Genomic DNA, 57,671 nt, shown 5'->3' with positions numbered 1-57,671 from the left:
ACCGGGGGTTAAGATGAATCGTACTTTAATGCAATTAAGAACAAAAACAGTTGAGTTTTGGCGAAATCGATCAAAATTACAAAAAATACTTATGATTGGCGGCGTTGCTGCCCTAGCAATCATTATTACGGTTGTTAGCATCTTTGCTTCTTCTGAAAAAATGGTTCCGCTCTTTAGAGACTTGTCTGAGGCAGAAGCTGGGCAAATCAAACAGGAACTAGATGGCAAAAACGTTAAATCGGAACTTGCAAACAATGGAACAACGATTCTCGTTCCAGAAAAGCAAGCAGACTCTTTAAAAGTAACACTCGCATCTGAAGGGCTCCCTAAGACAGGCAACATTGATTATTCCTTCTTTGCAAATAATTCAGGCTTCGGTTTAACAGATAATGAATTTGATGTTCTGAAAGTAGATGCAACTCAGACAGAACTATCCAATCTGATCAACACAATTGATGGGATTAAAGATTCAAAAGTTATGATTAACCTGCCAAAAGATTCCGTTTTTGTTGGAGAAGAGCAAAGTAATGCATCAGCATCCATTGTGCTGCAAGTTGAGCCTGGCTACACGCTCACGCCGCAGCAAGTAAAAGGCCTTTATCATCTTATTTCAAAAAGTGTGCCGAATTTAAAAACAGAAAACATTGTCATTATGGACCAAGATTCCAACTACTATGACTTAAACACCAGCTCCGATTCCTATGCAAGTGGAATGGATGCACAGCAGCAGAAAAAAGAGGAAATCGAAAAGAACCTTCAAAGAAAAATTCAGCAGCTGCTCGGAACAATGATGGGTCAAGATAAAGTGGCTGTATCGGTCACAACAGACATTGATTTTACTGAAGAAAAAAGAAAAGAAGACCTTGTAGAACCTGTTGATAAAGAAAACATGCAGGGAATTGCTGTCAGCGCTGAAAAGATTGCTGAAACTTATTCAGGTAATGGCGCAGCAGCTGGAGGCACAGCTGGAACAGGTGACGATGATGTCACAAATTATCAAGGTGCCGATGGAGCGAATGGAAGCGGAGATTACGAAAAGAGCGAAGATCGTATCAATTATGAAGTCAACCGCATTCATAAAGATATCAAAGAAAGTCCTTATAAAATCAGAGATGTGGGCATTCAAGCATTGGTCGAACCACCAACTGCAAACGATGTAAACTCTTTAACAGCAGAAAGACAAGATGATATCAAAAAAATTCTTTCAACGATCATTAGCACATCGATTGATAAAGAATACACAAATGGTCAAGCGCTCACTCAAGCAGACTTAGATAACAAAATCGTTTTATCTGTATCAAAACTAGACGGTAAACAGCAAACTGCGGCAGATAACCCTTCAAACAATATTCCAATCTGGGTTTATATTGTAGGCGGTGTGCTCCTACTTGCAATTATCGCTCTTATCATTCTTCTTGTACGCAAGCGTAGAAAAGATGAGGAAGAAGAGTTTGAGTTTGATGAACGTACACCAATCGATGTTCCTGATATCGACACTGAACCAGAAACAGAAGAAATGGTGAGAAAAAATCAGCTTGAAAAAATGGCAAAAGAAAAACCAGAAGACTTTGCTAAATTGCTACGCAGCTGGCTGTCCGAGGATTAGGAGGAATACACATGTCGAGAAAAGATCCAAATCGACTAACAGGCAGACAAAAAGCAGCAATCCTAATGATTTCCTTAGGGCTAGACGTGTCAGCATCTGTATACAAACATCTGTCTGAAGACGAAATAGAAAAATTAACATTAGAAATTTCCAATGTACGAAGTGTAGATACTGCTAAAAAAGATGAAGTCATCGAAGAGTTTCACAGCATTGCCATCGCGCAGGACTACATATCGCAGGGCGGTCTTATGTACGCAAGACAAGTGCTTGAAAAAGCGCTTGGTGAGGACAAAGCGGACAGCATCTTAAATAGGCTAACATCCTCTCTTCAAGTGAAACCATTTGATTTTGCTCGAAAGGCTGACCCAGAACAAATTTTAAACTTTATCCAGCATGAGCATCCACAAACGATTGCACTTATCCTTTCTTACTTGGATCCAGTGCAGGCTGGGCAAATTTTATCGGAGTTAGGCGAGGAAGTACAAACTGAGGTGGCGAGACGTATTGCTTTAATGGACCGTACATCTCCAGAGATCATCAATGAGGTGGAACGTATTCTTGAACAAAAGCTCTCTTCAACCTTTACGCAGGATTATACGCAAACGGGCGGAGTCGAAGCGGTTGTGGAAGTGCTAAATGGTGTAGACCGTGCTACTGAGAAGACCATTTTAGACACACTTGAAATTCAAGATCCAGAGCTTGCTGATGAAATTAAGAAACGTATGTTTGTCTTTGAAGATATTGTCACTCTTGACAGCAGAGCGATTCAGCGCGTTATCAGAGATGTTGAAAATGATGACTTATTGCTCGCACTCAAAGTGGCAAGCGAAGAGGTCAAAGAAATTGTCTTCCGCAACATGTCACAGCGGATGGTCGAAACATTCAAAGAAGAAATGGAGTTTATGGGGCCTGTCCGGCTTAGAGATGTCGAGGAAGCACAAACCCGTATTGTCAGCATCGTAAGACGACTTGAGGAAGCTGGAGAAATCGTCATAGCTCGAGGCGGAGGAGACGATATCATTGTCTAGGATTATCAAACATGAAACATCTGTTATTCCTGAACAAGGACGGCAAACGATTCCTTTACAGCAAGTGGAGTTTAAAAGAGAACATCACGAAGAAGAGCTTGTCAATGAAACCGAAGCATCGCAGCTAGTACTCAGTGATGCAGAAGATCAAGCGAGCCGCATATTAGAACAAGCAAACAGTGAGCTGGAAAAAACAATGGCTGAAATCAATCAGCGCAGAACTGATTTTGAAGAAGAAAGAATGCAGCTCATTGAAGAAGCGAAACAAGCAGGTTATCAAGAAGGCTTCCAAAAGGGCGAAGCAGATGCGAATATGCAGTACCAAGCTATTCTTGATCAAGCAAATGACATCGTTAGCCTTGCAAGGCAGGACTACGAAGAAAAAATTGAAAGCTCTGCTGAGCAAATTGTGGAACTCGCTTTTGAACTCGCCAAACGCGTTTGGTATGCAGCTGAGGACACAAAAGATCAATTTTTGGCTCTTGTGAAGCAGGTCATTGCAGAAGTGAAAGAATACGAAAATATTTCCATCTATGTTGATCCTGAACATTACGAACATGTGATGGAATATAAAGATGAATTGATTAGAATCCTTCAAAAGGATACACACCTTGCCATTTACTCGGATGAAAAAGCACCAAAAGGAACTTGTTACGTAGAAACAAGTTTTGGAAAAGTGGAAGCGAGTGTTGATACCCAAATGAATCAGTTGAAAGAAAAATTATTAGAAGTCATTGATTCAGGTGATCACAAATGAAAATGGATGTGCTAAAAGAAACGATTGAAACCGCCGATCCTTATAAACGATTTGGTAAAGTCAATCGAGTGGTTGGGCTGATGATTGAATCGAAGGGGCCGGAGAGTTCGATCGGTGATGTATGTCTCATTCATAAAAAAGGGAGCAAGCATCATCCGATAAAAGCAGAGGTCGTAGGGTTTAGAGATGAAAACATTCTGCTCATGCCTTATGTAGAAGCATCCAATATTTCACCAGGAAGTCTTGTTGAAGCGACGGGTGAGTCGCTGAAGGTCAAAGTAGGGACTGGATTAATAGGTGAAGTCGTTGATGCCTTCGGTGATCCGCTTGATGGCAGTATGCTTCCAAAGGGACTTGCACCTGTTTCAACAGATCAGTCACCTCCAAATCCGATGGACAGGCCTCCTATTCGAGAAAAGATGGGTGTTGGTGTTAGAGTCATCGACAGTCTGCTCACAGTTGGCACTGGTCAAAGGATCGGGATTTTTGCTGGAAGTGGTGTTGGAAAAAGTACCTTAATGGGAATGATTGCAAAGCAGACAGAAGCAGATCTCAATGTGATTGCTCTTGTTGGAGAGCGTGGCCGTGAAGTTCGTGAGTTTATTGAAAAGGATTTAGGTGCTGAAGGACTGAAGCGATCCATTGTTGTCGTTGCAACTTCTGACCAGCCCGCACTGACGAGACTGAAAGCTGCGTATACAGCAACAGCCATTGCAGAGTATTTCAGGGACAGAGGCAAAAATGTCATGTTCATGATGGATTCTGTTACGAGGGTTGCCATGGCGCAAAGGGAAATAGGTCTTGCAACTGGTGAGCCGCCGACCACAAAAGGATATACACCTTCAGTGTTCGCTATACTGCCAAAATTGCTCGAACGAACAGGGACAAATCAGCTTGGTTCCATCACAGCGTTTTACACAGTGCTTGTTGATGGTGACGATATGAATGAGCCAATCGCTGATACAGTGAGGGGGATCCTGGATGGCCACATTGTACTTGATCGTGCTTTAGCCAACAAAGGACAATTTCCCGCTGTTAATATTCTGAGAAGTATCAGCCGTGTCATGAGTAATATCGCAAGTCATGATCACAAGGAAGCGGCTAACCGGTTCCGCCAGCTTTTATCCACTTATCAAAACGCTGAAGACCTCATTAATATTGGAGCATATAAAAAAGGCTCCTCCAAAGATATTGATGAGGCCATGCAGGCTTACCCTCATCTGATTTCATTTTTGAAGCAGGATGTAGAAGAGGCTGTATCGATTGAAGACAGCGTGAGTTTATTGCTCAGTTTGATGAATAGAGAGGATTGACAAAAACAGTGAGATATCAATACAAATTTCAAAAGCTCTTAGAACTGAAAGAAAGTGAAAAAGACAAGTCACTCGCAGCGTACCAACAATCCGTTTCGGCATTTGAGCAAGTCGCTGAAAAACTCTATGAAAATATGAGTAAAAAAGAACTAATGGAAAAAAGCAAAGAAGAAAAGCTGAGAAGTGGAATGAGTGTTCAAGAAATGCGTCATTACCAGCAATTTGTGACTAACTTAGATAACACCATCCAGCATTATCAGCAGCTTGTGATCATGAAACGCCATCAAATGAATGAAAAACAATCTGATTTAACTGAAAAAAACATTGAGTTTAAAAAGTTTGAAAAAATGAAAGAAAAGCAATTTGAAAAGTTCTCCCTTGAACATAAGGCAATTGAAATGAAAGAAATGGATGATATCTCTATCAGCCAATTCATGTTTCAAGGACATTAGGAGTCGAGATGAATGCCTAAGAAGGAAAAAACGAAGGAATCAGGCGGCGGGAAATTTCAATGGATCTTGTTTATTGTCATCATCCCATTGATTGTGCTTGTGATTGTCACTGGCACGATCCTTTATATGGCAGGTTTTGATCTAAAAAAACCGCTCCAAAACATTCCAGGGATCAGCAGTTTGGTTGGTTCAGATGACACCTCAAAAGCGTCATCTTCACAAAGTGATCAAGGCGATGCAGAGCTGAAAGATCTGAAAAAGACCATTAAAGAGCAAAAGAATGAGCTCGAAATTGCACAAAAAGATTTGAAAACAAGTGATGAAGAGATTAAAAGACTCAACCAAAAAATCAACTCACTTGAAAAAACATCTGAAAATGATGCAAAGAATACGTCAGCCAATGACAGCTCATCGAATAACAGCTCATCAAATAACACGTCAGGTAATAACTCAGCAGGGGCGTCCTCTGATGCAGCGGCATCCTCTAATCAGCAGACAAAAGGAAAGGTCGCCAGCATTTATGAAAGCATGGACGCAGGGAAATCCGCTAAAATTTTATCAGAATTAAGTGATAAAGAGGCGTTAAAAATCCTTGAAGAGCTGAGCAAAAATAAACTGACAGACATATTAGCAAAACTGACACCTCAGAAGGCAGCAACATTTACAAAAGAGCTTGCCAAAAAAGAAGAAAGTGAAAATGGGGGTGGACAATAAGTGAAGCTATTGGATATTGGAGCCTTACAGCAATCTTCTCAAGGCCTCTCGGGGCTAAAGGGAGATGGCGCGGTATCTGCACGCGGTTTGTTTAAACAATTGCTTAGCGGAGCAGGTGCTCAAAGCGGCCCTGTTAATACTGAGACAGCCGCTGCTGCCTCTCTTTCTATCAATGATGCGATGCAAATCATTGAAAAATGGATGCAATCACCTGAAGAAGGAATGAGCGCAGACCTTCTAAGTGCGCTTCAAACACTACAAGGTCAAACGCTTGAATCATCTGATCTCAAGTCGCTTGAAGAACTATTTCAAAAAATGGAATCTTCCATTTACGGTGATCAAGCTGAAAAGCCAGGTTCTGAACATAGTGAACAGCTCATACAAGTCCACTTTTTCATCTATCAATTGCTCAATCAACAGCCGCTCAGCTTTGATGTGAAACTTGTGCAGGATATTGAAGGAAAAGGTCAAGACTTTATCCACTTTCTTTCGAAAAACGGGGTAGATGAAAAACTCATTCAGCAAGTAAAAGAGCAGTTCTTCTCGCAGGGATCAGCGCCCAAGCTGAATTCGATGACTCAAAGTGAGCTAAAGCACTTTAATCAGTTAATCGACCATATGATGGCGAATGCGAAAGGATCTGACAAAGAGTGGAAAATTTCACTAGGAGAATTGAAGGAACTAGTCTCTCCAAAACAAGAATCTACTCTCGCTTCTCCTGCAAAAGGGAATGCATCTCTTGAGTGGCTCATCAAAAAAGAAGTCGTTAAAGGACAAAGCACTGCTGCACCAGCTTCTGAAAAAATAATGACCCATACACTTTTACCAGGTCATAAGCAGTTTTTCCAACTGCAGTCAGCGGCTCCTGTTCAGCAGACACAAACGACTGATGAAAAGCCAGGAACGGTTGATCAGCAAATTCTAAACACGTGGAAGCAAATGAAATTCACGCCGTTTGGCAATTCAAGCGGACGCTTCACCGTTCGATTAAATCCAGAAAATCTTGGATTCATTACCATTCAGCTAACGAAGCAAAACGGTATGTATGCGAGTAAAATTACAGCCTCGACGCAAGCAGCGAAAGAGCTGTTAGAGCATCATCTGCCGCAGCTCAAGCAAGCACTTCCGAATATGTCGGTTCAAGTGGACCGTTTCCATATACCGCTTCAATCAAATGAGCAGCCGTTATTTGGACAACAATTTAACGAAGAAAACAAGCAGCAGCAGTCAAAAGGGCAGAATTCCCAGCAGACTGATGAACAGGAAGCAGAATTCCAAGATGTACTGGATGCTCTTGTTGGGTCAGATGAAGAAGAGGAGGAGATCTAATGGCAACAGTTGATGCTACGAATAGAATAGCCGCACAAGCAGACACTTCTTCAAAAGCAGAAAAGAAAACAGATACACTTGGCAAAGATCAATTCTTGAAAATTTTGCTTACGCAGCTTCAAAACCAAGATCCGACAAACCCACTTGATGACCGTGAGTTTGTCACGCAGCTTGCGACATTTTCATCTTTAGAACAGCAAACCAATATGAACGATTCGATCACCAAACTGAATCAGCTCATGTCTACATTTGTTGCACACCAAGATCCGTTTACGACGTATGTAGGCTGGATTGGTAAAGAAGTATCGGGCAAGCTGGATGATAAAGAGATATCGGGCACTGTGAAGTCTGTTAAAAACATAGACAATGAATACTTACTTGTTTTAGAAGATGGAACGAAAATCAGCCCTTGGGATGTTACAGCAGTTGGAGAAAAAACGAAGTAATTCGAGGAGGAAAATAAATGTTACGCTCACTTTACTCAGGAATTAGCGGAATGAAAAACTTCCAATCAAAATTAGATGTGGTAGCCAACAACGTAGCCAACGTCAATACACACGGATACAAAAAAAGCCGCATCACTTTTAAAGATATGGTCAGTCAAACAATTTCAAGCTCAGGTGGACCAACGAACAACTCTGGTTCAATCAACTCAAAACAAATTGGTTTAGGATCATCTTTAGCTTCTATTGATAAAGTCATGTCACCTGGATCTTCTCAAAATACAGATGAACCTTACGACTTCTATATCAATGGAGATGGATTTTTCCGTATTGAAAGTCAAGGAGAAGTTCTTTATACAAGAACAGGGAATTTTAGACGGGATTCGGAGGGGAGTTTAACCACTACTGATGGAAATTACCTACTCGGAATGAATGGACAAAAGATAACGATTCCAGATGGCGTTTCAAGTGTAAGTGTTGGTCCAGATGGAACAATTTCGGTTGTTGAAAACAACGTATCTAGAAATGTTGGACAGATTTCACTTGTATCTTTCAGTAACGCAGGCGGGTTAGACAAAGTTGGTGACAACCTATACCGCCAAACGTTAAGCTCAGGTGCACCAAGTAACCCTATCGTACCTGGTCAAGAAGGCACTGGCGTGATCCAAACAGGGAAACTTGAAATGTCAAACGTTGATTTAACAGATGAGTTTACCGAAATGATTATCGCGCAGCGCGGATTCCAATCGAATGCAAAGACGATCACAACATCTGATGAAATTCTGCAAGAGCTTGTGAATCTGAAACGATAGGAGGTAGGGGGAGCGGATGATCGCTTCTCTGCTTAATATGATTGAAGTGACAAGATTAAATGGCAAAGGATTTATGCTGAACGCTCTCCATATCGAGCAAATCGAAAGCTTTCCAGACACGACCATTACTTTGGCCAATGGAAAGAAATTCGTTGTGAAAGAAGATGAAGAGCAGCTTCAAGAGAAAATCATTTCTTTCTACAGAAAAATCCAAGTCATTTCATTGAATCAAGGAATAGAGGAATTTGAATGAAGAAGAAATTAGTCGTAGTAATGCTAATCATGATTATTGCCATCGCTGGAATTGGAGCAGGCATCGTTTTTCTGCTGAATGGGTCAGACGAAGCAAAAGCTGAAAAAGAGCCAACAGCAGATGAAGTCGTAAAAGCCTCTGTTGAAATTCCTGAGATTATCACCAATTTAAAGTCTGAAGGAAATGCTGTCAAACTTGTCCTGAATATTGAAACGGACTCTGAAAAAGCAAAATCAGAGCTTGAAAAAAGAAGTTTCCAAGTAAAAGATGCTGTAATCGACATTTTATCAGACACGAATGCAGATGAACTTGATGGCAAAAAAGGCAGAGAACATTTTAAAACACAAGTCAAAAACAAAGTGAATAACTATTTGCAAGATGGCAAGGTGAAAGAAGTATATATAACCTCCTTTAATCTGCAATAGAGGCGATTAATTGACACGATGGAGGTGAAGAAATGTCAGGAGAAGTGCTTTCCCAGAATGAGATCGACGCATTATTATCCGCCATCTCAACAGGCGAAATGGATGCAGAAGAGCTGAAAAAAGAAGAAACGACGAAAAAAGTGAAGGTGTATGACTTTAAACGTGCACTGCGCTTTTCAAAAGACCAGATTCGAAGTTTAACAAGGATTCATGATAACTTCGCTAGACTGCTCACCACTCACTTTTCAGCGCAGCTAAGATCATATATTCAAATTACTGTCAGCTCGGTTGACCAAGTACCATACGAAGAGTTTATTCGTTCGATTCCTAATATGACATTATTAAACTTATTTTATGTCAGCCCGCTTGAAGGAAGAATCATGCTTGAAGTAAACCCAACAATCGGCTATGCGATGATGGACAGGCTGATGGGCGGGATTGGCATTAGTCATAATAAGACAGAATCACTTACAGAAATCGAAACAAAGATTATCTCAAACATGTTTGAGGGAGCTTTGGAAAATTACAGAGAAGCGTGGCAGTCCATAACCGACATCGAGCCTGAAATGGCAGATTTCGAGGTAAATCCCCAGTTTGTTCAAATGGTGTCACCAAACGAAACAGTTGTCGTCATTTCGCTTAATACACAAATTGGCGAGGTAAGCGGGGTTATTAACCTATGTATTCCTCACGTTGTATTAGAGCCTATTATTCCGAAGTTGTCTGTACACTACTGGATGCAGTCTGAACGAAATGAACCAAAACAGCAAGAAACAAAGGCCATTGAAAAACGGATTATGAAGGCAAAAATACCGGTAGTCGCAGAGCTGGGACAATCGGAAATGACAGTGGAAGAGTTTTTGAATTTGGAAATTGGTGATTGTATTGCCTTGGACAAACCAGTAAATGCGCCTCTTACTGTTATGGTCGGAAATAAACCGAAATTCTTGGGACAGGCCGGCCGCGTGAATCGGAAACAGGCGATTCAAATTCTAGATCACGACATAAGAGGTGAAGAAGATGGAGAATAACGGAAGTAAATTATCACAAGACGAAATCGATGCGCTCCTTAAAGGAGGCAGCAATGACGATATAGAGCCTGATACAATCCTTTCTGCAATGGAGCAAGATGCCATTGGAGAAATCGGAAATATTTCATTTGGCAGCTCTGCAACAGCACTTTCAACCCTATTAAATCAAAAAGTGGAGATTACAACTCCAACTGTTACAGTGATTCAAAAAAGTATGCTGAATGAGGAATTTCCTCATCCGTATGTTGCGATTGAAGTGAATTATACGGAAGGTTTCAGTGCAAGTAACCTGCTTGTCGTCCAGCAAACAGATGCAGCAGTCATTGCGGACTTAATGATGGGTGGAGACGGGACAAATGCTGACCCTTCTTTAAGCGAGATTCACTTAAGTGCAGTACAAGAAGCAATGAACCAAATGATGGGTTCTGCTGCGACATCCATGTCGACTGTCTTTAATAAAAAGATTGATATTTCTCCGCCGCGCGTCGAATTACTTGATGTGAAAGAAGGAGAAGGGACAGACCGCATTCCAGCTGAAGAAATGCTTGTCAAAGTATCCTTCAGATTAAAAATAGGTGAACTCATTGATTCAAATATTATGCAGCTTTATCCTATTACATTTGCGAAGGATTTAATTGCAGAATTAACAGATCCTGCGCAAGAAGAAGAGCCGGTTCAAGAAGCTCAAGTGAGTGCACCTGAACCTCAGCCGGCAGCACCGCAAACGCAGTCTGCTCCAGCGCAGCAAGCAGCACCACCGAAAAGACAGGCGAAGCCAAAGCCGGCAGCACCTGTAAATGTGGCGCCAGTTGAATTTGAATCGTTCAGTGAGCCTCAGCATACAACAAACCAGCTTGGAAACCTTGATATGCTGATGGACATTCCGCTTTCCATTACGGTGGAACTTGGAAGAACTCAGCGCAGTGTGAAAGAAGTTCTTGAGCTTTCAGCTGGAAGTATTATTGAACTGGACAAACTTGCTGGTGAACCAGTAGACATTCTAGTTAACAAGCGAATCGTCGCAAAAGGGGAAGTCGTTGTCATTGATGAGAACTTTGGTGTTCGTGTGACTGATATTTTAAGTCAGTCTGAAAGACTTTCTAATTTAAAATAAACAAACATATAGGGAGAGAATAAGTAAATGGCTACTAAGGTATTAATCGTAGATGATGCAGCATTCATGAGAATGATGATCAAGGATATTCTTGTAAAAAACGGATTTGATGTAGTAGGAGAAGCAGAAAACGGTGCTCAAGCAGTTGAAAAATTCAAAGAAACGTCTCCAGATCTTGTCACAATGGACATCACAATGCCAGAAATGGACGGGATCACAGCACTAAAAGAAATTAAACAAATTGACGCTTCTGCTAAAATCATCATGTGTTCTGCTATGGGACAGCAGTCAATGGTTATTGACGCGATCCAAGCAGGTGCAAAAGACTTTATCGTGAAGCCATTCCAGGCAGACCGTGTACTTGAAGCAATTAATAAAACGTTAGGCTAAAAAAGGGTGTAAGATTTGTTGAAAAAACGTTTGATATGTATAGCAATGATCAGTTTTATGCTTTTCTTGACGATGCAGCCTGCCTCACTGTTTGCCGAAACGAAAGATCCTGAGAATGGCACAGTGAATGACTGGCTCAAAGATGAGAAAGAAAGCAAAAAGGATACAGAGAAGAAAACCACTGACAATCAAACGAATCCGGCAGAAGAAGTTCCCTCTTCTTCTGTCTCCATTATGGATTTTGTCAAAATGATTGGTGCCTTACTTTTTGTCATCCTGCTTATTTATGGATTAGTGAGATTTGTTGGTAAGCAAAACCGCTTACTTAAACCATTTCGCTATGTTGAAAATATTGGCGGAACGACAGTCGGACAAAACCGTTCAGTCCAGCTGATCAAAGTGGGCAAACGAGTATTAGTTGTCGGCGTAGCAGACTCAATCCAGCTGCTAAAAGAAATTGATGATGAACAAGAATGTGAAGCGATCGTGAAACAATATGAAGAAGCGATGGAAAGCAAAACCGATTTACCAAAAATGGTTCAAAAATTTACATCGCAGATAAAGAAACATGATCAGACGAGCACTTCTTCTTTTTCAGCCAATTTAAAGGCGCAGCTAGCCGAATTGAAAAAGACCCAATCAGAAGTCAGAAAGAAAGGCCCGAAACAAAATGAATGAGTTTATCGATTTATTTAATTCCAGCGGTGCAGGAAATATCAGCACATCTGTCCGTCTTCTTTTACTTTTAACTGTATTTTCGGTTGCACCGGGCATTCTCATTTTAATGACGTGTTTTACACGGATTGTGATTGTTCTTTCATTCGTCAGAACATCACTTGCAACCAACTCAATGCCGCCAAACCAAGTGCTTGTTGGACTTGCGTTGTTTCTCACATTTTTTATCATGGCACCCACGTTCTCACAGATTAATAAAGAGGCGCTGACGCCGCTTTTAAATGATGACATCACGTTAAATCAGGCGTATGAAAAAGCCGAAGTGCCTATTAAAGAGTTTATGAGTAAACATACAAGACAGAAAGATTTGGCTTTATTTCTTAATTACGCAAAAATGGATAAACCTGAATCGATTAAAGATATTCCGTTAACGACGATGGTTCCCGCTTTTGCCATTTCAGAATTAAAGACGGCATTTCAAATTGGTTTCATGATCTTTATTCCATTTTTAATTATTGACATGGTGGTCGCAAGTGTTCTGATGTCAATGGGGATGATGATGCTTCCGCCGGTTATGATATCGCTCCCTTTCAAAATATTGTTATTTGTTTTAGTCGATGGATGGTATTTGATAGTTAAATCTTTGCTGCAAAGCTTTTAGAGTAGGTGCTTAAAACATGAGTTCAGAATTTGTCATTACGATGGCTGAAAGATCAGTGTATGTAGTATTGCTTGTGAGTGGGCCGCTTCTAGCGCTCGCACTCATTGTGGGACTGATTGTCAGTGTGTTTCAGGCGACAACCCAAATTCAAGAACAGACGCTTGCGTTTATTCCTAAGATTGTTGCAGTACTCATTGGACTTGTTGTGTTTGGTCCATGGATGCTTTCAACAATCGTGTCCTTTACGACAGAGCTGTTCTCGAATTTAGATCGATTTGCAGGTTAACCAGCGATGTCAATCATAGAATTATTCCCTGCTTTTCTTTTAGTTTTTATTCGGATCACTGCTTTTTTTGTGACAGTACCGCTTTTAGCGCATAGAACGATCCCGGCTGTACACAGAGTTGGATTCTCGCTGTTTTTAGCTGTCATTAGTTTTAGCACCATAAAAGAACCGCCAGCACTCGACATAGACGGTCTTTATATGATGCTTGCGGTGAAAGAAGCGATGGTCGGGCTGCTGCTTGGGCTGATTGCATATATCATGGTGTCCGCTGTTCAAATTGCCGGCTCATTCATTGATTTTCAAATGGGTTTTGCGATTGCCAATATTATTGATCCGCAAACAGGGGCGCAGACGCCGCTGATGGGACAGTTTTTTTATACGGTCACATTGCTATTGATGCTGGCAACAAACGCACATCACCTGCTGCTTGATGGAATCTATTACAGCTTTCAATACATTGCAGTTGATCAATACGCGCTGAATTTTGGCAGTGAATCCTTTGCTTACTTTATCGCAAAGAGCTTCAACCAAATGTTTATCATAGCCTTTCAAATCTCGGCACCTGTCGTGGCAAGTCTATTTTTAGTCGATTTGGCACTGGGGATTGTGGCACGTACAGTTCCGCAAATGAACGTATTTGTGGTCGGACTTCCTATTAAAATGGGTGTGAGTTTTATTATGATCATCATCTGTATGGGCGTCATCTTCGGGGTTGTCCAAAATACATTTGAAACGATTGTACTCACCATGAGGAATTTCTTAGCATTGGTCGGTGGTTCGTCATGATGACAAGGCTTAGATTAGACTTGCAATTTTTCGCAGGTGAAAAAACAGAAAAAGCAACGCCGAAAAAAAGGCGGGATTCACGTAAAAAAGGACAGGTTGCCAAAAGTACCGACGTCAATACAGCCATCTCATTTCTATTAATCTTTTTATCATTCTTTTTTATTGGGCCTTTTATGAAAGAGCGGATTATCGCGCTCATTGAACGTTTTTATTCAACAACCATGCTAATGAAGGTTAGCACATCTAATATTCATCAACTATTTGTGGAATTGCTTCAGGAAACAGGGCTCCTTCTCATGCCAATCCTTGGTGTTGGTATGCTGGCGGGCATTATCAGTAACTATTTACAAGTTGGCTTTCTCTTTTCACCAGAAGTCATTAAACCGAAATTAGAAAAGCTGGATCCTATCAAAGGGTTTAAACGGATATACAGTATTCGAGCCCTCGTAGAGCTATTAAAATCCATTTTGAAAATTGGTTTTGTTGGTTTTGCGACATTTATTGCACTTTGGATGCACTTTGACGAAATTCTGCGGCTTCCTTTATTAACAGCAGAGGAAACCCTTCATTTCGTCGCAAAAATGACCTTGATTATGGGGCTGTATGCAGCAGGTGCTCTAATGATCTTAGCAGGGCTTGATTATATGTATCAGAAATTTGATTATGAAAAAAACTTGCGGATGTCCAAACAAGACATCAAAGATGAGTATAAAAAATCAGAGGGTGACCCGCTCATAAAATCAAAGATTAAACAGCGTCAGCGGGAAATGGCCATGAGACGGATGATGCAGGAAGTCCCAAAAGCGGACGTCATCATTACAAACCCAACCCACTATGCCATTGCTTTAAAGTATGACGAAGAAAAAATGGACGCGCCCTTTGTTGTCGCAAAGGGAACCGATATTTTGGCTTTGAAAATTAGAACGATTGCGAAAGAGCACGATATTATGACCGTAGAAAACCGGCCGCTCGCTCGTGCACTATATGATCAGGTCGACATCGACCAAGCGGTGCCAGAAGAATACTTTAAGGCCATCGCAGAAATTTTAGCTTACGTCTATAAAACGAAACAAAAGATTTTATGAATTTTTGGTTTTAAAAGGAGAGAACAGGCATGTCAGCAAGAGATTTATCTGTTATATTCAGTGTTATTTTAATTGTGGCGATGCTGGTCATACCGTTTCCGCCAATGCTATTAAGTATTTTAATCATTATTAATATTTCTCTTGCGCTTATCGTGCTTCTCACCACTATGAACATGCAAGAACCATTGGAATTTTCAATTTTTCCATCATTGCTTTTGCTCTTAACACTGTTTCGTTTAGGGCTTAACATCTCTACAACACGTTCTATTCTTTCAACAGGAGATGCTGGAAAGGTTGTAGAAACGTTCGGTTCATTTGTTGTTGGAGGAAATATCATCGTTGGTCTCGTTGTTTTCCTTATTCTGATCATCATTCAGTTTATTGTTATTACTAAAGGGGCTGAGCGTGTATCAGAGGTTGCGGCAAGATTTACACTTGATGCGATGCCAGGTAAACAAATGAGTATTGACGCTGATTTAAATGCAGGGATGCTGACAGAAAGTGAAGCAAGAAACCGCCGTGAAAAAGTAGCGAGGGAAGCAGACTTTTATGGAGCGATGGACGGTGCCAGTAAGTTCGTTAAAGGGGACGCCATCGCTGGTATTATCATCGTTATCATCAATATTATATTTGGAATTATTATTGGGATGCTTCAGCAAGGCATGTCGATTCAAGAATCAGCTTCCCACTTTACCCTGTTAACGGTAGGGGACGGAATTGTTTCTCAAATTCCGGCACTCCTCATTTCAACGGCGACAGGGATTGTTGTTACGAGAGCAGCTTCTAACGGAAACCTTGGATCAGACATTACAGGTCAGCTCTTTGCTTTCCCAGCCATGCTTTATGTTACAGCAGGAACGATCTTCCTTCTTGGTTTGTTTACGCCAATCGGCGTACTTTTAACTGGGCCAATCGCAGGTTTAATAGCACTTGGCGCATACATGATGTCGAAAAACAAACAAGATCAAGAAGAAATCGAAGAGGTACTGGAAGAACAAGCAGAGGTAGAAGAGATGAAAAGTCCAGAAAGCGTTATTCATCTCCTGCAAATGGATGCCATTGAATTTGAATTTGGCTACGGCCTCATCCCGCTTGCTGATGCAAATCAGGGCGGTGACCTGTTAGACCGAATTGTGATGATTCGAAGGCAGCTTGCCCTCGAACTAGGTCTTGTCATTCCAGTCGTCCGAATCCGGGACAATATTGCGCTGAACCCAAATGAATACCGGTTGAAAATTAAAGGAAACGAAGTAGCAAAAGGAGAGCTGCTGCTTGATCACTACTTAGCGATGTCCCCAACGCCTGATGATGATCCGATTGAAGGAATTGAAACAATCGAACCATCCTTTGGTCTGCCGGCTAAATGGATATCAGAAGCAGAAAAAGATCAGGCTGAGATGCTAGGCTATACGGTTGTGGACCCAGCGTCTGTAGTGTCTACTCACATCACAGAGAAGATTAGACAAAATACACATGAACTGCTCGGACGCCAAGAAACGAAGCAATTAATCGATCATTTGAAAGAAAGTTATCCTGTCTTAGTGGATGAGGTAACGCCAAATCCGCTGGCAGTCGGTGATATTCAAAAAGTACTGGCGAAGCTGCTGAAAGAAAAGGTTTCTATCCGAAACCTTGTCACCATTTTTGAGACGCTTGCAGACTACGGAAAATTAACGACTGATACAGATTTATTAACAGAGTATGTTAGACAGGCGCTTGCAAGACAGATTACCGCACAGTATGCAAGAGAAAATGAATCACTCAAAGTCGTGACATGCTCAGGCCGAGTAGAAAAGGTGATTGCAGACAGCGTTCAGCAGACAGAGCATGGCAACTACTTATCGTTAGATCCAGAATCCTCTGAAAGTGTGATTCAATCAGTGGCGAGAGAAATTGAACAGCTTTCGCTTCGTCAGGAAACGCCGGTTCTATTATGCTCACCTCCTATAAGAATGTACGTTAAGCAGTTGTTAGAAAGATATTTCCCAGATTTACCGGTACTATCTTATAACGAACTAGAAGCGAATGTGGAAGTACAGAGCATCGGAGTGGTGGATATCTAATGAAAATGAAAAAAATCACAGCAAATTCTATGCAGGAGGCAACGATTCAAATCAGGCAGCAGCTTGGGAAAGATGCCGTTATTTTAAATTCCAAAACCGTTGTCAAACGCAAACTGTTCGGTTTAAAGAAACAACAAATGGTCGAAGTGATTGCAGTGCTGGATCAAGATTTCGAGGAAAGAGCTGGTAAAGGTTTAAACCCTGCGCCGCCTCTTCCAGTGTTACCAAAAAAGGAGCAAGTTCAAAAGCAGCCCGAAGAGCCATCCTTTGCTCCCAAGGCGGCAAAATTAGCGCCTTCTCATGCCGCACACCCTTTAGAATATGTGAGGAATGAACGGCATGCGGGTATTCTGCCTGATCCTCTCATAGCAATCGATCAAAAGCTAAAGGATCAAGGCCTTGATGATGCCATTCGAGACGAATGCCTGAAGGGTCTTTTAACAAAGGGTGCAGTTAAAGAAGAGCACATAAATAAAGAACTTGAACAACTGCTGACTGATATGCTGCCAGCCCAAACCTCTGATGAGCCGATGATTTCTTCAAAATACATCGTACTGTTCGGTTCAACCGGAGCTGGTAAAACGACAACGATTGCGAAGCTTGCCGCTAAAACAGCCATTCAGCAGCAAAAGAAGATTGCTTTTATTACCACCGATACGTACCGGATTGCAGCAATCGAACAGCTGAAAACTTATGCTGAACTGCTGAATGCACCGCTTGAGGTTTGTTATTCGAGAGAGGATTTTGTGAAAGCCCAAGAGACCTTTAAAGAGTATGATCATATTTTCATCGATACAGCAGGTCGTAACTTTAAAGAAGAAGCGTATATCAAAGAGCTGACCGACATTATTCCATTCGATGAGAGCATTCAAAGTTTTCTTGTGATGAGTGCCACATCGAAGTATCAAGACATGAAAGCCATGGTCAAGCGTTTTGAACACGTTCCAATCGATCAATTCATTTTTACAAAAGTAGATGAAACGGACACGATGGGAACCATTTTTCAAATCATTGCAGACTCTCAAATCAAACTTGGTTTTTTAACAAATGGCCAAAATGTGCCTGAGGATATTCTTGAAGGATCTCCTCTTGAACTATCAAGGATGGTTTTACAATCATGAAGCCCGACCAAGCAGAAGGGTTAAGAAAACTAGTTCAGCAGAGTCAAATGATCACACCGGCTCCTCTTAACGTCAGCGGACAAGCAAAAACCATTGCCGTCATGAGCGGTAAAGGCGGGGTAGGCAAATCGAATTTGACCCTGAATATGGCACTGTCTATCGCAAGTACAGGCAAAAGAGTGTTAGTGATCGATCTTGATTTTGGGATGGGGAATATCGATATTTTACTAGGGAAAACATCGACTAGTTCTATATTAGATGTTCTCGTCAGAAAAAAATCCTTCCAAGCAGCCATGACAAAAGGAACGGATAACCTATATTACATTTCTGGGGGAAGCGGCCTTGAACAGCTGTTTTCTTTAGATAAGGATCAATGGTCGTTCTTTTTGGAAGAGATGGAAAGAATCATGCAGGGCTTTGATTGTATTTTCTTTGATATGGGTGCTGGCTTGTCAAAAGATCAACTGCCTTTTGTTTTATCAGCAGGAGAAGTGGTCGTTGTGACTACACCAGAGCCAACATCCATCATGGATGCCTACAGCGCGATTAAACACTTAGCCATTCATCAGTTTGAACGGTCTGTGCAGATCATTGTGAACCGGTGTAAAACCCCGTCAGAAGGGTCTGAAACTTACCGGAAATTAGCAGGAGTGGTCACATCTTTTCTTCACAGAAAACTTGTATTTGCTGGCGCTGTGCCTGATGATCCTGCGGTTCCTAAAGCAGTATCAGAACAAATTCCATTTTATATGAAGCAGCCTCATTCAAGGCTGAGTAAAACGATTAAGATGCTGGCAGAAACACTGTATCATCAGCAGATAAGAGAGGCACGGAGAGAACAGCATACGTTTATAGATAAGTTGTCCTCTTTTTTTAAAAGGAGGAAGGTGGACTCATGATTAGAGTGCTAGTAGTAGATGACTCGGCCTTTATGAGAAAGCTCATTAGTGATTTTCTAAGTGCCGAGCAAGAAATAGAAGTCGTCGGAACGGCGCGAAATGGGGAAGATGCCTTAAAACGGATCAAGGAACTGAATCCAGATGTTGTCACGTTAGATGTGGAAATGCCTGTTTTAAATGGAACAGAAGCATTAAAACAAATTCTGGCTGAACACGACCTTGCCGTGATTATGGTGTCAAGCCAGACAAAGCAAGGAAAAGATTTAACCATCCATTGCTTAGAACTCGGTGCTTTCGACTTTGTGACAAAGCCTTCGGGAAGTATTTCTCTCGATTTGCACAAAGTGAGGGGGCAAATTGTAGAGCGGGTACTTGCGGCAGGACTGTCAAGGAAACGCACTGAAGAGAAGGTGTCTCCTAAGCCAGTGATAAAGCCGCCAAGTCCAGTGGCTGCACCCCGCCCGCAATCAGTAAAAGGCAGCTCACTCCGAAAGATTATTACGATCGGAACATCTACAGGAGGGCCAAGGGCGCTTCAACGAGTCGTAACGAAGCTGCCTAAGGACATAGAGGCACCTATATTGATTGTGCAGCATATGCCGGCAGGATTCACGGCATCACTTGCTGCTAGGTTAGATCATTTATCACAAATTACAATTAAAGAAGCACAAGATGGAGACATCGCGAAAAATGGAGTGGCTTACATAGCTCCTGGTGGAATGAATATGTCACTTCATGACCAAGGGGGATCACTTGTCATTAGGCTGTCCCCTGAAGACACGGAAAGCCGGCACAAACCATCTGTTAACTATTTATTTGAATCCATCAGCAGCATAAAGGGTTACGAGAAAATCGCTGTCATTATGACAGGTATGGGCAGTGACGGTACTGAAGGTGTCAAAAAAATGGTCGCAAGCGGTCATACGAAAGTCATTGCAGAAAAAGAAGAATCATGTGTTGTTTTCGGAATGCCTAAATCAGTCATTAAAGCAGGCCTTGCACATGAAACAAGGCATGTGGATGACATCGCACATGCAATTATAAGCTCCATGAAAAAAGAGAGGGCGTGAACACGTTGGATGTAAACCAATACTTAGATATCTTTTTAGATGAAAGCAGAGAACACTTACAAACTTGTAATGAAAAACTTCTTGATTTAGAAAAGAACCCAACCGACTTGCAGCTAGTGAATGATATATTCAGAGCGGCTCATACATTGAAAGGCATGAGTGCAACGATGGGCTTTGACGATATGGCTCACCTAACGCATCATTTAGAAAACATGTTTGATGCTATCCGTAATGAACAAATGATTGTCACACCTGAGTCAATGGATACGATGTTCGAAGCACTCGATCATCTTGAAGCAATGGTTCAATCGATTGCAGAAGGCGGAGACGGGAAACGTGATGTCACAGAGATTAGTAAAAAGCTAGATGTGACAGGAAGCCATGCTGAGGCAGCTTCTAGCGTTGAAACAGCGGATGCATCAGCTGCTAATGACTTAGATTATAACGAATTTGAACGAACGGTTCTTGATGAAGCGAGAGAGCAAGGCTTCAAATGTTATGAACTCAACGTGACATTAAGCGATGCGTGCTTACTAAAAGCCGTTCGTGTCTATATGATTTTTGAAAGACTGAATGAAGCAGGCGAGGTTGTTAAAACCGTTCCAAATGCAGAACTATTAGAATCAGAAGATTTTGAATCTGAATTCAGTATTTCTTATCTTTCTAAACAGCCGATGGACGAAGTGAAGAAAATCGTCACGGCGATCTCAGAGGTTGAGAAGGTTGAGATCTCTGAAGTCTCCGCATTTGAAGAAGCAGCTCCGGCTCAAAAACAAGAGGCGCAGCCTGAACAGAAAAAAGAAGAAGTATCTGTTCCTGCTGCGAAGACGCCAGCAAATGATGCGCCAAAAGCAAATGGCAATAACGGTGCAGCTGCAGGCGGAACAAAAACAATTCGTGTCAACATCGACCGTCTAGATTCTCTTATGAACCTATTTGAAGAACTTGTAATTGATAGAGGCCGTTTAGAACAGATTGCGAAAGAACTAGAAAATAACGAACTCACAGACACAGTCGAACGAATGACACGTATTTCAGGAGACCTGCAATCAATCATCCTGAACATGAGAATGGTCCCTGTGGAAACTGTGTTTAACAGATTCCCGCGTATGATTCGTCAATTGACGAAAGAGCTTAATAAGAAAATTGAACTTATTATTGAGGGTGCTGAGACAGAGCTTGATCGAACAGTGATCGACGAGATTGGAGATCCACTCTTACACTTACTTAGAAACAGCCTAGATCACGGGATTGAATCACCGGAAGAACGTGTGAAAAAAGGCAAGCCGGAAAAAGGTACGGTTCTATTAAAAGCGTATCATAGCGGAAACCATGTCTTCATTGAAGTAGAAGATGATGGAGGCGGTATTAACCGTAAAAAGGTGCTTGAAAAAGCATTAGAGCGCGGAGTAATTACAGAAAGAGAAGCAGAAACGCTTGAAGATCATCAAATTGATTCATTGATCTTTGCAGCAGGATTCTCTACAGCTGATACGATTTCTGACATCTCAGGCCGTGGTGTAGGTCTTGACGTTGTGAAAAACAAGCTGGAATCACTAGGCGGATCTGTGAGCATTAACTCAACAGAAGGACAGGGCTCACTATTCTCAATCCAGCTTCCGCTTACACTATCGATTATTTCCGTTCTTCTTGTAAAACTAGAAGAGGAAACTTTTGCGATTCCGATTTCTTCTATTATTGAAACGGCTGTCATTAAGAAAAGTGACATCCTTCAAACGCATGATCGTGAAGTGATTGATTTCCGCGGATTTATCGTACCGGTCGTGTACTTGAAGAAACAATTCCACGTACCAAATGCGAATGAATTAGAGGAAGAACTGCACATCATTGTTGTTCGTAAAGGAGACAAGCTGACAGCATTTGTAGTCGATTCATTTATTGGTCAGCAAGAAGTTGTATTAAAATCACTAGGAGATTATCTGCCAAACGTATTTGCGATATCCGGCGCAACGATCCTAGGTGACGGTCAAGTTGCACTCATCGTTGACTGTAATGCACTGATCAAGTAAAAAACAATAGAGGAGCGGTCTGAAATGAGTACAGATATCAAAACTGGCGAAAAGATGATTGTGTTTATCGTAAACAAAAAAGAATACGCCATTTCAGTATCAGAAGTAAAGTCCATTGAAAAATGGCAGCAGCCGACAAGAGTTCCTGGCGTTGCCCCTTATATATGCGGTGTAATTAATTTACGCGGTGTCGTGACGCCTGTCATTGACCTGAGAGTCAGACTTGGTTCCACTGACAACGAGATTACAGATGAAACAAGAATGATCATTGTACAAGTTGGCGACATTGAAGTCGGCTGGATTGTTGATGAAGCAAATGATGTGATTACCGTCCATCAGGAAGAAGTAGAATCTTCTCCTGAATCAGCTGAAAAAGAAGGACAGTCATGGGTGACAGGTATCATTAAGCATGATCAGCGTCTTTTCAATATCATTCATGCTGGTGCTGTCCTCGACAAGAGCGTTCAAGGTGCACCTGTTCATTAAGGGGGATGTGAAATGAGCATTTTCAAGGAAATTAAAGATGAACAGCTGGATATTTTAGGAGAGGTTGGGAATATCGGGGCAGGCCACGCAGCGTCTGCTCTTGCCAACCTATTGGATCGCAAAATAGATATGGCTGTTCCTTTTGTCAAGGTTCTCTCGTTTGAAGATTTAATGGATTTCTTTGGCGGTGCAGACCTTCCCGTTGCAAGCATTTTCCTGCGAATGGAAGGGGATTTATCCGGTTCAATCTTTTTCATTATGCCGTTTGAGCAAGCGGAGCAATTTGTAAGAGAGCTTGTCCAGGACCCGGCATTTGATATTGATACGATTCATGAACATGAGATGGGAACGTCAGCGCTTCATGAGCTGGGAAATATTTTAGCGGGCTCTTATTTATCAGCCCTTGCCGACTTAACAAAATTGCAGCTTTACCCAAGTGTTCCAGATGTCACGCTCGATATGTTCGGGGCTGTCATTAGTGAAGGGTTAATGCAATTCAGTCCTCTTGGTGATCAGGCGATTGTGATTGATACATCTATTTTTGATGATCAAAATAAGCAAGAGCTGAAAGGAAATATGTTTCTATTACCAGACTTTGAATCGTTTGAAAAACTATTCAAAGCATTAGGTAACCTATAATGAACGTGCAAATTCCGGCAGTTGTAAAGGTTGGTATTGCAGATGTTCAGCTTGTCAAAACACCGGACCGCATTCGGACATCCGGTCTTGGTTCTTGCGTAGGGCTTGTCTTGTTTGATCAAGAGAAAAAGCTGGCAGGCCTTGTCCATGTTATGCTTCCAGATTCCTCCCTTTCAAAAGGGGCGGTGGAGAACTTGGCTAAATATGCAGATACAGGTGTCAAGCATACAATTGATCTGCTCCTAAAAGCAGGCGCACGCAAACATGCGCTAAAGGCAAAACTTGCTGGCGGGGCGGAAATGTTTAAGTTTAAGTCAACCAATGATCTTATGAGAATTGGGCCTAGAAACGTTTCAGCTGTGAAAGAACATCTGTCTCTTCATCATATCCCGATTATTAGTGAGGATACAGGCGGAAACAATGGCCGTACGATTGAATTCGATCCGCTTACGGCAGAGCTTGAGATCCGCACAGTGAAGCAAGGCATTATGAAGATATAACTAAGGAAGTATAGGGGGATAAAGATGCAATCCTTAAATTACGAAGATCAGGCGCTATGGGCTAGATGGAAAGAGTGGAAAGACCCAGCTGCTGGAGATGATCTTATGCGCCGCTATATGCCGCTCGTCACATATCATGTTGGAAGAATTTCCATCGGTCTCCCGAAGTCAGTGCATAAAGAAGACTTGATCAGTCTAGGGATGCTCGGTTTATATGATGCCCTTGAAAAATTTGATCCTGGAAGAGATCTGAAGTTTGATACATATGCATCCTTCAGAATCCGCGGGGCCATCATCGACGGTCTTCGTAAAGAGGACTGGCTGCCTCGTACATCAAGAGAAAAAACAAAAAAAGTAGAAGCGGCTATCGAAAAGCTTGAACAGCGTTATTTGCGTAATGTGACGCCGACAGAGGTGGCTGAGGAACTCGGCATGAGTGAACAGGATGTCGTCACAACGATGAATGAAGGATTCTTTGCAAATCTGCTCTCAATTGATGAGAAGCTGCATGATCAAGAAGACGGAGAAAACGTCCAAGTCATGATTCGCGACGAGAAGACAGTGACTCCTGAAGAGAAAATGCTGAAAGATGAATTAATTGAACAGCTTTCTGAAAAAATCACAGAGCTTTCTGAAAAAGAAAAGCTCGTGATCAGTCTTTTCTATAAAGAAGAACTGACATTAACGGAAATCGGTCAAGTGCTCAATTTATCTACCTCGCGCATTTCGCAAATTCATTCAAAGGCCTTGTTCAAGCTTAAGCATCTGCTTGATAAAGCCATTCAATCTTAAAGAGTTAGTGAGTGAAAAAATATGTTATGGCTGATTAGCTTCACGCTTCATGCTGCACTTATTTATTTTGTGATCATTTTATATACGAGAATGAATTCGCTGAAGGCAACAGAACAAAAGCAGCGAGAACTTCTAGAAGAAACGGAAAATACCCTGGCTGCATTTTTGATGGAAGTCAAAGAAGAGAATGACAAACTATCAAAAGTGGCAGCCGCTTCCCCTGATTTTTCTGCTGAAGAGCTGAAATCGGATCTTCAGACACCAAAGCAGCCACAACCACCAATTGAATCCCAGCAATCGGTCGAAAGTGAAGATCCAGTACCAGAGCACCTGTCGGCTCTCCTTAGCGAAGTTGAGGTACAGGAAGAGAAGGTAAATGAACCCGTTCCACAACTTGACACAGAGGCTTCTCTGCCTTCTAAAAGTGAAATAGAAGAAACATTCGAGGACCAAGTGAAGACCTTATATGATGAAGGGCGATCACTAGAAGAAATAGCGAAAGAAATGAAAACTGGCAAGACAGAAATCGAGCTTTTATTAAAATTTAGCGGAAAGCTGTAAAGGATTCTTGATTGTCAGTCCATCATGTGTTATATTATTTCTTGGTGTTAAATACACACGCTTAATGATTCGTATGAAGGTGCTGCCGTGGCGCAGTTTTATGTGAACATGACTTAAGCGGAGGAAAAAAAACCATTATATTAGGAGGCAACAAAATGTCAGTTATTTCTATGAAACAATTGCTAGAAGCTGGTGTTCACTTCGGTCACCAAACTCGCCGTTGGAACCCAAAAATGAAGCGTTACATCTTTACAGAGCGTAACGGTATCTACATCATCGACCTTCAAAAAACGGTGAAAAAAGTAGAAGAAGCTTACAACTTCACGAAAAACCTTGCTGCTGACGGAGGAAAAATCCTTTTCGTTGGTACGAAAAAGCAAGCACAAGATTCAGTGAAAGAAGAAGCAATCCGTTCTGGTATGTTCTATGTGAACCAACGCTGGCTTGGTGGAACTTTAACAAACTTTGAAACAATCCAAAAACGTATTAAACGTTTAAAAGATATTGAAAAAATGCAAGAAAACGGTACATTCGAAGTTCTTCCTAAGAAAGAAGTCGTTCAACTGAAAAAAGAATTAGAGCGTCTTGAAAAATTCCTAGGCGGAATCAAAGACATGAAGAGTCTTCCGGATGCACTTTTCATTATCGACCCTCGTAAAGAGCGTATTGCAGTTGCAGAAGCTCGTAAATTGAATATCCCAATCATCGGTATCGTTGACACAAACTGTGATCCAGACGAAATTGATGTTGTGATCCCTGCAAACGATGATGCAATCCGCGCTGTAAAACTTCTAACTGCTAAAATGGCAGATGCGATTCTTGAGTCTAAACAAGGCGAAGAAGAAGCTGTTGTAGAAGAAACGACAGAAACTGAAACAACAACTGCGTAACCTATTCAAAAGGTGATAAGAGGGAAATGCCTTTTATCACCTTTTTTTCACCTAGTAATCCGTGTTTTAACATAGAAGGAGGAAATGTAAAATGGCAATTACTGCTCAATTAGTTAAAGAACTGCGTCAAAAAACTGGTGCAGGTATGATGGACTGTAAAAAAGCGTTAACAGAAACTGATGGTGACATCGAGAAAGCAATCGACCTTCTAAGAGAAAAAGGAATCGCAAAAGCTGCGAAAAAAGCAGACCGTATTGCGGCAGAAGGATTAACTCTTATCAAAACTGACGGCAACACAGGCGTCATCCTTGAAGTGAACTCTGAGACTGATTTCGTTGCGAAAAACGAAGGATTCCAAGCACTTCTTAACGAACTTGCTGATCATTTGCTTGCTGCTAAACCTGCAACAATTGAAGAAGCTCATGCTTCTAAAATGGAAAATGGTTCAACAGTTGAAGAGCATATCACATCTGCAATTGCGAAAATCGGAGAGAAAATCACTCTACGCCGTTTCTCTGTCATCACGAAAGAAGATAATGCTGCATTCGGTTCTTACCTGCACATGGGCGGACGTATCGGTGTGTTAGCTGTTCTTAACGGAACAACTGACGAAGAGCTTGCAAGAGACATCGCAATGCACGTTGCAGCTGTAAACCCTAAATACATTTCTCGTGACCAAGTGTCAGAAGAAGAAGCAAACCGTGAGCGTGAAGTATTAACACAACAAGCGCTTCAAGAAGGAAAGCCTGAAAACATCGTAGCTAAAATGGTTGAAGGCCGTCTAAACAAATTCTTCGAAGAAATTTGCTTACTTGACCAAGCGTTCGTTAAAAACCCAGATGAAAAAGTGAAACAAGTTGTGGCAGCGAAAAACGCAACTGTTCAAACTTATGTTCGCTATGAAGTGGGCGAAGGTATCGAAAAACGTCAAGACAACTTTGCTGAAGAAGTTATGAGCCAAGTGAAAAAATAATGTTTGAAAAGCTCTCTGGGGCTTTTTTAGGGAGCACAAGCACTGTGTTCCCTATTTTTTAGAGGATATTGATTTACAAAAGGCAGTTTCTTACGCATAATAAGAGACGGTATAGTTTACACTTGGAGGTTATCATGAGCAAACCGAAATATAATCGCATTGTACTGAAGCTAAGTGGCGAAGCACTAGCGGGTGATGCTGGAAATGGAATTAACCCAACTGTCATTCAATCAATTGCAAAGCAAGTAAAAGAAATTGCAGAGCTTGATGTTGAAGTTGCAGTCGTTGTAGGCGGAGGAAACCTTTGGCGCGGGAAGACAGGCAGTGATCTAGGAATGGACCGTGCAACAGCAGACTACATGGGTATGCTGGCAACAGTGATGAACTCACTGGCGTTACAGGACAGCCTAGAAACGCTTGGCATTCAGTCTAGAGTGCAAACCTCTATTGAAATGAGACAGGTTGCAGAGCCATACATAAGAAGAAAAGCGATCCGTCATCTTGAGAAGAAACGTGTCGTCATTTTTGCTGCTGGAACAGGGAACCCTTATTTCTCTACAGATACTACGGCAGCACTTCGAGCAGCAGAAATTGAAGCAGATGTCATTTTAATGGCGAAAAATAATGTAGATGGTGTCTACAGTGCTGATCCTCGTACAGATGCGGATGCAGTAAAATATGATAAGCTTTCATATCTTGATGTACTTAAAGAAGGGCTTGCTGTAATGGATTCTACTGCGTCCTCATTATGTATGGACAATGACATTCCATTAATCGTCTTCTCTATTATGGAAGAAGGAAATATTAAACGTGCCGTAAACGGCGAATCAATCGGAACGATCGTGAGGGGGAAATAACGTGTCAAAAGAAGTGTTGAACCAAACGAAAGAAAAAATGGAAAAAGCCGTACAAGCATACGGACGTGAGCTTGCTACTGTTCGTGCAGGCCGTGCAAATGCTTCACTGCTTGATAAAGTGACAGTTGATTATTACGGTGCACAAACACCACTTAACCAAATTGCGTCAATCACAGTGCCAGAAGCACGTATGCTGATTATCACACCTTACGATAAAACAGCAATCGGTGATATCGAAAAAGCGATCCAAAAGTCTGATCTTGGCATCACGCCAACAAGTGACGGAAATGTGATCCGCATTGCGATTCCTGCGCTAACTGAAGAAAGACGTAAAGAGCTTGTGAAAGTAGTGAAAAAATACTCAGAAGAAGCAAAAGTAGCTGTTCGTAACGTGCGTCGTGATGCAAACGATGATTTGAAAAAGCTTGAGAAAAATGGGGAGATCACTGAAGATGAATTAAGATCATCAACAGAAGATGTCCAAAAATTGACAGATGAATATGTCGCTAAAATTGATGACGTGACGAAAGATAAAGAAAAAGAAATCATGGAAGTTTAAGAAAAAACTATGTACAATAGATAATAGTGAAAAGACCCTCTTCATGTTTACAGGGGGTTTTTTTGTTAATACTGTTGATGACTATATTATTAGCGGGAACGCAACCTTTTTGGGTGATGGAGGAATCTCATGCTCAATATACTCAAAAATTGGAAGAATCAGCAAACAGCAGCTTCCAACTTAGAAAGCCTGACAAAAGAAGACATATTAAATGGAGAAATTCCTGAACATATCGCCATTATCATGGATGGGAACGGAAGATGGGCGAAAAAACGTGCTCTTCCACGGGTAGCAGGTCATCATGAAGGAATGAAAGTCGTCAAGCGCATGACAAAGCTTGCAAATGAGCTGAATGTCAAAGTGCTGACTTTGTATGCTTTCTCTACGGAAAATTGGAAACGTCCAAAACTAGAAGTAGACTTTTTAATGAAACTTCCTGAAGAATTTTTAAACATCTACCTGCCTGAACTCATCGAGGAAAATGTCCGTGTGCGTTTAACAGGTGATCCAGACGGCCTCCCGCAGCATACGAAAAAAGCGGTAGAGAACGCAGTAAAGAGTACGGCGAATAACGACGGGCTCGTTTTGAACTTTGCGCTCAACTATGGAGGGCGCACAGAAATCGTCTCCGCATGCAGACAAATTTCTGAAAAGGTCAAAGAAGGTAAGCTTCAAGCGGAAGACATCACAGAAGAGATGTTTTCAGCTTATTTAATGACAGAATCTCTTCAAGATCCGGATTTGCTCATTCGCACGAGTGGAGAAATTAGATTAAGCAACTTTATGCTTTGGCAAATTGCGTACAGCGAGTTTGTCTTTACGGATGTGCTTTGGCCTGACTTTTCTGATGAGCACCTTATAGACGCTATCGGAGAGTATCAGCGCCGCGGCCGGAGGTTCGGTGGAATTTAGAGGGTGGTGCAGATGAAACAAAGAATTTTGACGGGTGTTTTGGCAGCTGCAGTCTTTTTGCTTGCTGTTATATATGGACAGATGCCATTTACCCTGCTGATTTATTTAATGGGAAGTGTCGCTCTCTTTGAGCTTTTAAGAATGAAAAAGATCTCGATTTTCAGCTTTCCTGGTATTGTCAGCTTAATATTGCTTTGGCTTTTAATGGGCGGAGACAACAGCTTCTTCCCAAACGTAGACGCATCAAAAATGCAGATTGCTTTATTTGCAGTCTTAATACTTTTAACTTATACAGTTTTGAGCAAAAACTCTTTCACATTCGATGAGGTTGCTTTTGTTGTATTAGCCACATTATATATTGGCGTTAGTTTCTATTATTTTATCCAAATTAGAGGCTTATATGGCATGAGTGCGATCTTCTTCGCAGCAGTGATTATTTGGTCTACTGACTCAGGAGCCTACTTTATTGGGAAATCTATGGGAAAACGAAAGCTTTGGCCAGAAATCAGCCCAAACAAAACAGTAGAAGGATTTATCGGCGGAATCGTCACAGCGGTCGTGTTGTCACTTGTATTTCAGGCGGTTACAGGATTTTTGCCATCATATCTGCTTGTGATGTTTATTACTCTTTTACTCAGTATCTTTGGACAGCTTGGCGACCTTGTGGAATCTGCTTTAAAGCGTCATTATCACGTGAAGGATTCAGGGTCAATTCTCCCTGGTCATGGCGGGATTTTGGACAGGTTTGACAGCTTTTTATTCGTTCTGCCGTTTTTATACTTACTGCTCGCAACGTTTGCCAGCTAACCTCATAGAAACTTATTGAACGAGAGAAGGAGTGGCAATTTGAAATATATTTCGCTATTAGGCGCAACAGGATCAATTGGAGAACAAACGTTAGATGTGATCAGTCAGCACCCGGACAAGTTTCAGCTGAAAGCCATGACATTTGGCAGAAATATAGCAAAGGCGATTCCGATCATTGAGCGCTTTCAGCCTGAATTCGTCGGCTGTGTAGACGAAGAAACCTATCACACACTAAAGAATCATTCATTTGCATACGATGTGAAGCTCGCTGCTGGTGATGAAGCCAATATCGAGGCAGCGACCTATGATGCAGTTGACGTCGTGGTCAATGCACTTGTAGGAAGTGTTGGACTTGTTCCAACATTAAAGGCCATTGAACAAAAAAAGACAATTGCACTCGCAAATAAGGAAACACTTGTGACAGCTGGTCATATAGTAAAAGAGTACGCCAAAACATATGATGTACCTTTACTTCCTGTCGATAGTGAGCATTCCGCTATTTTTCAATGCCTGCAAGGTGAACAAGCTAAAAACATTGAACGTTTAATCGTGACAGCTTCAGGTGGTAGTTTCCGAGATAAAAAACGAACTGAACTTGAAGGTGTTACGGTTGAAGAAGCGCTGAACCATCCGAACTGGTCGATGGGAGCGAAAATCACCATTGATTCAGCGACGATGATGAATAAAGGGCTCGAGGTGATCGAGGCGCATTGGTTGTTTGATATCCCTTATGAACAAATTGATGTGCTGCTACATAAAGAGAGCATTATCCATTCGATGGTGGAATTTCACGACAAAAGCGTCATGGCTCAGTTAGGGACACCTGACATGAGAGTACCTATTCAATATGCACTCACATATCCTGACAGGGCCCCGTTACAAGAAGCGAAATCATTGAACCTTTGGGAGATTGGACAATTGAATTTCCAAAAAGCGGATTTTGACAGGTATCGCTGCTTACATTTTGCTTATGAATCAGGTAAAATAGGAGGGACAATGCCTGCTGTACTCAATGCAGCAAATGAAATGGCAGTCGATGCATTTCTGAAAGGCAAAGTAACGTTCCTGCAAATTGAAGAATTGATTGAAAAGGCACTAATTAGACATCATGTGATTTCAGCGCCTAGTTTGCAAGATATCCATGAAGTGGACAAAGATACACGAGACTTTGTTCAATCAATCCTCACATAAGGTGGTATGTTCGTGAATACAGTGATTGCGTTTATTATTATTTTTGGAACGCTCGTTTTTTTCCACGAGCTTGGCCATTTAATTATGGCGCAGCGCGCGGGGATTTTATGCCGCGAGTTCGCAATTGGTTTTGGGCCGAAGATTTTCTCCTTTAAACGAAAAGAAACCGTTTATACCATTAGACTTCTCCCTATTGGCGGATTTGTTAAAATGGCTGGAGAAGACCCTGAAGTCATCGAAATTAAACCAGGTCATACAGTGGGGCTCTTATTCAATGAGCAAAATGAAGTAGAAAAGATTATTTTAAATGATAAAGAAAAATATCCTGATGCACTTGTCATCGAAGTTGAGCAGATTGATTTAGATCATGCCATGAGAATCTCAGGATATGAAGCTGGAAATGAAGATATTTTGACTGGCTACAATGTTAGTCAAACAAGTTTCTATATTGCAGATGGTGAAGAAATTCAAATCGCACCATACAATCGTCAATTCGGTTCAAAAACAGTATGGCAGCGAATTAAAGCCATCGCAGCTGGACCGATCATGAACTTTATCCTGGCGTACGTGATTTTGGTTGCTTTAGGCTTTATTCAAGGGGTAACCGTTGATGATCCTGTACTCGGTAAGCTCACGAAAGACGGCCGAGCAGCGGAAGCTGGACTCATGCAGGGAGATCACATCGTATCCATTAACGGCGAGAAAATGAATTCTTGGACAGACGTCGTTCAAACAGTTCAAAAGAACCCTGAGAAAAAAATGAATGTCGTCATTGACCGTGACGGCAAAGAAAGTACTGTGCAGGTTGTACCAGAAGCTGTGAAAGCTGACGGAAAAAGCATTGGCCGTTTCGGATCCTATCCGCCAACGGAAAATGGATTCTTGAAAGTCATTTCCTCTTCAGGAACAACTGTCATTTCAACAGCAGGTCTGATCTTAACGAACTTGCAAAAAATTGTCACAGGACAATTTTCACTAGACATGTTAGCAGGTCCTGTTGGAATTTATGACATGACAGGAGAAGTAGCCAAACAAGGTGTGTTAACATTGATGCAGTTTGCGGCGTTCCTCAGTATCAACCTAGGCATCGTGAATTTATTACCGATTCCTGCACTAGACGGAGGGCGTTTACTATTCTTATTTGTTGAAGCCATTCGCGGTAAGCCAATTAATCGTGAGAAGGAAGCACTTGTCGTCTTTATCGGTGTTGCTTTCCTCATGCTGTTAATGTTAGTGGTAACGTGGAATGACATTCAGCGGTTATTTTTATAAAAACCATTCTCTCTTGTTTCTCATTCCGGGAAACAAGAGTTTTTGTGAGAAGTCCTATTTCATAAATGAGGTGTAACGACATGAGACAATCCCTGACTTTCATTCCAACTCTTCGAGAGGTGCCGGCAGATGCTGAGGCAAAAAGTCATCAACTTTTAGTAAGAGCTGGTTTTATTAGACAAAATACAAGTGGAATCTATCATTATCTGCCGCTTGCGCATAAAGTCATTCAGCATATTCAATCCATCGTCCGCAAGGAAATGGAAAAGGCAGGCGCAGCTGAGCTGTTAATGCCAGTGCTGCAGCAGGCAGAAATGTGGCAAGAGTCAGGAAGATGGTATACATACGGTCCAGAACTGATGCGTATGAAGGATCGCCATGGCCGCGAATTTGCGCTTGGCCCAACCCACGAAGAAGTGATCACATCACTAGTACGCAGCGAAGTGAAATCGTATAAGAAGCTTCCTTTAACTCTATATCAAATTCAATCAAAATTCCGTGATGAACAGAGACCACGCTTTGGACTGCTGCGCGGACGTGAATTTATTATGAAGGATGCATATTCGTTCCATTCTTCGCCAGAAAGCCTTGATGAAACATACAACAAAATGTTTACGGCTTACTCTAATGTGTTTTCAAAAGTAGGTCTCAATTTTAGACCAGTCATTGCAGATTCAGGGGCAATGGGCGGAAAAGATACGCATGAGTTCATGGCGCTCTCAGAAGTCGGAGAGGATACCATCGCTTATTCTGATACTTCCTCATATGCAGCGAATATCGAAATGGCTGAGGCTGTATATCACGGAGAAGAAGCAAATCCTGCGGACTTCAAAGAGCTTGAAAAAGTCCACACGCCGCAAGCGAAAACGATTCAAGATGTGGCTGGATTTTTAGAAGTTGATCCTTCTGCTTGCATTAAATCTGTTTTATTTAAAGCAGATGATGCGTATGTTCTGATCCTTACTAGAGGCGATCATGAAGTAAATGATGTGAAAGTGAAAAACTTAGTAGGAGCACAGCTTGTCGAGCTTGCTTCACGCGAAGAAGTGCTGGAAATCATTGGAACTGAGCCTGGATTTGTTGGACCTGTTAAGCTGGAAGCAGAAGTCGATATTTATGCGGACCTTGCGGTTAAAGGCATGACAAATGCAGTCGCTGGTGCAAACGAAGCGGATTATCACTATGTCAATGTCAATCCAGCACGAGATGTGTCGGTAAAAGAATTCACAGATCTTCGCTTGATTCAAGAAGGAGACGTTTCTCCAGATGGGGAAGGCACTATTCAGTTTGCAAAAGGGATTGAAGTTGGACAAGTCTTTAAACTGGGCACTCGTTATTCTGAATCAATGGATGCAACGTACCTCGATGAGAATGGTCGTGCGCAGCCTATGATTATGGGCTGCTACGGCATCGGCATCTCTAGAACGCTTTCAGCGATTGTTGAACAGCATCACGATGAGAAAGGAATCATTTGGCCGGAAACAGTGGCGCCATATGACCTTCACCTCCTTGCATTAAATATGAAAAACGATGCGCAAAAAGAACTGGCTGAAACGTTGTACGAGCGATTAGAAGATGAAGGCTTCGATGTACTTTTCGATGACCGCCAGGAGCGTGCAGGAGTGAAATTTGCAGACAGTGATTTAATTGGACTGCCAATTCGCATTAGCTGCGGAAAACGTTCAGAAGAAGGTATTGTTGAAGTGAAGTTTAGAAAATCAGGTGACTCACATGAAGTTTCTGTTGATGATCTGATTTCGTTTATACGCCAAGCATAAAACGAACAAAAAAATGAAGGTACCTCCTGTAGAAAAGAGGTACCTTTCTGATTGACAAAAGGAGGGTCCTGTCTTGGATGAACAATTACCGATCACACGGCGGCAATTTCATATATTACTCAATCAGATTCAAATGACAGATGATGACCTCAGTCGTTACTTTGAAGAAGGGGAAATCGTCAAATTGACAGTGCATAAGGCGACGAAAACATGGCATTTCCTTTTTAAATTTCAGGCGCTTTTGCCTTACAAAGTATACGCCATGTTTCTCAGCAGGCTGACAAATGCATTTTCTCATATTGCACAAATCACTTGTACGATTGAAGTGAATGATCCGCACATATCTGAAGAACTCGTGCAATCGTACTGGTCACATTGTGTGGAAGAACTTCAAGGAATTTCCCCCCCAATCGTCAGTTTGCTTCAGCAGCAAAAACCATCGCTGTCTGGACATAAAATCATCATTAAAACGAAAAGCGAAACAGAGGCACTCGCTATTAAGAAAAAGTACAGCCCAATGCTCCAGGCTGCATTTAAACAAGTGGGCTTTCCAGAGCTGCAATTCGATACAGAAATTTTTGTATCAGATCAAGAGATTCAGAAGTTCAGAGAACAAAAGCTTGCTGAAGATCAAGAAAGAGCCATGCAAGCCCTCACTGAGATGGAGAAGAAAGAAAGTGAGGAGCAGGATGAAGCTCCGTCAGGCCCTCTGATGATTGGCTATCAAATCAAAGATAATGAAGAAATTCGTACGCTTGATAGTATCATGGACGAGGAAAGAAGAATCACCGTTCAAGGCTACGTATTCGATGCAGAAACGCGTGAGCTGAAAAGCGGGAGAACGCTTTGTATCTTTAAGATCACAGATTATACAAACAGTATTTTGATCAAAATGTTTGCAAGAGAAAAAGAAGATGCTCAGCTGATGAAATCATTGAAAAAAGGCATGTGGGTGAAAGCAAGAGGAAGCATTCAAAATGATACATTTGTCAGAGATCTTGTCATGATCGCCAATGATGTCAATGAAATGAAACCGCAGCTAAAAGAAGATACAGCACCTGAGGGTGAAAAGCGTGTTGAGCTTCATTTACATTCCCCTATGAGCCAAATGGATGCTGTCACTGGCATTGGCAGGCTTGTTGAACAAGCAAAAAAATGGGGACATGAAGCAATTGCTTTGACGGATCATGCCGTTGTACAATCCTTCCCTGATGCGTATGCAGCAAGTAAAAAGCATGGCATCAAAATGATGTACGGTGTGGAAATTAACTTAGTGGACGACGGGGTACCGATTGCATATAACCCGGAGCACCGCTTGTTAGAGGATGCGACGTATGTCGTATTTGACGTAGAGACAACTGGACTTTCAGCCGTTTATGACACGATCATTGAGCTGGCAGCAGTGAAAATAAAAGGCGGGGAAATCATTGACCGCTTTGAGGCATTTGCAAATCCCCATCACCCGTTATCAGCGACAACCATTGAATTAACAGGTATCACCGATGATATGGTGAGAGATGCACCAGATGTTGTCGACGTTGTGCGGGATTTCAAAGAATGGATTGGACAAGATATCCTTGTTGCACACAATGCGAGCTTTGATATGGGCTTTTTAAATGCAGCATATAAACGTCTGTTAAAAACAGATAAAGCGTCAAACCCTGTCATTGATACACTTGAACTTGGCCGATTCCTTTACCCAGAATTTAAAAATCACCGGCTGAACACCCTCTGTAAAAAGTTCGATATTGAACTAACGCAGCATCACCGGGCGATTTATGATGCAGAGGCGACAGGCTATCTCATGCTGAAGATGCTAAAAGATGCGGCTGAAAAAGAGATTGCCTATCACGATCAATTGAATGAAAACATGGGGCAGTCGAATGCCTACCAGCGCTCACGTCCTTACCATGCGACTTTGATTGCTCAAAATGAGACAGGCCTTAAGAATTTATTTAAGCTTGTTTCACTTTCTCATATTCATTATTTTTACCGGGTCCCGCGCATTCCGCGCTCACAGCTTGAGAAATATCGAGAAGGTTTAATAATCGGGTCTGCCTGTGATAAGGGTGAAGTGTTTGAAGGGATGATGCAAAAGTCACCTGATGAGGTGGAAGACATTGCAGCATTTTACGACTATTTAGAAGTTCATCCGCCAGAAGTGTATCAGCACCTGCTGCAGCTTGAGCTTGTTCGAGATGAACGTGCGTTAAAAGAAATCATCACAAACATTGTCAAACTTGGTGAAAAGCTGAATAAACCAGTTGTAGCGACTGGAAATGTACATTACCTGCATCCAGAGGACAAAATTTATCGTAAAATCTTAATTTCATCACAGGGTGGAGCGAATCCGCTGAACCGCCATGAACTGCCAAAAGTTCATTTTAGAACGACAGATGAAATGCTAGAAGCGTTCTCCTTCCTAGGAGACGAAAAAGCAAAAGAGATCGTCGTAACGAATACGCAAAAAGTATCTGAGATGGTCGAAAGCATTAAACCTATCAAAGATGATCTTTACACACCAAAAATCGAAGGTGCAGATGAAGAAATACGGGAAATGAGCTATCAAATGGCGCGCAGCATCTACGGAGATGACCTGCCGAAAATCGTAGAAGACCGCATTGAGAAAGAATTAAAAAGTATTATCGGTCATGGATTCGCCGTTATTTACTTAATCTCTCATAAGCTCGTAAAAAAATCACTTGATGATGGATATCTTGTTGGATCAAGGGGATCTGTCGGCTCATCTCTTGTTGCGACATTAACAGAGATTACTGAAGTGAATCCACTTGCACCTCATTATGTATGCCCAAGCTGTAAGCATTCTGAGTTCTTTAATGACGGATCTGTTGGTTCAGGCTTTGACCTTCCTGATAAAGACTGTCCAGAATGTGGTACGCCGTATAAAAAAGACGGACATGATATTCCGTTTGAAACGTTCTTAGGTTTTAAAGGAGACAAAGTCCCTGATATTGATTTGAACTTCTCAGGTGAATATCAGCCGATAGCGCATAACTATACGAAAGAGTTGTTCGGGGAAGAGTACGTATACCGAGCAGGTACGATTGGTACCGTTGCAGAAAAAACAGCATACGGTTACGTGAAAGGCTATGCAGGAGATCATAACCTTCATATGAGAGGCGCTGAAATCGACCGGCTTGTACAAGGCTGTACAGGGGTAAAACGGACAACGGGCCAGCATCCAGGCGGGATTATCGTAGTGCCTGATTATATGGACATTTACGATTTCTCACCTATTCAATTCCCAGCAGATGCGACAGGTTCTGATTGGAAAACGACACATTTTGATTTCCATTCGATCCACGATAACTTGTTGAAATTGGATATTCTTGGGCACGATGATCCAACGGTCATTCGTATGCTTCAAGATTTAAGCGGAATCGATCCAAAAACGATTCCAACAGATGACCCTGAAGTGATGAAAATTTTCCAAGGGACAGAGCCTTTAGGTGTAACAGAAGAGCAAATTGGCTGTAAAACAGGTACACTTGGTATACCGGAATTTGGGACAAGATTTGTTCGCCAAATGCTAGAGGATACAAAACCAACGACCTTCTCAGAGCTTGTTCAGATTTCTGGACTATCACATGGTACGGATGTATGGCTCGGAAACGCGCAAGAGCTCATTCACAATAAAACGTGTGAACTAAGTGAAGTGATTGGGTGCCGTGATGATATTATGGTCTATCTCATCTATCAGGGCTTAGAGCCGTCACTCGCCTTTAAAATCATGGAATCTGTTCGTAAAGGAAAGGGACTTCCTCCTGAATGGGAAGAAGAAATGAAGAATAATAATGTACCAAACTGGTATATTGATTCTTGTAAAAAGATCAAATACATGTTCCCTAAAGCCCACGCGGCTGCTTATGTATTAATGGCTGTTCGTATTGCTTATTTCAAAGTGCATCATGCACTTCTGTACTATGCGGCTTACTTTACCGTTCGTGCGGATGACTTTGATATAGAAACGATGACAAAAGGGTCGAATGCGATTCGAGCTGTTATGGATGACATTAACTCAAAAGGTCTAGATGCATCACCGAAAGAAAAGAACCTATTAACTGTACTAGAGCTTGCCCTTGAAATGTGCGAAAGAGGCTACCATTTCAAAAAAGTGGACCTCTACCGCTCAAGTGCAACAGAGTTTATCATTGATGGAGACGGATTAATTCCGCCATTCAACTCGATCCCTGGACTCGGAACAAACGTTGCGTTAAATATTGTTCGCGCGCGGCAAGATGGGGAATTCCTTTCAAAAGAAGATTTACAAAAACGTGGAAAAGTGTCGAAAACCATCCTTGAATATTTAGATCGTCAAGGCTGTTTAGAAGCACTTCCTGATCAAAACCAGCTTTCTTTATTTTAAAGTGATAAAAAAAGAGCGTCCTAAAAGGGCGTTCTTTTTTATATATACAATAATTTTATTATGTTAACTAATAAAGATTTCTCATCAACTGGAATTATTTTCATATTCTTTCATATATCTTGATTTATCGTGATGTTTTAAGAGAAGAGATTGTATGTCATTCTTTCTACCCAAATAGAGCTCAAAAGGGAATTTCGCCGTCTGAAATGTTCTTAAGCGACATATGATCATTCTGGGTACAGTCAGAAGGAGAATCAAAAGAAAAACCTTCGATGAGCGTAAAGCTGATTGCTGTTTACTATGCTTATTTTTGAAACCTATTTGATTCTTTTCAAAACTGTACAGATCACGAAACGAAAGATAAAAAGGAGGCGGTTCGTCTATTGATCAATGTTTCACTAAAAAGAAGGGGTGAGCAATAAAGAAATGGCATCTTACAACTATGTAGAGGTTCTACAAAAATCCATGCTGTTTTATGAAGCGCAGCGGTCAGGCCGGCTTCCGGAAAGTAATCGTCTTAACTGGCGGGGAGATTCTGGACTAGAGGACGGGAAGGATGTTGGGCATGACTTAACTGGCGGCTGGTATGATGCAGGAGATCATGTGAAATTTGGACTTCCGATGGCTTACTCAGCAGCCGTGCTTGCATGGACAGTATATGAATACCGAGAAGCTTATGAAGAGGCGGAGCTGCTTGATGAGATACTAGATCAAATCAAGTGGGCAACGGATTATTTCTTGAAAGCACATACAGGACCGAATGAATTTTGGGCGCAAGTCGGTGATGGAAACGCCGATCACGCTTGGTGGGGACCAGCAGAAGTGATGCCGATGAACCGGCCAGCTTTTAAAATTGATGAACATTGTCCTGGAACAGAAGTAGCTGCACAAACTGCGGCGGCTTTAGCAGCAGGTTCTATTATTTTTAAAGAAACAGATGCGTCTTATGCAGCAAAGCTTTTGACGCACGCCAAACAGCTATATGCATTTGCTGACAGGTATCGCGGCAAATATACAGATTGTGTCACCAATGCGCAGCCATTTTACAACTCCTGGAGCGGCTATGTTGACGAACTTATTTGGGGCGGAATCTGGCTGTACTTGGCCACAAATGAAGAAACGTATTTAAACCAAGCATTAAAAGCAGTAGAGGAATGGCCGAAGGATTGGGATTATACGTTTACAATGTCATGGGACAATACTTTTTTTGCTTCACAAATTTTACTTGCAAGAATCACGAAAGAGAACAGATTTATAGAATCGACTGAGCGTAATCTTGATTACTGGACCACAGGTCTTGTTCAAAATGGAAAAGTAGAAAGAATCACCTATACGCCTGGCGGTTTGGCATGGCTGGATCAATGGGGTTCACTTCGTTATGCCGCCAATGCAGCATTTTTAGCCTTTGTATATGCTGATTGGGTATCTGATCAAGAAAAGAAGAATCGATACCAATCGTTTGCGATCAAGCAAACTCACTATATGCTAGGTGACAATCCGCTGAATAGAAGCTACGTCGTTGGTTTTGGCCAGAATCCGCCGAAGCATCCGCACCATCGTACTGCACACGGCTCATGGTCGAACCAGCTGACAAATCCTTCAGTTCATCGGCACACACTTTATGGAGCGCTTGTTGGGGGCCCTAATGCACAGGATCAATATGACGATGACATCTCGGATTATATATCAAACGAGGTGGCGACCGATTATAATGCCGCCTTTACTGGAAATATCGCCAAAATGGTGCAGCTGTTTGGTCAAGGACAATCAAAACTGCCAAATTTCCCGCCTAAAGAACAGGTGGAGGAAGAATTTTTTGTAGAGGCAGCTGTGATGCATAGCGATACAACATCTACTCAAGTGAAAGCAGTGCTTTACAACAGGTCCGGCTGGCCGGCAAGAAGCAGTCAAACACTGTCATTTAGATATTACGTCAATCTGAGTGAGGTCTTTGCAAAGGGATTCACGGAAAAGGATATTCAAGTGACAGCAGCCTACAATGAAGGCGCTTCCTTATCGCCTTTAAAGGTATATGACGCATCAAGCCGCGTCTATTTTGCAGAGATCGATTTTACGGGCGTAGCTATTTTCCCTGGAGGAGAATCTGAGCATAAGAAGGAAATACAATTTCGATTATCTGCTCCAAATGGATCGAATATATGGGATGCCTCAAATGATTATTCCTATCAAGGGTTAACATCCAATATGCAAAAAACACCGAAGATTCCTGTCTTTGACGATGATGTTTTAGTATTTGGCATACTTCCAGACAAATAAAAAAACAACGAGTTTATTGAAAGGGTGAAGGACTTGTCAAACAAAGAACGGTTTTTAACGCTTTATCATCAAATTAAAAGCGATGCGAATGGATATTTTTCACCAGAAGGAATTCCGTATCATTCAATCGAGACGCTCATTTGTGAAGCACCTGATTATGGGCATATGACAACTTCAGAAGCGTATAGCTATTGGCTGTGGCTTGAGGTGCTGTACGGACATTACACAGGGGACTGGAGCAAATTAGAGGCAGCTTGGGACAATATGGAGAAGTACATCATTCCAGTCAATGAGGATGGACATGATGAGCAGCCGCATATGAATGCTTATAATCCGTCCAGTCCAGCCACATACGCAGCAGAGAAACCATTTCCGGATCAATACCCAAGCCAATTAACCGGTGCCCGTCCTGCTGGTCAAGATCCAATTGATAGTGAATTGAAATCAACCTATGGATCGAATGAAACGTATTTAATGCACTGGCTCCTTGACGTAGATAACTGGTATGGCTATGGAAACTTGCTCAACCCATCACATAAAGCGGCATATGTGAACACCTTCCAGCGTGGTCCACAGGAATCTGTATGGGAGTCCATCCCTCATCCATCACAGGACGATAAATCTTTTGGCAAGCCGAATGAAGGCTTTATGAGCTTGTTCACAAAAGAAAATCAAGCTCCAGCTGCTCAGTGGCGCTATACAAATGCAACGGATGCTGATGCACGTGCGATACAGGCGATGTATTGGGCAAAGGAGCTCGGCTATAATAAGCCGTCTTATCTTGATAAAGCGAAAAAAATGGGGGATTTCCTCCGTTACGGCATGTACGATAAATATTTTCAAACGATTGGAAGCGGGAAGCAGGGGAATCCGTATCCTGGAAACGGAAAGGGTGCCTGTCATTACTTAATGGCGTGGTATACCTCTTGGGGCGGAGGACTTGGGGAGTATGCCAACTGGTCATGGCGTATCGGAGCGAGCCATTGTCATCAGGGATATCAAAATCCTGTCGCCGCTTATGCTTTATCCACAGATAAAGGAGGCTTAAAGCCATCTTCAGCTACTGGGGCAAGCGATTGGGAAAAAACATTAAAGAGGCAGCTTGAATTTTACGTATGGCTTCAATCGAAAGAAGGAGCCATTGCAGGAGGCGCAACCAATAGCTGGAATGGAGACTATAGCGCTTATCCGGCGGGAAGAAGTACTTTTTACGATATGGCATATGAAGATGCGCCTGTCTACCTTGATCCGCCATCAAATAACTGGTTTGGGATGCAGGCGTGGCCAATGGAGCGCGTTGCAGAGCTTTATTATATTTTTGTCAAAGATGGCGACAAAACATCTGAAAATGTCCAAATGGCCAAATCTGCTATAACAAAATGGGTCAACTATGCATTAGATTACATTTTTATCGGCAGCCGTCCTGTGTCGGATGAAGAGGGTTATTTCTTAGATGACCAAGGACAAAGAATTCTAGGAGGAACAAACGTTTCTGTTGCTACAACAAGTGCGCCTGGAGAGTTTTGGCTTCCTGGAAATATTGCTTGGAGCGGACAGCCTGATACTTGGAATGGGTTCCAGTCTGCAACAGGAAATCCAAATTTAACAGCTGTAACAAAAGATCCGACTCAGGATACGGGCGTTTTAGGTAGTCTTGCCAAAGCTTTGATATTCTTTGCTGCGGCCACAAAACTGGAAACAGGTGATTATACGGCGCTTGGTGCAAGAGCGAAAGATGCAGCCGCGCAGCTCCTAGAGGTTGCATGGAATTACAATGATGGCGTCGGCATAGTGACAGAGGAAGATAGAGAAGACTATGACCGTTTCTTTAGAAAAGAAGTGTATTTCCCAAATGGATGGAACGGAACATTTGGTCAAGGAAATCAGATTCCTGGAGCCAGCACCATTCCTTCTGATCCGCAGCGAGGAGGGAATGGGGTCTATACGAGTTTTGCTGATCTTCGTCCGAAGATTAAACAAGATCCAGCGTGGTCTTCACTCGAAAGTAAATATCAGTCTTCATTTAATGAAGCTACAGGCAAATGGGAGAATGGCGCACCAGTTTTCACTTATCACCGCTTCTGGTCTCAAGTGGATATGGCCACTGCCTATGCTGAATATCATCGACTGATCAACTAAGAGGTCAAAATCAAGCTGTCGGCTTTCTAGCCGGCAGTTTGAATAGGTAATATCAATCCAATGAAAATAAGGGTGATTTTACATGGTTAAAGAAAGAAGCTTTCTTCATCAATCATTCAATAGTGGCGAAAATGGGCAGGGAAATCCGATATGGAAAAAAGAGGCGGATGATCGAATCTCAGAGCATAGACAAAGAGATATTGTGATCAACGTGACAAACGTTGATAAAAAGCCAGTAGCAGGTATAGAGGTTGAAATGAAGCAAATCAGGCATGAATTCGCATTTGGTTCAGCAATGAATGACCAAGTGTTATTTAATCAACAATATGCTGATTTTTTCGTAAAGCATTTTAATTGGGCTGTTTTTGAAAATGAGGCAAAATGGTATGCGAATGAGCCGCAAAGAGGAAAAATCACCTACGAAAAAGCAGATGCGATGCTGAATTTTGCAGATCGACATCAACTTCCAGTGAGGGGGCACGCTTTATTTTGGGAGGTAGAGGATGCGAATCCAAGCTGGCTGAGGTCACTGCCGAATCACGAAGTATATGAAGCCATGAAAAACCGGCTTGAGCATGCGGGCAATCATTTTAAGGGAAGATTCCGTCACTGGGATGTAAACAATGAAATGATGCACGGTTCATTTTTTAAAGATCGCTTTGGGAAAAATATTTGGAAGTGGATGTATGAAGAAACGAAAAAAATTGACCCCAAAGCACTATTGTTTGTGAATGATTATAATGTGATCTCATATGGTGAGCACCATGCGTATAAAGCGCATATCAATGAACTGCGTCAGTTAGGCGCACCTATTGAGGCGATTGGGGTTCAAGGCCATTTTGAAGAACGGGTCGATCCAGTCATTGTCAAAGAGAGGCTCGATGTGCTTGCTGAGCTTGGTCTTCCAATATGGGTCACAGAGTACGACTCTGTTCACCCTGACCCTAATAGAAGAGCCGATAACCTAGAGGCTTTATATCGCGTCGCATTTAGTCATCCAGCCGTTAAAGGAGTACTGATGTGGGGATTTTGGGCAGGTGCCCATTGGAGAGGTGAACATGCGGCCATCGTGAATTATGATTGGTCTTTAAATGAAGCAGGACGACGTTATGAAAAGCTTCTAAATGAGTGGACGACCCAAAGAGTTGAAAAAAACAGATGCTAATGGCAATGTGATATGTCCAGCATTTCACGGAACATATGAGATTAGAATCGGCAAAGAAAATAAAATGCTCAAACAGCAGACAATTGAACTCGATTCAAATGAACAAACACCGTTTCAACTAGACGTAATCTTGCCTAAAGAAGGATAGAGATAGATTGTGAGGAGAATGTAAATGAAAAAGTGGGCTCAAAGAGTGTCTTGCTTCATACTTGTGGCCGTTATATGGTCAGGCTGGTTTTCACTTACGATTAAGGCCGCAGCTTATGTGCAGACGTCTGGTACACAATTTACGCTGAACAATCAACCATTTTACTTCGCCGGCACAAATAATTACTACTTCCATTACAAATCTAAAAAGATGGTAGATGCTGTGTTCGATGATATGAAAGCAATGAATTTAAAGGTCATCAGGATATGGGGCTTTCATGACGGGGCCCCTCAAGAAAACTCAGTCTTACAATCTAGTCCAGGGGTCTATGAAGAATCGGGTTTTCAAAAACTAGATTATGCGATTTATAAAGCAGGACAGGAAGGAATAAAGCTTGTTATCCCACTAGTGAACAATTGGGATGACTTTGGCGGTATGAATCAATACGTAAAGTGGTTCGAGGCAGGATCGCATGATGCCTTCTATACAGATCCTCGTATTCAAAAAGCTTACAAAAATTATGTGCGCTATGTATTAGAAAGAACCAATACGTATACAGGTGTTCAATATAAAGACGATCCAGCTATTATGACTTGGGAATTGGCCAATGAGCCGCGTGTTCAGTCAGATCCAACGGGAAATGTACTAGTCAAATGGGCAGATGAAATGAGTAAATGGATCAAATCGCTGGATCGTCACCATCTTGTTGCAGTAGGAGATGAAGGGTTCTTTCGCATACCAGGGCATGAAGATTGGTTTTACGGAGGCGGAGAAGGCGTCGATTGGGACCGTTTGACGGCTCTTCCTAATATCGATTATGGGACCTATCATCTGTACCCAGATCACTGGAACAAATCTGCTCCTTGGGGAGTGAAATGGATTGAAGACCATATCACCCGCGGGAACTCAATCGGAAAACCAGTTGTTTTAGAAGAGTTTGGCTATCAAAATCAATCAGCACGTCCTGACGTATATCAAAGCTGGCTGTCAGCGGTTGAGCGGCTCGGAGGGGCTGGCAGTCAATTTTGGATTTTAACTAGCATTCAGGACGATAACTCGCTTTATCCAGATTATGACGGTTTCCGCATCATAAAAGGGAGCAGGGAGGCAGCACTTATCAGTGAACATGCGAAAAGAATGAATGAAAAAAACCGATTTTCCAAATAGAATATGAGAATGCATGTTTATCATCTTCTCTATATTTAAATATCTTGAAATATGAAACGGTTATGAGACCAACCATTGAAAAAGGTTTTCAGAAACGATCAACAAGCAGAAGGTATTTATGAGATCGTTGAGGAAGGAGGTGGTTATATTTATTTTTTATATTAATTCATAAAAATATATTTCCAATAACTTGACTAAATGGAAATTTAATTCTATACTCTGTATCACAGAGTTCTTTGTGGAAGAGGAGTTTATTTATGAATAATGAAAAATTCAATAATTCAGAAATATTAGAGAATTTATCTCATATCAAGACGATTACAAATTATAAAACAGAGTATTGTAAACAAACTAGTATTTATTTTATCATTTGGGGCCTCATTTGGATAATGGGATATTCAATCCCTTTACTTTTTGCTAACTCAATAGCTACAGGTGTCTTTTGGCTTATTTTAGGAATTGCGGGCTGGGTTATCACTTTAACTACATATTTTAAACAAAAGAAAATGATACCGATGCCCTTGTTTTTAAGAACTCAATTGCAATACACATGGCTTGGTCTTGGAATCATTTTAGGTATCTTTATTTTTTTAATATGTGTTGGTTTATTACCATATACATTAAATAATTTACCCTTTTATGTTGTTTTATTGGTTTCTATCATGTATTTACTCTTAGGTATTGTTCTGGCTAAAGAGATCTTTATTATGGGGTTCTGGCTAAGTGTTTTAGGTGTAACTACATTTTTATTATTTCCTAGTTTAATGAACATTATCTTTGCTTTTATTGGTGGAGGAAGTTTGTTATTAACTGGCGTGATTTTAAAAAGAAAAGGACAAGGAAATGAGTAATGTCAATAGTTTAAATGATTTAATCCATCCAAAAGTTCGATTAGGGATTATGAGTTTATTAATGATTTATGAAAAATGTGATTTTAGCTTCTTAAAAGGTTCTTTATCTGTAACAGACGGTAATTTGGGTTCGCATTTAAAAAAATTAGAGGATGCAGGCTATGTGCTAATCACAAAGACTTTTGTGGATAAAAAACCAAAAACAATCGTTAGTATAACAGATTTGGGAGAGCACGCCTACAAAGAATATTTGAGTGTTATTGAAGCCATTTTAAAAAATAAATGAGATGGAAGGAAAGGGTGCCAAATGTTGAAAATAGAAAACGTCAGTAAAAAATACGGGACTACCCAAGCGTTAGACAGTATTACATTAACGATTCCAGAAGGAGTTTGTTATGGATTAATAGGTCCAAATGGGTCTGGTAAATCAACCTTGATGAAAATTATATCTCACATCATAAAATCTTATGAAGGCAGAGTTGAGCATGTTGGTGAGTCTAAAAGTGTGCTCGGCTACATCCCTCAAGACATCAGCTTAGAGGAAAAGTTAACAGCTAAAGTAAATATGGAGTTTTTTGGACAAATTTATGGTTTAAAAGGGAAAACATTAGATGAACGAGTAGAAAAAACACTAAAAGATGTTGGATTGTGGGAAAGAGCAAATGATATAGTTGAAAGCTTTTCAGGAGGCATGAAACGTCGTTTGAATATTGGCTGCGCTCTAATGCATGCTCCTAAGTTAATTCTTTTAGATGAACCGACAGTGGGGGTAGATCCTCAATCAAGACGTTATATTTTCGACATCATTAACAAATTGAAGGAAGAGGGAAGAACTATTATCTATGTAAGTCATTATATGGAGGAAATAGAGAATTTATGTGATTATGTGGCTTTCATTGATAAAGGGAACATTGTTGAAGAAGGCAAAATAGATGAGCTTTTGAATCGTTACGCAGAAACATCTGTCTTTTTTGAATCTATGATTCCTAATAAAACATTAACTAGTCTCGGGTATGATTTTATTACTCATCAAGGTGGAGTGTTAGTAAAAACTACAAAACCATTAGATACTTTAGAAGATTTGGCTAAACTGAGTAAAAAGGAATCATTGGTTCCCCAACAATTATCTTTGTACAGACCGAGACTTGAAGATGTCTTTTTTCAATTAACAGGAACAGATTTACGTGATCAATTACAATAAATATCTTTATGAATGAAAACCACTCTCGTATTTCAATTAAATTAACTTAAAAGAGTAACTGATGTAGAAAGAGCATAAATCTAACGAATAGAATGAATTTGTGTGTACCGTAGATTTAAAATCATAAGTAATTAGTCAACATTATGTGACTCATTCTAATTCGCCACATCCATAAATGGTAAAATAAATAAAAAATGTGATTATTTAAGAGTTATATAGAATGGGAATCAAATTAATATAACGGGAGTGATTTTTATGTGGCCATTAGTCCGCATCGAATCTATAAAACAGGTGAAAGATCGATCATTGTTGTTCTGGACCATTTTATTACCAGTTGCTTCAATTATTCTTTTAATAGAATTATTTACATCAGGTAGTTCTCAAGCACAAAAAACATTGGTTGCTTCTCAATCAGTGACAGGGATGAGCGTGTTTTTCTCCACATTTGTCATTATTTCAATTGTCATTAGTTTTGTAAAAGATCGTGAGAAAGGAATTGTGGCAAGGCTAGCAAGTACTCCTTTACAGCCGCATCATTTTTTTCTTGGAAAGTGCGTTCCTTTCTTTATCATCATTTTATTTCAAGTTTTGTTGTTAACCATTTTAGGGGTTTATTTATATGGTATTGAAATAACACAATACAGCTCGTATTTCTTAGTAGTTGTCCTATTATCAATGCAAGTGACTTCATGGGGAGTTGCCATCGCCGCATTTGCTAAAACTGAGAATACAGGCCTAGTGATGACAAACATGATTGCTTTAGGGACAGCAGTTGCTTGTGGTTTATGGACTCCATTTGATCAATTACCTGGTTATCTCAAAATAATTGGAATGCTCTTCCCGCAGTATTGGGCACATCAAGGCTTAGTGCAATCAGTATCAACACTACCCGGGGGAGAGAATTTGATCTTAGTAACAGTAGTCCTTATAGGCTATACACTGTTAGGGTTTATTCTTTCGTTAGTTGGCTATAAAAAATATATAAAGAGAGCCAGAGGCTAGCCTCTAAAAATTCCAGCTAAATGTTATGCACATAAACTTTAAATGTTGATTTTAATGATTTATCTAAAATTCAAGTAGTCTATTTCTAAAACGCTGACCACAAAATCAATACATGTATGCCGTCTGTAGAAAAGGAGTGAGGCAATGTTAAGTGAAGAGGTAGAACTGTATGTTGAAAGTTGTTTTCGGCCATATAAAAAAGACAAAACATATGAAGAAAAGAAAAAAGAATTATTAGAGCTGCTTGGAAATGTTAAATTAAAACTCGAAAATGATGGAATAAAAGATGCAGAAGTTCAGGATATGCTTATTGAAAAGTTGAAATCAGGTGAAATAAGCATTGATCATAATACATTAGTTATTGATGATCATAACCGCGTAGAGCATGTGAAAAAAATATTTGTTAATGCTGATTTAGATTGGTTAACATTTATAAATATTAAATATAAGTTGTGCGATTTTAAGGGGCTTTCGATTGTACAAAAAGTGATGAACCATTCAGAGTTTAATGGATGTTATCTGAAAAAAGTGAATATTAGTGATTCTGAAATTTCCTTATCTACCTTTGAAAAGAGTGATTTGACTCAATCTCATTTTGAACATTGTGAGATAAAGAATTCCTCTTTATATGGCTGTCATTTACCCAACGTTAGTATTGATGAATCATCTTTAATAAATGTTTCATTTGAAAATTGTTATTTAAAAAACATTTCTTTTGAGAATTCTAAATTAATCAATGTTAATTTTAAATCATGTACGATTAAAAAATTAAATTTTATTGGAGTAACAATGGATAAAATGACTTATCATATTTTAGAAGGAGAAGGGGCAGATTTAAGCGGTGTGGAAGTAATCGATATTTAATATAGCAGGGGCTATTGAGAAAAATCTCAATAGCCTTTTATTTTTGTTTTATCCACTATCTCTTGATAAACATGATTTGCGAGTCTTGTTCATATAAAGAGAAAGAGTCATTTAGAGAATTTAAATTGAAGTACAAGTATGAGCTTCATTATTTGATGAAGTTTTATAAATGCGAGTTAAATGCAGGGTTTTCGTTAAGGAAAATAAATGTGAAAAATTTCTATTCAAATGAAAGATGCCCACACACCTAGCTAAGTCTGCTTCGCTAGGTGTGTGGGAAATCTTTTAATCATATATTACGAAAAACTAAAGTTGATTAGAAAGTTGAAGAACTTGAGATGATTGTTGTGCAAGTGCAGCGCGCAGCCATTGGTTCGAATAAATGTTGACCTTCCCCATGTACCTTAGCAGCCAAAGCAGTTGGGATTGTAATTTTAGTCATCTTTAGACCTCCTTCTTTAAAATTTATCAACATAGATATGTAGTTGATATATTACATATGATGGTTCATAAGTCTTTATTTGTCAATATTTAAGTGTGAAAGTTTTATATTTTCTGAAAAGTCCGTTGATACCACCGAAAAAATGTGGTTTAATATGACTATGGAAAATAATACTATATTTAAAATTTTATGTATTTGAAGGTTTTATATGGTCTTTATGTTATTTTTTGATTAAAGGTTGGTGTTAATTTGGATCAAATATTTTGGGTATTTAGATATTAAGTTAATTAAATGTATGAAAAAAGTTGAGTTTACTATGTTATGAAGAACTCAAATAGAAGATTACTATTTCTATTATAAGTTTGATTAATTTAGATTTTCACCATTCACTGATAATCAGGAAAGAGAAGAGAGGGAGGTGCTCTTTATGAGTATTCATTATGTTGGTATTAGAGAACCAATAAAAGCCTATTTAGAGAAGATGAAAGTCGAGTATGAAGACTACCCTGTTCAAATAATTGATTTGGGCGGAGCTGTTAGTTATGACAAAGAATACTTTATAAATAATACTGATTTTCAAACGGAAACGATTATTTTATCTAATAGAAGGCAGACTGTCGAGGATGAACTAGGTTCTCTTGAAAGTGAATTATTGAAAATCTATCAGAATAGCATACTTTATAGGACTTCACCGCTTGATATTAATATAGAACTTTATAGAGGATGGGCAGGTGCTACTGGTAAATTAATTACTGCATTTTCTCCCGAGGGAGTTAATTGGATCAATACAAAAGATGTTGTAAAGGCATGTTTGATCCCTAAACAGGATATTAGGAATCGCGCTGGAAAGGCATATGATTTAACAGGACCAGAGTTAGTAAGTATGAGTAGGCTGAAGGATATTTTTGAAGAGGATTTAAACATGAAAATTGAATTGTATTGTAAAAGTAAAGAAGAGGTCATATCAATTTTGTCCCAGAACAATATGCCTTTAGACGTATTAGAATGGTTAGTCGAATTTCAAGAAGCTTCTTCTTCAAAACATTTACAGACATTTACGAACACGCTGGAACAAATAATTGGTCATCCCCCAAATCGGGCACAATTATCTAAAATACAAATTAATTATTCTTAAGGAGGAATAATATATGTTTGTCAAAGACCAAGAAATGACGAGGTATAAATTAGCACCACACATTACGCTAGGTAAACTAGAAGACAGTCTGATTGGTTTAAAAGCACAAACTGTCACTAAAATTGAAGGTGACGGAATTATTGAATTTATTCAAGAAATTTCTGATTATCTTACGGAAGATAATGGGGTTTCGATTAAAGAGTTGGAGGAGAATTTCGAAGTAGAGAGTGATCAATTAAAACATGTTCTCGAATTTTTAGTTGCGAACGGAATGTGTGTTAAGACGGATATGACCTTTGATTTAACTGCGCTTTTGTCTTATGAAAGAGCCGGTGGACAAGTGTTGGTTGAAGATATAATAGATCGTTTAAAAACAGGGATTGTTGAAGTTATTACGCGAGATCATAATCCAGTTGCTGCTGAATTCATTCGTCATTTGCAAGAGGCAGGGCTACAAGTAGTACTTAAAGGAGAATTAAATAAGCAGCCAGATATCAGGGTTGCTATTGGCAACTCTCATTTAGACCCGATTTTTGAAGAAATAAATGATCTGGCATTAGAAGACCACATCCCTTGGTTAAGCATTGTGCCATATGATGGACAGACATCTTGGGTAGGTCCGTTTTTCTTGCCACATCAATCAGCTTGTTTACATTGCTATAACCTTCGAAAATCAGCAAACTTTTCTGATGAAGTATTGCGTTCAGACTTAATGAAAATTAAACCTGTGAACCCTGAAAAGAAACCGGTTTATCATATGCCGATTAATTTAGTTCAAGTCGGAATTGCAAGTAATTTAATTTTAGAATGGCTCACACTAAAAGATTACGCACCAAGTGCAACACCAGGTGGATTTACAACAATTAATTTAGATGATAAAGGTGTTTCATGTAATCATCATCGTGTTTATCGAGTTCCTAGATGCCCAAAGTGTTCCCCAGCTGCAGATACCGGTTTTCCTCAAGTTTGGTTTCATGGTGAGGTGAATAATTAATTATGGCTAATAAATGGACAACGTTAGAAGAGTCATGGGACATACTCGACGAATTGGCAGATCCTTATGCTGGGATCGTCCGTAGAGAGTATAGAAAACTCAGAGACGTTGATGATATATGGTGTCATTCATATGGAGCGCATGGTACAGACAGTCATATTTTATTTGGGGTACCTTCTAATTCTTATAATGGAGGAGGATCTGCTAATCCAGCTGCAGCCAGATTAGCAGCTATAGGTGAGACGGTAGAAAGATATAGTGCCGCTTATTTACCTTTAAACTCTGATGTTGTATGTTTTGGTTCTCAAAAGGACTTAATCAATGAAGGCAAATCAGTAATTGGCCTTGATAAGTGGGAGATGTATGCTGAAGCTCAATATGAAGACCCGAATTTTCCTCATGATAGATGGAATGAAGATACAAAATTATGGTGGAGAAAAGGTCATATTGCTGAAAATAATGAAGATGTTTGGACGCCTGCTCAATTAATTCATATTGCCAATTATACTGAGTGGCCAGGAGACCCCAATATTGGTCATGCAACTAGTAATGGACTAGCTTGTGGTATTACATATCAAGAAGCGGCAATCTCAGGTTTATTTGAAACAATTGAAAGAGATGCATTTATGCTTACTTGGTATAACAAGTTAAGTTTACCGCAGATCGACATTAATTCTTCACCTAGATTAAAACATTTCTATGAAAGATATATTAAACCTACTTCTCTTGATTTGCATTTAATAGACATGACCATTTTTTCTGGTGTTCCTACTATTTTGGCAGTGATAAGAAATCCTCATACAGATTTAGCTCCATTTGCTATTGGCGCTGCCTCTGCCCATTCAATAGAAAGAGCATGTGAGAAAGCTGCAATAGAGGGAATGTATACAAGAACTTGGGTAAAAACAGAACAACGATTAGGAAACGCCTTAGTGGATGTAGATTATCATCGTGATATCAACAGTTTTGAAGATCATATTAAGCTCTATGCGGGAACAGCTATTGTGAAAGAAGCTGATTTCTTAACAGCGAGTGAAAAATTAGTGGACGTTAAAGACTATGCACCGTTTGATGATCGTTCTCCAGACATTTTATGGACTAACCTTGTCAGTCATTTATCAAAACAAGGATATCATGTTGCAACTTTTGATTTAACCAGCCCTGATATAAAAGATGCTGGGGCCTATGTCGTAAAATCAATTGTCCCTGGATATAAACCAATTGACGTTCTATATAGAGGTAGAATGTTGGGTGGAGAACGAATTTTAAAACATTCTTATCATTTAGGTTTAGTAGATAAACCTTTTAAGTTAGAAGAACTGAATCCAATACCGCATCCATTTCCTTAATTTTGTAGAAAGGTGATTAAATATATGAATAGTATTGAAAGACATGCTACTAATTTGGCTGATGTTGTTTATGGAAATGAAGCATTACGGTTTGATGATCCTTCTGAAAATTGGTTTGAGGCAACAAAAATCTATAGAGGTTCAATGGCATGGGACGCACCTGGAGTTGCAGGGCTGCTTCGATCTCAAACTTTGCAAAAGATTGCTACACATGCAAGTAAAAGATTTGATGACCTACCTTTAATTTCACTACCTAAACCATTAAATACAAATATATCTTTAGACGATGTCATAAAGGGACGAAGAAGTGCAGATTATTTTAGCGGGGGGAGTGTTTCATTAGAACAACTCTCAACAGTTTTACAGAAGAGTTATGGATTGGTAGAGCGCAAAGAAGGACCTAGACGCCCTATACCATCTGGCGGGGCACTCTATCCTCTAGATCTATTTATTGTAGCCAACAAAGTGGATTCTTTAGACAAAGGTGTTTATCATTTCGATCCGTATAGAAAAGGGTTGACTAAAATGGGTGATTACTCTGAAAAGGAATTTGAGAAAATAATGTTACAAGAACAATCCGTGCAAGATTTTGCTTTTGCTGTAGTCATTTCAGCTAATTTTTGGCGTTCTCGATTTAAGTATGGACATCGTTCTTATCGCTTCGTTTTTATGGAGGCAGGACATGTCATGCAAAATATGATCCTTCTATCTACTGCACAGAAGATTAATAGTCGACCGTTCGGAGGGTTTATCGATGATGAGTTAATGGAATTAATCGGTGGATTTAATGGAGTAGATGATGCCCCAATTTATACATTGATTGCGGGTACTTAAATAGATGATTTCAATGGTAGCAGCTTTAGGGATCCTTATTCACTTTTTGGGTCCCTTAAGCTCTAAAATGGCGATCAAAATCAAGAGAGATAAACCAATATCCGATCGAAAGTTAATAACTTATATCACTCCTCAGAGGAGCTATGATGGATTCACGATTATCGGAGCTTCTATATGCTGTGGAGCATTTTCTCAAGAGCTCTTAGTTGAAATTTCAACTAATAAAAATGTGTATGGTATTTTACTCTTCTTTTTATTAGGTGTCCTATTACCGTCAATTTTATGGAAATTAAAAAACAAAGTTGTTGTATTTAAAGGCAGATATGTTGTCAATGTTGATTCGATCTTTTTTCTTCCATTAACGGCTCTATCAGAAGAATTGATTTGGCGTTTTTTTCTCCCGTTAATATTACTAACAAACTTTGTGGAATCTGTAGCGTTATCAATCTGTATCACTTCAATAGGATTTATCTTGCTGCATATACCAATAGGTGGTATTAAGTCTATTGCTTATATGTCGCTTTTTACATTAATTACTGTTATTTCATACTTAACGTTTGGTATTCTAGCAGCGATAGCATTTCATATTTCACATAATCTGTTCATTCATTTTTTTCAACCTCTCAAAATAAAGAACTTCAAAACGAAACCTCCCGTATTATCTGAAACTGATTGGTGAGGCTTTTATAAAGGTGGTAAACCCTGTGATAATACAAGAAAAGATGAAAGAGCTTAAAGAAAAAAGAGCTCTGGCTCAGTCATGGTTTTTGGATTCAGAAAAAAGAAAAATAAGTTCAAATTATGATAATCGAGAAACATCATTTACTCGATTTCTATCAGCTCAAACTTTCATTTCTTATTATCAACTAACATTCAAAAAAACCCCTACCTCTATTTTAGATATAGGATGTGGACAAGGGCAGATGCTTGAGTATGTATCTAAGCAATTACCTCTAGCTGATCTGACTGGAATTGATTCATCGGAAGAAGCCATACATTGTGCAAATAAATTGAATATAAAAGCTAATTTTATTTGTACAGATATCAAAAATTTTTCATCACATGCGAAAAGTTATGATGTGATTTTAATACATTTGTGTTTTGGGCTATTTGAAGATCCGTTAGCATTATTAGAACAGCTACTTCCTTATTTATCAAATGAATCTATTATTTATATTGTTGATTTAAATCGAGATAGTCTAGAAAGTGGATTGAGTTCAGTTCAGAACAAAGAAGAGGAACTGTATTTATATGATCAATATCACGCCTCTTTGACATTATCTGAGTTCGAACAGTTACTCACCTATATGACCAAAACTAGAAAAGATATGATGTATAAGATTGGTACTTCTATAATTGGAGGATTTAGCCCATTTAGTATGGAGTTTTTATCGTTAATAGGAAATGAAAATTTACAACAAACGTTAAGACAGGTTCCAGACGAATATAGCAGTTCAGAACAGAAGACACCTTTACTTTTACATGCATGGCTTATTAAACAGTCTGGATAGAATAACTCCATGTAAACATGGTTCTTTCTTTATGTATAATGTGAATGATCTCTAAATTGCTATTCGCTAAAAATTAAAGTGGCGTTTGTTTCTTTGAAGTGAGGGAGCAAAGGGATTAAAATTGAACTGTTTATTTCTTTAGCGTTGAAGTTTTTATCCATTAGGGAGCTTTGAACTGATACACTCTTTTCTTCTATATGAATACCCACCCTGTGTCATACAAAATGTTTTTTCGAAATAGAAATGACTTAGTGTAGATATTACTTTCTTTCATAGGGGCCCTGTTCTTCGCTCTCATTGCATACAGCTGCATTATTCCCAGCCCGTTCTGGTCAGAGTGGCTTTCCGTCTATATAAAGGAAGAGAGAGGTTATTAATGGTACTGAACATGCTGCAGTAATCGATGAACGAGTACCTATTTTAAGGAGGAACTTCATTTGCATAAAAAAATTGGATATGGTATAGTTTTTATGGAAATGCTAACGATTACCGAGACAAGAGTGGGGAAACCCGCTCTTTTGTATTGAACAGGCAATTTTTGTCTCGACATTATTCATCCGTTTTCTGCTCCCCCTGCTCACATAAAGCAGGGTTTTTATGCAGAATGATTGATAAGAGCGTTTATCGAAAGCACAAGGAGGAAGAGAATGAGCAAAAAAGTAGTGGATGTCGTAAGCGAAATGGTGCAGCCAATTTTAGATGGCTTACAGCTTGAACTCGTTGATGTTGAATTTGTCAAAGAGGGTCAAAACTGGTTCCTTCGCGTGTTTATTGACTCTGATAAAGGCGTCGATATCGAAGAGTGTGCCAAAGTGAGCGAAGCCTTGAGCGAAAAGCTTGATGAGGCAGATCCGATTAGCCAAAACTACTTTCTTGAAGTGTCCTCTCCTGGAGCGGAGCGCCCATTAAAGAAAAAAGCTGATTTTGAAAAAGCACTTGGAAAAAATGTTTTCATGAAAACATATGAACCAATTGATGGTGAAAAAGCATTTGAAGGTGAGCTTACAAGCTTTGATGGTGAGATTGCAACAGTGACAGTGAAGATCAAGACAAGAAAGAAAGAGATCAATATTCCATACGAAAAAATAGCTAACGCAAGATTAGCAGTTTCGTTCAATTAACCTTTTCATTGATATAAGGGGGAACCATAAAAATGAGTAGTGAGTTGTTAGATGCCCTGACTGTTCTTGAGAAAGAGAAGGGTATTAGTAAAGAAATTATAATTGAAGCAATAGAAGCTGCACTCATTTCTGCATATAAGCGTAACTTTAATCAAGCGCAAAATGTTCGTGTTGATTTAAACCGCGAAACGGGAACGATTCGTGTGTTCGCAAGAAAAGATGTTGTAGATGAAGTGTATGATTCTCGCCTTGAAATCTCAGTAGATGATGCAGCCAATATTAACCCGAATTACATGGTTGGTGACGTCGTTGAGATTGAAGTCACACCAAAAGACTTCGGACGCATTGCAGCTCAGACAGCGAAACAAGTTGTGACGCAGCGAGTGAGAGAAGCAGAGCGTGGTGTGATCTACACTGAGTTCATCGACCGCGAGGAAGACATTATGACGGGAATCGTTCAGCGAATTGACAGTAAATTCATTTACGTGTCACTTGGCAAAATCGAAGCCCTTCTTCCTGTCAAT

Annotated in this window: 58 protein-coding genes (1 of these 58 only partly in view); 57 read left to right on the top strand and 1 reads right to left on the bottom strand. The window is 40.3% G+C overall.

The genetic code is table 11. The features are described 5' to 3' along the window. Positions 1-13 precede the first annotated feature (13 nt). The 49 genes from fliF (at position 14) to JVX94_RS06375 (ending at position 49,761) form a co-directional block, all read left to right on the top strand. Complete coding sequence (gene fliF / locus JVX94_RS06610) at positions 14-1,606, top strand: flagellar basal-body MS-ring/collar protein FliF (protein ID WP_095408476.1); 1,593 nt, start codon at positions 14-16, stop codon at positions 1,604-1,606. A gap of 11 nt (positions 1,607-1,617) precedes the next feature. Next, on the top strand, positions 1,618-2,634 hold the full coding sequence (gene fliG / locus JVX94_RS06605; protein WP_034281776.1) for a flagellar motor switch protein FliG: 1,017 nt from the start codon (positions 1,618-1,620) through the stop codon (positions 2,632-2,634). Beyond that, positions 2,627-3,391, top strand: a complete 765-nt coding sequence (fliH, locus tag JVX94_RS06600; protein ID WP_205185009.1) for a flagellar assembly protein FliH — start codon at positions 2,627-2,629, stop codon at positions 3,389-3,391. The genes fliG and fliH overlap by 8 nt, the downstream gene beginning before the upstream one ends. After that, positions 3,388-4,704 carry a flagellar protein export ATPase FliI gene (gene fliI / locus JVX94_RS06595; RefSeq protein WP_048239706.1) on the top strand — a complete coding sequence of 439 codons (1,317 nt, stop codon included), beginning with the start codon at positions 3,388-3,390 and terminating at the stop codon, positions 4,702-4,704. The genes fliH and fliI overlap by 4 nt, the downstream gene beginning before the upstream one ends. Before the next feature lie 8 nt (positions 4,705-4,712). After that, on the top strand, positions 4,713-5,156 hold the full coding sequence (fliJ, locus tag JVX94_RS06590) for a flagellar export protein FliJ (protein WP_024424173.1): 444 nt from the start codon (positions 4,713-4,715) through the stop codon (positions 5,154-5,156). A 12-nt stretch (positions 5,157-5,168) separates the two neighbouring features. Beyond that, on the top strand, positions 5,169-5,870 hold the full coding sequence (locus JVX94_RS06585) for a MotE family protein (RefSeq protein ID WP_205185006.1): 702 nt from the start codon (positions 5,169-5,171) through the stop codon (positions 5,868-5,870). Beyond that, entirely contained in the window at positions 5,871-7,199 is a 1,329-nt protein-coding gene (locus JVX94_RS06580; RefSeq protein WP_205185004.1) for a flagellar hook-length control protein FliK, read from the top strand. Next, a complete protein-coding gene (flgD, locus tag JVX94_RS06575) occupies positions 7,199-7,645 on the top strand; it encodes a flagellar hook assembly protein FlgD (RefSeq protein WP_048239709.1) in 447 nt (148 codons plus the stop codon). Before JVX94_RS06580 ends, flgD begins: the two co-directional genes overlap by 1 nt. A 17-nt stretch (positions 7,646-7,662) precedes the next feature. Beyond that, positions 7,663-8,454 (top strand): flagellar basal body rod protein FlgG, encoded by a 792-nt coding sequence (flgG, locus tag JVX94_RS06570; RefSeq protein WP_205185002.1) that lies wholly within the window; start codon positions 7,663-7,665, stop codon positions 8,452-8,454. A gap of 37 nt (positions 8,455-8,491) precedes the next feature. Continuing rightward, a complete protein-coding gene (gene swrD / locus JVX94_RS06565) occupies positions 8,492-8,707 on the top strand; it encodes a swarming motility protein SwrD (RefSeq protein WP_008344794.1) in 216 nt (71 codons plus the stop codon). Further along, entirely contained in the window at positions 8,704-9,132 is a 429-nt protein-coding gene (fliL, locus tag JVX94_RS06560) for a flagellar basal body-associated protein FliL (RefSeq protein WP_034623633.1), read from the top strand. The genes swrD and fliL overlap by 4 nt, the downstream gene beginning before the upstream one ends. A gap of 32 nt (positions 9,133-9,164) precedes the next feature. Beyond that, complete coding sequence (gene fliM, locus JVX94_RS06555; RefSeq protein ID WP_024424167.1) at positions 9,165-10,163, top strand: flagellar motor switch protein FliM; 999 nt, start codon at positions 9,165-9,167, stop codon at positions 10,161-10,163. Beyond that, positions 10,153-11,277: a flagellar motor switch phosphatase FliY gene (fliY, locus tag JVX94_RS06550; RefSeq protein ID WP_095408482.1), complete on the top strand. Its 1,125-nt coding sequence runs from the start codon at positions 10,153-10,155 to the stop codon at positions 11,275-11,277. The genes fliM and fliY overlap by 11 nt, the downstream gene beginning before the upstream one ends. A gap of 27 nt (positions 11,278-11,304) precedes the next feature. Beyond that, positions 11,305-11,667, top strand: coding sequence for a chemotaxis protein CheY (locus JVX94_RS06545; RefSeq protein WP_003212360.1), 363 nt, complete (start codon positions 11,305-11,307; stop codon positions 11,665-11,667). Between the two features lie 18 nt (positions 11,668-11,685). Next, the gene (fliZ, locus tag JVX94_RS06540; protein ID WP_095408483.1) at positions 11,686-12,345 is read left to right on the top strand and encodes a flagella biosynthesis regulatory protein FliZ; all 660 of its coding nucleotides are present in this window, start codon (positions 11,686-11,688) and stop codon (positions 12,343-12,345) included. Further along, entirely contained in the window at positions 12,338-13,003 is a 666-nt protein-coding gene (gene fliP / locus JVX94_RS06535; protein WP_024424164.1) for a flagellar type III secretion system pore protein FliP, read from the top strand. The genes fliZ and fliP overlap by 8 nt, the downstream gene beginning before the upstream one ends. Before the next feature lie 16 nt (positions 13,004-13,019). Then, the gene (fliQ, locus tag JVX94_RS06530) at positions 13,020-13,289 is read left to right on the top strand and encodes a flagellar biosynthesis protein FliQ (protein WP_003211206.1); all 270 of its coding nucleotides are present in this window, start codon (positions 13,020-13,022) and stop codon (positions 13,287-13,289) included. A 6-nt stretch (positions 13,290-13,295) separates the two neighbouring features. After that, positions 13,296-14,075, top strand: coding sequence for a flagellar biosynthetic protein FliR (gene fliR / locus JVX94_RS06525; protein ID WP_024426982.1), 780 nt, complete (start codon positions 13,296-13,298; stop codon positions 14,073-14,075). After that, the gene (flhB, locus tag JVX94_RS06520; RefSeq protein ID WP_144485191.1) at positions 14,072-15,160 is read left to right on the top strand and encodes a flagellar biosynthesis protein FlhB; all 1,089 of its coding nucleotides are present in this window, start codon (positions 14,072-14,074) and stop codon (positions 15,158-15,160) included. Before fliR ends, flhB begins: the two co-directional genes overlap by 4 nt. A gap of 29 nt (positions 15,161-15,189) precedes the next feature. Continuing rightward, a complete protein-coding gene (gene flhA / locus JVX94_RS06515) occupies positions 15,190-17,223 on the top strand; it encodes a flagellar biosynthesis protein FlhA (protein ID WP_025092587.1) in 2,034 nt (677 codons plus the stop codon). After that, complete coding sequence (gene flhF, locus JVX94_RS06510; protein ID WP_144485193.1) at positions 17,223-18,344, top strand: flagellar biosynthesis GTPase FlhF; 1,122 nt, start codon at positions 17,223-17,225, stop codon at positions 18,342-18,344. Before flhA ends, flhF begins: the two co-directional genes overlap by 1 nt. Then, on the top strand, positions 18,338-19,243 hold the full coding sequence (locus JVX94_RS06505; protein WP_205185521.1) for a MinD/ParA family protein: 906 nt from the start codon (positions 18,338-18,340) through the stop codon (positions 19,241-19,243). Before flhF ends, JVX94_RS06505 begins: the two co-directional genes overlap by 7 nt. Beyond that, a complete protein-coding gene (locus JVX94_RS06500; RefSeq protein WP_095408487.1) occupies positions 19,240-20,313 on the top strand; it encodes a protein-glutamate methylesterase/protein-glutamine glutaminase in 1,074 nt (357 codons plus the stop codon). Before JVX94_RS06505 ends, JVX94_RS06500 begins: the two co-directional genes overlap by 4 nt. A 5-nt stretch (positions 20,314-20,318) precedes the next feature. Beyond that, positions 20,319-22,343, top strand: a complete 2,025-nt coding sequence (locus JVX94_RS06495) for a chemotaxis protein CheA (RefSeq protein ID WP_095408488.1) — start codon at positions 20,319-20,321, stop codon at positions 22,341-22,343. A gap of 24 nt (positions 22,344-22,367) precedes the next feature. Then, positions 22,368-22,829, top strand: coding sequence for a chemotaxis protein CheW (locus JVX94_RS06490; RefSeq protein WP_024424157.1), 462 nt, complete (start codon positions 22,368-22,370; stop codon positions 22,827-22,829). Between the two features lie 12 nt (positions 22,830-22,841). Next, entirely contained in the window at positions 22,842-23,468 is a 627-nt protein-coding gene (locus JVX94_RS06485; protein WP_095408489.1) for a chemotaxis protein CheC, read from the top strand. Continuing rightward, the gene (locus JVX94_RS06480) at positions 23,468-23,968 is read left to right on the top strand and encodes a chemotaxis protein CheD (RefSeq protein ID WP_048239726.1); all 501 of its coding nucleotides are present in this window, start codon (positions 23,468-23,470) and stop codon (positions 23,966-23,968) included. The genes JVX94_RS06485 and JVX94_RS06480 overlap by 1 nt, the downstream gene beginning before the upstream one ends. A gap of 24 nt (positions 23,969-23,992) precedes the next feature. Beyond that, positions 23,993-24,760, top strand: a complete 768-nt coding sequence (locus tag JVX94_RS06475; protein ID WP_048239727.1) for a FliA/WhiG family RNA polymerase sigma factor — start codon at positions 23,993-23,995, stop codon at positions 24,758-24,760. 21 nt (positions 24,761-24,781) lie between these two features. After that, complete coding sequence (locus JVX94_RS06470) at positions 24,782-25,321, top strand: Swarming motility protein SwrB (protein ID WP_095408490.1); 540 nt, start codon at positions 24,782-24,784, stop codon at positions 25,319-25,321. A gap of 155 nt (positions 25,322-25,476) precedes the next feature. Beyond that, on the top strand, positions 25,477-26,211 hold the full coding sequence (rpsB, locus tag JVX94_RS06465) for a 30S ribosomal protein S2 (RefSeq protein WP_024426991.1): 735 nt from the start codon (positions 25,477-25,479) through the stop codon (positions 26,209-26,211). A gap of 91 nt (positions 26,212-26,302) precedes the next feature. Next, positions 26,303-27,184, top strand: coding sequence for a translation elongation factor Ts (gene tsf, locus JVX94_RS06460; RefSeq protein WP_034281801.1), 882 nt, complete (start codon positions 26,303-26,305; stop codon positions 27,182-27,184). A gap of 134 nt (positions 27,185-27,318) precedes the next feature. Next, a complete protein-coding gene (pyrH, locus tag JVX94_RS06455; protein ID WP_008344767.1) occupies positions 27,319-28,041 on the top strand; it encodes a UMP kinase in 723 nt (240 codons plus the stop codon). 1 nt (position 28,042) lies between these two features. After that, positions 28,043-28,600 (top strand): ribosome recycling factor, encoded by a 558-nt coding sequence (gene frr, locus JVX94_RS06450; protein ID WP_024424150.1) that lies wholly within the window; start codon positions 28,043-28,045, stop codon positions 28,598-28,600. A 129-nt stretch (positions 28,601-28,729) separates the two neighbouring features. After that, the gene (locus tag JVX94_RS06445) at positions 28,730-29,512 is read left to right on the top strand and encodes an undecaprenyl pyrophosphate synthase (protein ID WP_205185000.1); all 783 of its coding nucleotides are present in this window, start codon (positions 28,730-28,732) and stop codon (positions 29,510-29,512) included. A gap of 12 nt (positions 29,513-29,524) precedes the next feature. After that, positions 29,525-30,319: a phosphatidate cytidylyltransferase gene (locus JVX94_RS06440; protein WP_048239734.1), complete on the top strand. Its 795-nt coding sequence runs from the start codon at positions 29,525-29,527 to the stop codon at positions 30,317-30,319. Between the two features lie 39 nt (positions 30,320-30,358). Next, on the top strand, positions 30,359-31,510 hold the full coding sequence (gene dxr, locus JVX94_RS06435; protein ID WP_095408491.1) for a 1-deoxy-D-xylulose-5-phosphate reductoisomerase: 1,152 nt from the start codon (positions 30,359-30,361) through the stop codon (positions 31,508-31,510). A 6-nt stretch (positions 31,511-31,516) separates the two neighbouring features. After that, on the top strand, positions 31,517-32,782 hold the full coding sequence (rseP, locus tag JVX94_RS06430; protein ID WP_087975441.1) for an RIP metalloprotease RseP: 1,266 nt from the start codon (positions 31,517-31,519) through the stop codon (positions 32,780-32,782). A gap of 80 nt (positions 32,783-32,862) precedes the next feature. After that, complete coding sequence (locus JVX94_RS06425; protein WP_205184998.1) at positions 32,863-34,560, top strand: proline--tRNA ligase; 1,698 nt, start codon at positions 32,863-32,865, stop codon at positions 34,558-34,560. A 73-nt stretch (positions 34,561-34,633) separates the two neighbouring features. Further along, a complete protein-coding gene (locus JVX94_RS06420) occupies positions 34,634-38,947 on the top strand; it encodes a PolC-type DNA polymerase III (protein ID WP_205184997.1) in 4,314 nt (1,437 codons plus the stop codon). A 426-nt stretch (positions 38,948-39,373) separates the two neighbouring features. Further along, positions 39,374-41,224, top strand: a complete 1,851-nt coding sequence (locus tag JVX94_RS06415) for a glycoside hydrolase family 9 protein (RefSeq protein WP_205184995.1) — start codon at positions 39,374-39,376, stop codon at positions 41,222-41,224. A 33-nt stretch (positions 41,225-41,257) separates the two neighbouring features. After that, complete coding sequence (locus tag JVX94_RS06410; protein ID WP_205184993.1) at positions 41,258-43,363, top strand: glycoside hydrolase family 48 protein; 2,106 nt, start codon at positions 41,258-41,260, stop codon at positions 43,361-43,363. Positions 43,364-43,445: 82 nt separating this feature from the next. After that, a complete protein-coding gene (locus JVX94_RS06405) occupies positions 43,446-44,528 on the top strand; it encodes an endo-1,4-beta-xylanase (RefSeq protein WP_240193810.1) in 1,083 nt (360 codons plus the stop codon). Continuing rightward, positions 44,509-44,676 (top strand): hypothetical protein, encoded by a 168-nt coding sequence (locus JVX94_RS19565; RefSeq protein WP_240193809.1) that lies wholly within the window; start codon positions 44,509-44,511, stop codon positions 44,674-44,676. The genes JVX94_RS06405 and JVX94_RS19565 overlap by 20 nt, the downstream gene beginning before the upstream one ends. Before the next feature lie 24 nt (positions 44,677-44,700). Beyond that, the gene (locus tag JVX94_RS06400) at positions 44,701-45,843 is read left to right on the top strand and encodes a glycoside hydrolase 5 family protein (protein ID WP_095408497.1); all 1,143 of its coding nucleotides are present in this window, start codon (positions 44,701-44,703) and stop codon (positions 45,841-45,843) included. 257 nt (positions 45,844-46,100) lie between these two features. After that, positions 46,101-46,694, top strand: coding sequence for a hypothetical protein (locus JVX94_RS06395; protein ID WP_088001425.1), 594 nt, complete (start codon positions 46,101-46,103; stop codon positions 46,692-46,694). Continuing rightward, positions 46,687-46,980 (top strand): winged helix-turn-helix domain-containing protein, encoded by a 294-nt coding sequence (locus JVX94_RS06390; RefSeq protein ID WP_205184991.1) that lies wholly within the window; start codon positions 46,687-46,689, stop codon positions 46,978-46,980. The genes JVX94_RS06395 and JVX94_RS06390 overlap by 8 nt, the downstream gene beginning before the upstream one ends. Before the next feature lie 21 nt (positions 46,981-47,001). Continuing rightward, the gene (locus tag JVX94_RS06385) at positions 47,002-47,895 is read left to right on the top strand and encodes an ABC transporter ATP-binding protein (protein ID WP_205184988.1); all 894 of its coding nucleotides are present in this window, start codon (positions 47,002-47,004) and stop codon (positions 47,893-47,895) included. A gap of 255 nt (positions 47,896-48,150) precedes the next feature. Then, the gene (locus tag JVX94_RS06380; protein ID WP_144485216.1) at positions 48,151-48,897 is read left to right on the top strand and encodes an ABC transporter permease; all 747 of its coding nucleotides are present in this window, start codon (positions 48,151-48,153) and stop codon (positions 48,895-48,897) included. 144 nt (positions 48,898-49,041) lie between these two features. Further along, positions 49,042-49,761 (top strand): pentapeptide repeat-containing protein, encoded by a 720-nt coding sequence (locus tag JVX94_RS06375; RefSeq protein WP_205184986.1) that lies wholly within the window; start codon positions 49,042-49,044, stop codon positions 49,759-49,761. Positions 49,762-50,077: 316 nt separating this feature from the next. Here the strand turns inward: JVX94_RS06375 and JVX94_RS06370 are convergent, their stop codons facing one another. Next, positions 50,078-50,203, bottom strand: a complete 126-nt coding sequence (locus JVX94_RS06370; protein ID WP_080701195.1) for a plantazolicin family TOMM peptide — start codon at positions 50,201-50,203, stop codon at positions 50,078-50,080. A gap of 427 nt (positions 50,204-50,630) precedes the next feature. Between JVX94_RS06370 and JVX94_RS06365 the strand changes: the two genes are divergently transcribed. From JVX94_RS06365 to nusA, 8 genes are all read left to right on the top strand, one after another. Beyond that, a complete protein-coding gene (locus JVX94_RS06365; protein WP_203129818.1) occupies positions 50,631-51,338 on the top strand; it encodes a Rossmann-fold NAD(P)-binding domain-containing protein in 708 nt (235 codons plus the stop codon). 13 nt (positions 51,339-51,351) lie between these two features. Then, positions 51,352-52,332 carry a TOMM precursor leader peptide-binding protein gene (locus tag JVX94_RS06360; protein ID WP_088001411.1) on the top strand — a complete coding sequence of 327 codons (981 nt, stop codon included), beginning with the start codon at positions 51,352-51,354 and terminating at the stop codon, positions 52,330-52,332. 2 nt (positions 52,333-52,334) lie between these two features. Next, positions 52,335-53,681, top strand: coding sequence for a YcaO-like family protein (locus tag JVX94_RS06355; RefSeq protein ID WP_205184985.1), 1,347 nt, complete (start codon positions 52,335-52,337; stop codon positions 53,679-53,681). Between the two features lie 24 nt (positions 53,682-53,705). Continuing rightward, positions 53,706-54,515 carry a SagB/ThcOx family dehydrogenase gene (locus tag JVX94_RS06350; RefSeq protein ID WP_203129820.1) on the top strand — a complete coding sequence of 270 codons (810 nt, stop codon included), beginning with the start codon at positions 53,706-53,708 and terminating at the stop codon, positions 54,513-54,515. A 13-nt stretch (positions 54,516-54,528) separates the two neighbouring features. Then, positions 54,529-55,194 carry a CPBP family intramembrane glutamic endopeptidase gene (locus JVX94_RS06345; protein WP_205184984.1) on the top strand — a complete coding sequence of 222 codons (666 nt, stop codon included), beginning with the start codon at positions 54,529-54,531 and terminating at the stop codon, positions 55,192-55,194. 25 nt (positions 55,195-55,219) lie between these two features. Further along, positions 55,220-56,026, top strand: a complete 807-nt coding sequence (locus JVX94_RS06340) for a class I SAM-dependent methyltransferase (protein ID WP_205184983.1) — start codon at positions 55,220-55,222, stop codon at positions 56,024-56,026. Between the two features lie 647 nt (positions 56,027-56,673). After that, complete coding sequence (gene rimP, locus JVX94_RS06335) at positions 56,674-57,147, top strand: ribosome maturation factor RimP (protein ID WP_003211398.1); 474 nt, start codon at positions 56,674-56,676, stop codon at positions 57,145-57,147. Between the two features lie 32 nt (positions 57,148-57,179). Continuing rightward, positions 57,180-57,671, top strand: the beginning of a protein-coding gene (gene nusA / locus JVX94_RS06330) for a transcription termination factor NusA (protein ID WP_024424140.1). The gene runs 624 nt beyond the window's last position; only the first 492 of its 1,116 coding nucleotides appear in the window; its start codon is at positions 57,180-57,182; the stop codon falls past the right edge of the window.

This window comes from Bacillus sp. PDNC022, assembly GCF_016919285.1.
GTDB lineage: Bacteria > Bacillota > Bacilli > Bacillales > Bacillaceae > Bacillus > Bacillus safensis.
Note: the sequence above shows the minus strand (reverse complement) of the source record. Positions and strands in the feature narration are given on the sequence as shown.

Bases quoted from the DNA above. Each gene is read 5' to 3' on its own strand.
- fliF (WP_095408476.1), top strand. From the start codon at position 14: ATGAATCGTACTTTAATGCAATTAAGAACAAAAACAGTTGAGTTTTGG.
- fliG (WP_034281776.1), top strand. From the start codon at position 1,618: ATGTCGAGAAAAGATCCAAATCGACTAACAGGCAGACAAAAAGCAGCA.
- fliI (WP_048239706.1), top strand. From the start codon at position 3,388: ATGAAAATGGATGTGCTAAAAGAAACGATTGAAACCGCCGATCCTTAT.
- JVX94_RS06585 (WP_205185006.1), top strand. From the start codon at position 5,169: ATGCCTAAGAAGGAAAAAACGAAGGAATCAGGCGGCGGGAAATTTCAA.
- flgD (WP_048239709.1), top strand. From the start codon at position 7,199: ATGGCAACAGTTGATGCTACGAATAGAATAGCCGCACAAGCAGACACT.
- flgG (WP_205185002.1), top strand. From the start codon at position 7,663: ATGTTACGCTCACTTTACTCAGGAATTAGCGGAATGAAAAACTTCCAA.
- swrD (WP_008344794.1), top strand. From the start codon at position 8,492: ATGATTGAAGTGACAAGATTAAATGGCAAAGGATTTATGCTGAACGCT.
- fliL (WP_034623633.1), top strand. From the start codon at position 8,704: ATGAAGAAGAAATTAGTCGTAGTAATGCTAATCATGATTATTGCCATC.
- fliM (WP_024424167.1), top strand. From the start codon at position 9,165: ATGTCAGGAGAAGTGCTTTCCCAGAATGAGATCGACGCATTATTATCC.
- fliY (WP_095408482.1), top strand. From the start codon at position 10,153: ATGGAGAATAACGGAAGTAAATTATCACAAGACGAAATCGATGCGCTC.
- JVX94_RS06545 (WP_003212360.1), top strand. From the start codon at position 11,305: ATGGCTACTAAGGTATTAATCGTAGATGATGCAGCATTCATGAGAATG.
- fliP (WP_024424164.1), top strand. From the start codon at position 12,338: ATGAATGAGTTTATCGATTTATTTAATTCCAGCGGTGCAGGAAATATC.
- fliQ (WP_003211206.1), top strand. From the start codon at position 13,020: ATGAGTTCAGAATTTGTCATTACGATGGCTGAAAGATCAGTGTATGTA.
- fliR (WP_024426982.1), top strand. From the start codon at position 13,296: ATGTCAATCATAGAATTATTCCCTGCTTTTCTTTTAGTTTTTATTCGG.
- flhB (WP_144485191.1), top strand. From the start codon at position 14,072: ATGATGACAAGGCTTAGATTAGACTTGCAATTTTTCGCAGGTGAAAAA.
- flhA (WP_025092587.1), top strand. From the start codon at position 15,190: ATGTCAGCAAGAGATTTATCTGTTATATTCAGTGTTATTTTAATTGTG.
- flhF (WP_144485193.1), top strand. From the start codon at position 17,223: ATGAAAATGAAAAAAATCACAGCAAATTCTATGCAGGAGGCAACGATT.
- JVX94_RS06500 (WP_095408487.1), top strand. From the start codon at position 19,240: ATGATTAGAGTGCTAGTAGTAGATGACTCGGCCTTTATGAGAAAGCTC.
- JVX94_RS06490 (WP_024424157.1), top strand. From the start codon at position 22,368: ATGAGTACAGATATCAAAACTGGCGAAAAGATGATTGTGTTTATCGTA.
- JVX94_RS06485 (WP_095408489.1), top strand. From the start codon at position 22,842: ATGAGCATTTTCAAGGAAATTAAAGATGAACAGCTGGATATTTTAGGA.
- JVX94_RS06480 (WP_048239726.1), top strand. From the start codon at position 23,468: ATGAACGTGCAAATTCCGGCAGTTGTAAAGGTTGGTATTGCAGATGTT.
- JVX94_RS06475 (WP_048239727.1), top strand. From the start codon at position 23,993: ATGCAATCCTTAAATTACGAAGATCAGGCGCTATGGGCTAGATGGAAA.
- JVX94_RS06470 (WP_095408490.1), top strand. From the start codon at position 24,782: ATGTTATGGCTGATTAGCTTCACGCTTCATGCTGCACTTATTTATTTT.
- rpsB (WP_024426991.1), top strand. From the start codon at position 25,477: ATGTCAGTTATTTCTATGAAACAATTGCTAGAAGCTGGTGTTCACTTC.
- tsf (WP_034281801.1), top strand. From the start codon at position 26,303: ATGGCAATTACTGCTCAATTAGTTAAAGAACTGCGTCAAAAAACTGGT.
- pyrH (WP_008344767.1), top strand. From the start codon at position 27,319: ATGAGCAAACCGAAATATAATCGCATTGTACTGAAGCTAAGTGGCGAA.
- JVX94_RS06445 (WP_205185000.1), top strand. From the start codon at position 28,730: ATGCTCAATATACTCAAAAATTGGAAGAATCAGCAAACAGCAGCTTCC.
- JVX94_RS06440 (WP_048239734.1), top strand. From the start codon at position 29,525: ATGAAACAAAGAATTTTGACGGGTGTTTTGGCAGCTGCAGTCTTTTTG.
- rseP (WP_087975441.1), top strand. From the start codon at position 31,517: ATGTTCGTGAATACAGTGATTGCGTTTATTATTATTTTTGGAACGCTC.
- JVX94_RS06425 (WP_205184998.1), top strand. From the start codon at position 32,863: ATGAGACAATCCCTGACTTTCATTCCAACTCTTCGAGAGGTGCCGGCA.
- JVX94_RS06415 (WP_205184995.1), top strand. From the start codon at position 39,374: ATGGCATCTTACAACTATGTAGAGGTTCTACAAAAATCCATGCTGTTT.
- JVX94_RS06405 (WP_240193810.1), top strand. From the start codon at position 43,446: ATGGTTAAAGAAAGAAGCTTTCTTCATCAATCATTCAATAGTGGCGAA.
- JVX94_RS06400 (WP_095408497.1), top strand. From the start codon at position 44,701: ATGAAAAAGTGGGCTCAAAGAGTGTCTTGCTTCATACTTGTGGCCGTT.
- JVX94_RS06395 (WP_088001425.1), top strand. From the start codon at position 46,101: ATGAATAATGAAAAATTCAATAATTCAGAAATATTAGAGAATTTATCT.
- JVX94_RS06390 (WP_205184991.1), top strand. From the start codon at position 46,687: ATGAGTAATGTCAATAGTTTAAATGATTTAATCCATCCAAAAGTTCGA.
- JVX94_RS06385 (WP_205184988.1), top strand. From the start codon at position 47,002: ATGTTGAAAATAGAAAACGTCAGTAAAAAATACGGGACTACCCAAGCG.
- JVX94_RS06380 (WP_144485216.1), top strand. From the start codon at position 48,151: ATGTGGCCATTAGTCCGCATCGAATCTATAAAACAGGTGAAAGATCGA.
- JVX94_RS06375 (WP_205184986.1), top strand. From the start codon at position 49,042: ATGTTAAGTGAAGAGGTAGAACTGTATGTTGAAAGTTGTTTTCGGCCA.
- JVX94_RS06370 (WP_080701195.1), bottom strand. From the start codon at position 50,203: ATGACTAAAATTACAATCCCAACTGCTTTGGCTGCTAAGGTACATGGG.
- JVX94_RS06365 (WP_203129818.1), top strand. From the start codon at position 50,631: ATGAGTATTCATTATGTTGGTATTAGAGAACCAATAAAAGCCTATTTA.
- JVX94_RS06360 (WP_088001411.1), top strand. From the start codon at position 51,352: ATGTTTGTCAAAGACCAAGAAATGACGAGGTATAAATTAGCACCACAC.
- JVX94_RS06355 (WP_205184985.1), top strand. From the start codon at position 52,335: ATGGCTAATAAATGGACAACGTTAGAAGAGTCATGGGACATACTCGAC.
- JVX94_RS06350 (WP_203129820.1), top strand. From the start codon at position 53,706: ATGAATAGTATTGAAAGACATGCTACTAATTTGGCTGATGTTGTTTAT.
- JVX94_RS06345 (WP_205184984.1), top strand. From the start codon at position 54,529: ATGGTAGCAGCTTTAGGGATCCTTATTCACTTTTTGGGTCCCTTAAGC.
- rimP (WP_003211398.1), top strand. From the start codon at position 56,674: ATGAGCAAAAAAGTAGTGGATGTCGTAAGCGAAATGGTGCAGCCAATT.